Genomic DNA, 57,671 nt, shown 5'->3' on the forward strand with positions numbered 1-57,671 from the left:
CCCTCATCACGACCAATCATCAGGCGATCCCGGCAACGCTGCTCGCCATGACGGCGATTTTCGGCGCCGTGTCGACGCTGAGCACCGGCATGTTGTTCACCCAGCGCGCATACCGGCCGCTGGCGGCCGCGGCCATGCAGGATCATCTCGGCCGGACCGTCACGCCGGGTGTGCTGGCGCGCCTGGTGATCATGTGGGTGATGAACAGCGCGCTGCCGAGCCTGTTCATCGCCGTGCTGATCGTCTGCCGGCACATGGGCTGGTTCATGCCCAAGTCGGCGTCGGTGGACATCCCCGTCGTCGTGGTGGCGGTGGTATCGATGGCGCTCGGGCTCCGGGCGCTCATCGTGGTGTCGCTGTCGATCTCCGATCCGGTGCGCGACGTGGTCGAAGCCATGGCCGAGGTGGAACGCGGCGTTATCGGGCGGACGGTACCCGTCTACGAGCAGTCCGAAATCGGGCGGCTGCAGAGCGGATTCAACCGCATGGTCGCCGGGCTGCTGGAACGCGACCGGCTGCGCGACCTGTTCGGCCGTCACGTCGGCCCCGACGTGGCGCGGCTGGCCCTGTCGTCGGACGAACCGGGCGGCGAGGTCCGCGACGTCGCGGTGTTGTTCATCGACCTGACCAGTTCCACCCAGATGGCCGAAACCATGGCGCCCGCAGACATCGCCGCGGTGCTGAACGACTTCTTCCGGATCGTGGTGGCCGCCGTCGATCAGCACGGTGGGCTGATCAACAAATTCCAGGGTGACGCCGCACTGGCGATCTACGGCGCTCCCCTGCGTTCGGACTCCGCGGCCACCGACGCCCTGGCGACGGCCCGCACGCTCGGCGTCGCGCTGCAGCAGCTCCCGGTGGTCGATTTCGGCATCGGGGTCACCGCGGGCAGCGTGTTCGCCGGCAACATCGGCGCCGAGAACCGCTATGAGTACACCGTGATCGGTGACCCGGTGAACGAAGCCGCTCGGCTGGCCGATGTCGCCAAGAAGGAGCCCCACCGGACCCTCGCCTCCGACGCCGCAATCAGCCTGTGCGACAACGCAGAACGCGGGCACTGGCGAAGCAGCGGCAGCCGGATGCTGCGCGGACGGTCGAGCCTCACGCACACCTCGGTACCGGTCGGGTAAGAATGGACCATTGTGACTGACATCGTGCCGTTTCAGATCGCCGTGCCCGACGCCGTGCTGGACGATCTGCGCCACCGCCTGACCAACACCCGCTGGCCGGAAGCCGAATGCGTCGACGACTGGAGCCAGGGCATCCCGCTGGGCTACGCGCGCGACCTGGCCGCCTACTGGGCGGACGGCTACGACTGGCGGGCCCGCGAGGCCGCGCTGAACCGGTTCGACCAGTACGTCACCGAAATCGACGGCCTGGATATCCATTTCATCCATCAGCGGTCACCGCACCCCGAGGCGCTGCCGCTGATCATCACGCACGGGTGGCCCGGGTCGATCGCGGAGTTCCAGAAGGTCATCGGGCCGCTGACCGATCCGACCGCGCACGGCGGACGGGCCGAAGACGCGTTTCACGTGGTGTGTCCGTCCCTGCCGGGCTACGGATTCTCGGGTAAGCCCGCGGCCAGCGGCTGGGGCGTCGAGCGGATCGCGCAGGCATGGGACGACCTGATGGTGCGACTCGGCTACCCCCGCTACGGCGCGCAAGGCGGCGACTGGGGCGGCGCGGTGACCACCCAGATCGGGCGAAACGTGGGTCATTGCATCGCGATTCACACCAACATGCCCATGGGCCGGCCCGCAGCCGGTACCACGGAGTTCACCGCCGAGGAACAGCACGCGCTGGCGGCGCTGAAGCGCTACCAGGACGTCGACTCCGGCTACGCCAAGCAACAGTCCACCCGGCCGCAGACGATCGGCTACGGCCTGGTCGACTCACCGGTGGCGCAGCTGGCGTGGATCGTGGAGAAGTTCTGGTCGTGGACCGACCACGACGGTGACGTCGAGAGCGCACTGAGTCGCGACGAGATGCTCGACGACGTGATGATCTACTGGGCCACCGCCACCGGGGCATCGTCGGCACGGCTGTACTGGGAGAGCTTCCGGGTGTTCGGCGGCGCGCGGCAGAAGGTCGAGCTGCCCACCGGCGTCGCGTCGTTCCCGAAGGAGATTCTGCGGGCACCGCGGTCCTGGTGCGAGAGCGGCTACAACATCACCCACTGGACGACGATGCCGCGCGGTGGCCACTTCGCGGCGTTCGAGCAACCCGAGTTGTTCGTCGACGACGTGCGCACCTTCTTCGCGACGGTGCGCTGACTCACGAAGCCCGCAGCCGCCGGTAGCCGCCGTAGATCACCAGTGCGACAACGAAATTCACGAAGTACGCGATGTCGGCGCCATGCCAGGCGACGGCGACGGGTCCTTGCAGCAGCGTGGTGTTCATGAACGGGATCGCGGCGCCGTAGGCCACGGCGAAAGCGGCGAGCGCGGCGATCGCATCGGCGCGCGGCGTGGTCTCCGCGGCCGGGTCGACGGTCAGCCGGCCGCGGCTGCGACGGCGCCAGTCGACGATCACGATGGCCGCGAAGGCCGGAATCCAGTAGCTGATCAGGAGCAGCACATTGGTGAATCGCGTTGCGGTGTCGCCGGTGTGGAGCCAGAGAATCAGACCGAACGCCAGCGCCGTCACCACCAATGAGGACACCGGCCGCCGCACGCGCACGCCCAGCGTCTGCAGCGCAAGGGAACCGCTGTAGTCGTTCATCACGCCCGAGCCGACCGACGCCAGCGCGATGACGGCCAGCGCGATGGCACCCAGGGCTCCCCCGCCCATCACCGACCGCACGCCCTCGGCGGTCTGGTCGGTGATGAGACTCCCCGCAGCGATGCCGATGGTCTCGACGAACACGTAGGCGGTGGCCAGTCCGGCGAAACTGAACCCGAACACCTTGCGCGGCGCGGAATCCGCCGGGAGGTAGCGGCTGAAATCGGCGGCATAGCTGGCCCAGGACACGGCCAGGCTCAGCGCGATCGTGACCGCCAGCACGAAGGCACCGGCGAGGTCGGCACCATGCGCGGTGGCCGGCGTGACGACCTGGTGTCCGGCAACGAGTTTGACCGCGAACACGACGAACGTCGCGAACAGCACCACCGTGAGAACGGCCTGCAGTCGATGGATCAGCTCGTAGCCGATGAACCCGACCGCGCCCTGCACGCCCAGCACGATCAGCACGGCCGCCCAGAACGGGATACCGAGCAGCACCGCCAGCGCCTCGCCGCCGAACAGACCGACCAGCGCGTCCCACGCCACCGACGAGAGCCATTGCAGGACAGCGGGTACCGCGATCAAGCCACCGAAAGCCATCCGCGCACCGGGCAATTGCGCGGTGCCGGTGCGAGGACCCAGCGTGGAGAGGTAGCCGACCACCAGTGACCCGAGCACCGTGCCGACCAGCATCGCCAGCATCGCCAGCCAGAATCCCAGACCCAGCGCACCGATCATCGCGCCGGTGAAGACGCACGTCATGTTGATCTGCGGCGCGAACCACACCGTGAACAGCCGGCCCGGTGTGCCGTACCGGCGATCGGCCGGAACCGGGGCGATGCCATGGGTTTCCACCGACATGTCCCCGGCCCGGCTGGGGGTGCGGCCGGTGAACGACGAGGCGGTGAGCGCGGTGGCCGGTGGCGTCATGCCCCTATTCGACCATGAGGGCCGGTTCCCGGTGGCCTGCCCCGGCCACGGGTCGCGCACCGCGGCGGGCGGCACCGACACCGGCCAGCACGACAAGTGCGATACCGGCGATGGCAGGCAGGCCCGGCACCTGATGCAGGATGAGCAGCCCGAGCATCATGGCGAAAGCCGGCTCGAGGCTCATGAGCGTGCCGAACGCTGCCGCGGTGAGGCGCTGCAGCGCCAGCATCTCCAGAGTGAACGGGATGGCCGGCAACAGGATGGCCAGGCCCAGGCCGGCCAACAGCAGGTGCGGCGTCAGATGGCCGATGACCGACGGCCCGGCCACCATGGTGACGACCAGCCCGGCGACCGGCATGGACACCGCGAGCCCCGTGATGCCGGTGACCTCGTCGCCCACGCGCTGGGTCAGCAGGATGTAGGCACCGAGGCAGACCGCCGAAGCCAGCGCGGCCAGTACCCCGACGGGGTCGACGGCGGCCGCCCACGGTTGCGTGAGCAACACGACGCCGGTGCCGGCCATCGCCGGGAACAGCAGCCGCCCGCGGCCGCGCCCCTTGGCCACTGCGACGGCAAGCGGCCCAAGGCATTCCAGGGCGCTGGCGGTGCCGAGCGGGATGCGCGAGACCGCCACCATGAACAGCAGGGTGAACCCGGCGGTGGTGATGCCGAGCAGGACGCACGACACGAACGCTGACCGCGTGAAGGACGCCGGCCGCGGCCGGACGAACAGCAGCATCAGCACGCCCGCCCACGCGAGGCGGAGCCACGCCACACCGGCCGGCCCGACACCGTCCATCAGCTTCACCGCGAGCGCCGCGCCCAGCTGCACCGACATCATCGACGCGACGGTCATGAGTGCGCCGTTTCGCGCCGCTGCGGTGGTCATGCGTGTATTGAACGGGAACCAGAATGTTCATGTCCACGTGATAATCGTGGACATATCGTTCGCAATTCATGAATGAAGCCGTTGTTGCAGCGACTGCAGCAACGGCCCCTTCGCGATCCGGATCAGAACCGAATCGATCAGAACGTCGGAACGAACGTGCCGTTCACCCAGACGCCCCAGTGGTTCCATCCGGCATCCCAGACCTGGGGATTACCCATCGACCACGCCGGTTCAGCCGGTTTCGGGGGTGCCCATGCCGGCGGCGCCGTCACGGTGGGCCCGGGAGGCGGCGTCATGCCGGCCGTGGCCATGCCTGTGCCGACACCTGCGGCGCCGGCGAACAGTGCACCGGCAACAGCAGTGGTGACAGCTGTTTTCTTCATCCTCATCGCGATCCTCCAATCAGATGATTGTGGGGTGTCCACCCCACGGATTGCTCGGACAGTTCTTGGTTACCGCATGCATCCCATCGCTAAACCTTCTGCAGCGCTTCAGACCTCGCGCCTGATCCGCTCCGGGAACCGGCTGTGGCCGAAGTCGATCTGGGCGCCGGGATTGCTGACCGCGGTGGTCAGGCCGGTGCCGATCGGTCCAGCGCTGTCGTACAAGGTGGTGGCACCGACCGCGATGCCGTGGGCCGCCCAGTGCGTCTCGGCCTCGACGCCGACCCAGTCGTCCTGCGGCAGCCGCGTCAACGCCACAGTGAGGTCGCCGTTGATGTAGCCGATGCCCGCGGTGCCCAGATTCGTGACCATGCTGGTGCCCTCGGCCGTCACCGCAGCACGGACGAACGGGGTGTTGACCTGCCCCTCGATGACGTCGATGGACCGGTTGACGTAACGCTTGCGGCCGGTGTTCTGATGCTCGGCGATGGTTCGCGTCCAGCCGACACCGTCACTGCTGATGTACGGCGCCAGGCCGTCGTCGATCACTGCGGGCGGCTCGAAATCGGTTGTGCCAAACCACTCCTCACCAGCGGGCGCCTCCGCGAGCCGATACTGCACCAGCGTGGCCCTGGCGACAGTGACGCCGTCTTGCACCACGTCACACTCGGAATTGCGCACCCGTCGCCCGTCCCGCACCAACTTCACCGCGGTCGTCGTCGGCACGCCACGCGCGGCGCGGAACAGGTCGACGGTGAGCCGGGCCGGCAGAAAGTCGGGCAATCCGAACGCGGCCTCCAGCGCGTGCGCGGCCAGCCCCACCACCGCCGGGCCGTTGAGGTGGTCTTCACCCCACAAGCTCTGGGCGAATCGGGTCGGCTGAACCCGATCGGCGTCGAGCGGGACGAAGTGCGCGGGGCGTGCGGTCATTTTCGGATCGTCGCACATTGGCTAAATATTCATAACTTCGGGCCGGAACACGCAGAATCGTGCAGATTCCCTGGACAATGATGAGATGGACACCCGCCGGCTGCGCCTCCTGCTGGCGCTGTCGCGCCTGGGGTCGATGCGAGCCGTCGCCGAGAACCTCGATCTCACGACGTCGACGGTGTCGCAACAGATCGCGGCGCTCGCCAAGGAAACCGGCACCCAACTGATCGAACCGGAAGGGCGCCGGGTCAGGCTGACACCGGCCGGACAGCGCCTCGCCGACCATGCGGTGACCATCCTCGCCGCCGTCGACGCGGCGCGCCTCGACCTCGATTCCGGCGCCGAACCCGTCGGCACCCTGCGGATCGGCGGCTTCGCCACCGGCATCCGCGTCTCGCTGCTGCCGATCCTGGCGGAATTGACCCGGGAACACCCCGGAATCGATGTTGCGATAAGCGAATACGAGCCCATCGAGGCGTTCGCGTTGCTCACCGACGACGACCTGGACCTGGCCCTGACCTACGACTACAACCTGGCTCCGGCCTCCCCCAGCCCGCTCCTCGAAGGCTTTGCCCTGTGGTCGATTCCATGGGGGCTGGGCCTGCCGGCCGATGAGGCGAACGGACCCGCCGAACTGTCCGAGTACGCGGACCGAACCTGGATCGTCAACTCGCGCAACACCGCCGACGAGGATGCCGTCCGCACACTGGGTGCGCTCAGCGGATTCACCCCGCGCATCGCCCATCAGATCGACAGCCTGGAACTGGTCGAGGACCTGATCGTCGCCGGGTACGGCGTCGGGCTGCTGCCGCTGGAACGGCCCACCAGCGCGGGCATCAAGGTCGTCCCGCTGGCCGGGCCGACGGTGATCCACACCGCCTACGCCGTCACCCGCAAGGGCCGCACCAACTGGCCACCGCTGCGGGCGGTGCTCGACCGGCTGCGCCCGGGCGACGGGCCCGTGCCGCTGCCGACGTGGCCCCGGACAGAGGCCGTCGGCACCGGATGACACTGACCGAGATCTGGGAGGCTACCGGCGTGAAACTGCTCAGGGCGGCACTGGTCGCAACGCTCTTGACCGGGACCGCACTGCCCACCGCCCGTGCCGAATGCACCGGCGCCTGCGATGCGCAGCAACGCGTCGCGGCGGCGGACGCCTATCTGGCGACCCGGCCTGGCACCGTCGGATACGTGCTTCGCGACCGCAAAACCGGTGCGGTGTACCGCAATTCGCATGCCGGGGACATGGTCTGGACGGCCTCGACCATCAAGCTCGGCATGGTGGTGGACCTGTTCGCCCGGCAGAGCGCCGGGCTGCTGCGGCTCACCGACAACGACATCGCCCTGATGGGCAAGATGCTGCACACCTCGGACAACGACGCCGCCGACACCCTGTGGACCCGGTACGGCGGGCCCGACCACACCATCTTCAACAACGACTTCCCCCATTTCGGCATGACCCGGGTGCAACCACAGCGCGGATTCGGAGACATGTTCCCGTACTGGGGCTTTCAGAAGTCGACCACCGACGATCTGGACCAGATGGTCAACTACATGCTGACCAAGCTACGGCCCAACGAGACCGCCTGGATCGTGAACGCCATGCAGCACGTCGACCCCATTCAGCAGTGGGGTGTCTGGGGCGCCGGCCCGGGCATGGCGCCCGGCAACAAGGACGGCTGGTCCGACGAGCAGGGCGGCTGGGTGACCAACACCGTCGGATTCGCCGGGCCCGGACAACGTTTCACGCTCGCCGTCATGAACGCGTTGAACGGCGCCGGCGGCAATGCGGACGGCCAGGCCACCACTACGCGGCTAAGCCAGATATTGCTGGCCGATCGGCAGTAAATTGACGCCATGACCTACGGCGAGAACTACCCCACCCCAGGCGCTTACGGCGCACCCACGCCGGTGCATCCCGGTGACCTGCTGCCCCGATTCTTCGCGCGGTTCATCGACGGACTGATCGTCGGAGTCCTGGCCTTCTTCGGCGCCTTCTCCATCGGCTCGATGTCCGACGTCATGGTGACCGGCCTGTTCTCCGGACTGGGCACTTTCCTGTACTTCGTGCTGTTCGAGGTCCTGGCCGGGGCGACGCCCGGCAAGATGCTGCTGGGCCTCAGCGTCCGCGGACCCCACGGCGTGGCGAAGCCCGACTTCAAGCAGTCGGCCATCCGCAACTCGTTCACCCTGCTGCCCATCATCCCGTGGGTCGGCGGGCTGCTGGCGTTCATCGCATACATCTTCATCGCCGTCACGATCAACTCCAGCCCCTGCAAACAGGGCCGGCACGACGAACTCGCCGGCGGCACCCAGGTGGTCAAGAAGTAGGCCCTAGCCGTGGACCAGTGAAAAGCCTTCCCAGGCCTGACGCTGCTCGGCGCGCGGATCGAACTCGACGCGGGTCTTGCGGTCGAACACCAGCACGGCGCGGTCGGCTGCGTCGTACTGCGGCCAGCCCTCCCCGGGGACGCCCGTCCTCGCGAACGCCCGCCACCGGTTCTGGACGTCATTGCTGATCCGCAGCGCCGACTTGCGGTCCATGGCGGCGGTCAGCACCGAACCCAGCGGGGTCCGGTACACGTCGAACACCGCGAGCAGTTCGGTGGCGTGCGTGGCACCGAGGCCAGTCCAATGCAGCGCCGGCGGCGCGTAGTCGTACCGGTAGGCGTACGTGGGCGCGTGGCGCATGTGCGCCCCGGCGATCTCCCACGACGCGGTGCCGAAAGCGAAGTCGCCGCCGAGCTTGATACAGGCGTCGGCAGACCGCGGATAGCCCGGATACGCCCCGGTGATCCGGGCGCGCCGTTCCGCCGGGAGGTGAGCGAGGATGCGCTCGATCATGGCCTCATTGGTGGGCAGCAGCTGCATGAACTTGGTGAACAGCCGGCCCTCGTCGGCATTGCTACCAACGATCAGCGGCACGTGGTGGGCCCGCCCCTCGCGCATCGCGACCATCGGGTCTTCGGGCAGGAACTCGGTTCCGCAGGCCGGCCCCGCCGGGAAGGCACCCGGCATGTCGGTCACCGCACCGCGGATGACGCGGTCCAGCGCGGCCATCAGCTCAGCCGGTCGCGCCGACATCAGCGCGGCGGCACCGTCCCGCTCACCGGCTCCCAGCGCTTCGGCGAACTGCTTCGCGAACTGGGCGGCCGCGTCGGGTGAACGCACCATGCCGCTTGCGGGGCTCTCGGCAATGGCCTGGTGGAAAAGGCCTTTCGCCTGCGGCACGGCGAGCAGCGTCGCCACGGCGTGCGCGCCTGCACTCTCCCCGAAAATGGTCACGTTGTCCGGATCGCCGCCGAACACGGCGATGTTGGTCCGCACCCACTTCAGCGCCGCCACCAGGTCACGCAAGAACAGGTTGTCGTCCAGCCGGTGCTCCGCCGTGGCCAGGGTGGACACATCGAAGCAGCCGAGCGCGCCCAGCCGGTAGTTGGCCGACACGAAGATGCAGCCGCGCCGCGCCAGCGCGGCACCGTCGTAGATCGGGGTGGCGGAACTGCCGAGGATGTACCCGCCACCGTGGATGAAGAACATCACGGGCAGCGGCTCACCGGTGGGCTGTTCGGGCGTCACCACGTTCAGCGTCAGACAGTCCTCGCCCATCGGCTGGTACTTGCCCACGCTCAGCATCGTGTACTTGCGCTCCTGGGGCGCGCAGTAGGTGAAGCCATGGCAGTAGCGCACGCCGCGCCAGGGCTGCACGGGTTGCGGGGCCCGGTAGCGCCACGGGCCCACCGGGGGCCGCGCGTAGGGCACAGAACGCCAGCGGTGCACGCCGTCGCGGGTGAACCCCTCGATGGTTCCGCTGTCGATAGTCACGCGGACGGTACGTTCGTGCATAAATGGACACTATCGAAAATCTGTAATCCTCGGGGTGCCTGAACCGCGTGTTGGCGTGGTGCCGGTTACCCTGGCGGGCATGCGACTTCCGGTGGCCCTCGCGGCATGTGCCCTGGTTGCTGGTTGTGCCGCCAATTCGGACCAGCACGGACAGCCCGGCGTGGCGATCTCCGAGCCGTCTCTGTCGGCCACCGCACCGGCGAGTCGTCCCCCGGCCCCGGCGCCGAAGGCCGCGCCCACGACGCCGCCGCCCGCGGGCGCGCCGGTCGCCGACGTGATCGCCTGGGTCGAGGCCGGCACCCCGGCCGACCCGGCCGGCTTCCACACCGCGACACGCGACGGCACGCCGACCGATCTGGGCACCGACATCGCGTTCACCACGGCGTCGGGCGCCAACTGCATCACCGACAAGAGCTTCAACGGTGCACTGGCGTGCCTGATGCACCTGACGTCCCCACCGCCGCAACCGGCCGACACCTACGGCCACTGGGTCGGCGGCTGGGTCGATTTCGAAGGTCCCACCGCGGAAGTCGGTTCGGTACACGGGGATCCAGGGCGTTTCAACGCCGGCACCGGACCCAAACTGAAGGACGGACAGAGCCTGCGGTTCGGCGACTATCAATGCCGCGCCGACGCCACCGGGCCGGTCTGCGTGAATTACGCGCGCCGCACCGCGGTCCGGTTCAGCAACGCCGGCATCCAGACCTTCGGTTGCCTGACGCCGGTGCTGCCGGCGCCCGAAGGCGTCGGGCTGAAGTTCGCCTGCACGACAGCCTGAGCATCAATTCGCCGCCGCGACAGTCGCTTTCGGTTCGTGGACGGTCGGCCCCGGCGCGGCTTCGTAGAGCGCTTCGATCTCCGCGGCGTACTTCTCGACGATGGGGCGCCGTTTGAGCTTCATGGTCAGCGTGATCACGTCTCCGGCGGTGCGCAGTGCGACGGCGTCCGGATCGAGCGCCGCTGTCAGCTGGAACGCTTCACACAAAGTGGTCGGACGCTGCGCTTCAGACATTCCGGTGTCCCTCCTCGCTGGGCCTCATGATCGAAGCACATCGCCGGCGCTTCATGGCACCGAGGCGCGAAATCCACAGCGCGCTAAACATTTTGGGTAGAACGTTCAGCGCAACTGGAGGCGTATGGTCGGAACGATGGGAATAGCTGTCACGTCACTGACGCCCGTGGAACGGACCGCCCTGCTCACCGTGTACGCGCGGGCCCTGGACAGCCGCAAGCCCCGCTCGATTCTTCGCGATACCTGGGCGGACTCGGCGGTGCCGGCCATCGACTACGACTTTGCCGCGCTGGGAGTCCAGACCAGCGTGGTCTGCCAGACCGCGCTGCGCGCCAAGATGCTCGACGATCGCGTATCTGCATTCACCGCAGCACACACCGATGCGGTCGTCGTCGATCTGGGCGGAGGACTCGACAGCGGCTTCTATCGGGTGGCCCCGCCGCCGACGGTCGACTGGTACACCGTGGACCTCGCCGGCGTTTCGGCGCTGCGTGAGCAGCTGTTGCCGGCGAATCCGCAGTCGCACACAGTGGTGGCATCGGTGGCCGAAACAGACTGGGCCGCAGGCATTCCTGCGGATCGTCCCGCCATGCTCGTGGCTGACGGGTTGTTCGCATTCCTGACCGAGCCCGTCATCGCCGGCGTGTTCCGCAGCGTCACCGAACACTTCCGCCGCGGCGAGCTGGCGTTCAACGACTACGGACAGTTCGGACCGATCAGCCTGGCGGCCTTCAAGTACCTGCCGCAGCAGATGTTCAAAGACGTTGGCAGCCAACTGGGTTATGCGGGTTTCACAGATGCCCGGCACCCCTTGAGTTGGAATCCCCGCATGCAGCTCGTCGAAGAGACCAGCCTGGCCCATCAGCCCGAGGTCGACCTGTTTCCCTGGGCGCTGCGGGTCGCCACCCGGCTGACGGGGCGCACCCGCGCGGGCGCACGGAAAGCGCGGATCCTGCGCTACCGCTTCTGAACTGAGACCACCCGGACTACCCGCCGAGGCAGCCCGGGCCCAGCAGCGCCTTCAAGTCACCCATCAACGCCGACGACGGTGTCACCCGCAGTGTCTGGTCCAGTTCCAGGGTGGTGATGCGGTCTCCACTGATGAGCCGCAGATGCACCTGGGAGGTGCCCGGGTGGTGGGCCAGCACCTGCTTGAGCGCACTGACCTTCTCCGGGGTGCACTGCCGCGTCGGCAGGCTCACCGCGAGCGGACGGTCGGCCTGCGCATTCGAAAAGTCAGGCACCACAAGGTCACTGGCGAAGATCGAGACCCGCTCGTCCTCGACCCGGGCCTTGCCGCTCACCAGCACGATGGCGTCGTCCATGATGTCGGCACCGAACACGGCATAGGTCTTCGGGAAGAAGTTCACCGTCACCGAACCGTTGAGATCTTCCAATTGCGCTGACGCCCAGGGCAATCCCTGCTTGTTGACGCGCCGGACCACACCCGCCAGGATGCCGCCGATGCGGACCTGGCTGTCGTTGGCGACAGCGCCTTCGAGGATGGCCGGAATCTGGGTGTCCACCTGCGCGTTGAGCAGGTGCGCGACACCGTTGAGCGGATGGCCGGAAACGTACAGGCCCAGCATCTCTCGCTCCAGGGCGAGCTTGTGCTTGTCGTCCCACTCGTTGTCGGGCACCTTGATGGTGAAGGCCGCATCCCCGGCATCCCCGGCGTCACCGCCGCCGAACAGGTCGAACTGGCCCATGGCTTCGGCCTTCTTGGTGCCGAGCACCGAGTCGACCGCGTCGGCGTGTACCAGGAACAGACCCTTGCGGGCGTGGCCCAGCGAGTCGAAAGCGCCTGCCTTGACCAGGGATTCAGTGACCCGCTTGTTGCAGGCCGTGATGTCGATCTTGCTGAGGTAGTCGGAGAAATCGGTGTATTTCCCCTTGTCGGTGCGGGCCGCGATGATGGACTGCACCACGTTGGCGCCGACGTTGCGCACACCGCCCAGCCCGTAGCGGATGTCCTTGCCGACCGAGGCGAAGTTGTGCACCGATTCGTTGACATCCGGTGGCAGCACGGTGATGCCCAGGCGGCGGCAATCCGCCAGGTAAATCGCGGCCTTGTCCTTGTCGTCACCGACCGAGGTCAGCAGACCTGCCATGTACTCGGCCGGATAGTTGGCCTTGAGGTAGGCGGTCCAGAACGACACCAGACCGTATCCGGCGGCGTGCGACTTGTTGAACGCGTAGCCGGCGAACGGCAGCACCGTGTCCCACAGCGCAGTGATGGCCGCCTGCGAGAAGCCGTTCTGCTTCATGCCGTCGGCAAACCCGCCGTAGGCCTCGTCGAGGATTTCCTTCTTCTTCTTACCCATCGCGCGACGCAGCAGGTCTGCTTGGCCGAGCGAGTAGCCCGCGACCTTCTGTGCGATGTGCATGATCTGTTCTTGGTAAACGATCAGACCGTAAGTCTCGGAAAGGATGTCACGCAGCGGCTCTTCGAGCTCCGGGTGGATGGGCGTGATCTCCTGCAGCCCGTTCTTGCGCTTCGCGTAGTCGGTGTGCGCGTCCACACCCATCGGACCCGGCCGGTACAGCGCCAGGACGGCCACGATGTCCTCGAAGCCCGTCGGTCGCATCAGTTTCAGCAGATCGCGCATCGCGGATCCGTCGAGCTGGAACACGCCGAGCGTGTCGCCGCGCGCCAGCAGCTCGTAGGTTTTCGGGTCGTCCAGGCTCAGGTGGTCGAGGTCCAGATCGATGCCCCGGTTGGCCTTGATGTTCTCCAGCGCGTCACCGATGACGGTGAGGTTGCGCAGGCCCAGGAAGTCCATCTTCAGCAGGCCGATGGCCTCACACGACGGGTAGTCCCAGCCGGTGATGATGGCGCCGTCCTGGGCGCGCTTCCACATCGGGATGGCGTCGATGAGCGGTTCGGAGCTCATGATCACCGCGCAGGCGTGCACACCCGCGTTGCGGACCAGCCCCTCCAGCCCGCGGGCGGTCTCGTAGATGGTGCGCACGTCGGGGTCGGTGTCGATCAACGCGCGGACCTCGGCGGCTTCCTTGTACCGCTCGTGGTTGGGGTCGGTGATCCCCGCCACCGAGATGTCCTTGGCCATGATGGGCGGCGGCAGCGCCTTGGTGATGCGATCGGCGATGGCGAAGCCCGGCTGCCCGTAATGGACTCGAGCCGAATCCTTCAGTGCCGCTTTGGTTTTGATGGTACCGAAGGTGATGACCTGGGCGACGCGGTCACTGCCCCACTTCTCGCTCGCGTAGCGCACCATCTCGCCGCGCCGGCGGTCGTCGAAGTCGATGTCGATATCGGGCATCGACACGCGCTCGGGGTTGAGGAACCGCTCGAACAGCAGACCGTGCGGGATCGGGTCGATGTTGGTGATGCCCATCGCCCACGCCACCAGCGAACCTGCGGCCGAACCTCGGCCGGGGCCCACCCAGATTCCCACCTCGCGCGCGTGGCTGATGAGGTCACCGACGACGAGAAAGTATGCCGGGAAGCCCATCTGCACGATGACGCTGATCTCGTATTCGGCGCGGTCGAGATACTCCTGGGGCGGGCCGCCCGGGAAGCGCCGGTCCAGGCCACGCAGCACCTCTTTGCGCAGCCACGTGGCCTGCGTCTCGCCCTCGGGCACCGGGAAGATCGGCATCCGGTCGTGGAACTTCCAGACATCGGCGTAGGACTCGACGCGCTCGGCGATCAGCAAGGTCGAATCACAGGCACCGGGTACCTGGTGATCCCACATGGCCCGCATGTCCTCGGCCGACTTGAGGTAGTAGCCGTCACCGTCGAACTTGAACCGCGTCGGATCGGACAGCGTCTTGCCGGTCTGGATACACAGCAGCGCCTCGTGGTTGTGCGAGGCCTCGCGGGTGACGTAGTGGCAGTCGTTGGTGGCGAGCGGCGGGATGCCCAGCTTCTTGCCGATGTCCAGCAGGCCCTCGCGAACCCGGCGCTCGATCTCGATGCCGTGGTCCATCAGCTCGAGAAAGAAGTTCTCCTTGCCGAAGATCTCCTGCCACTTCGCGGCGGCCTCGACGGCCTCTTTCTCGTGACCGAGCCGGAGCCGGGTCTGCACCTCACCCGACGGGCAGCCGGTCGTGGCGATGATGCCCGCGGAATGCTCGGCGATGATCTCCGCGTCCATGCGGGACCACTTGCCGAGCTGCCCCTCGAACGACGCCAGCGACGACAGCTTGAACAGGTTGCGCAGCCCGGTCGCGTTCTCCGCGACCATCGTCATGTGGGTGTACGAGCCACTACCCGAGACGTCGTCGCTCTTCTGGCTCGGATCGCCCCAGGTGATGCGCTTGGTGTTGAAGCGCGACGCGGGCGCGATGTACGCCTCGATGCCGATGATCGGCTTGATGCCCTCTTTGGTGGCGGTGTTGTAGAACTCGCTGGCGCCGAACATGTTTCCGTGGTCGGTCATGCCGATTGCCGGCATACCCAACCGGATGGCTTCCTGCACCATCGGCTTGACCTTCGCGGCACCGTCCAGCATCGAGTACTCGGTGTGATTGTGGAGGTGCACGAACTGGCTCATAGGGCTGCCAGTCTAAAACGGGCCACCGACACCTCTCGGCGTGTCGGGCGCTGTGTCGTCGGCGGGACTACGACGAAGCCGCGACGGCTGTTGCCCCGGGACCCACCAGCAACCCCTTGTGCAACACCTGTTGCAGTTGCTTAGTTACCGCTTCGACGCGATCCCGGTCGGCCACGAGCCCGGCATAGAAGCCGAGCCCCCACACCATGGTGTAGAGCAGGTCCGCCACAGGGGCCACAGCCGTCTCGGCAGGCAACTCACCGCGCGCCACGGCGTCGCGCACGGCCTGGTCCATGAATTTGCGGACGGCCGCCTTGGCGTCCCTGCGCGGGGCCGGCAACCGGTCGGCCTCCAGATAGGAGCTGACCAGCAGCGCCACACTGCCCGGTTCATGGACACCAGCGTTGCGGAATTCGGTGACTAGTACCGAAATCTGTTCTGGCAGAGTGGATTCCGCTCCCGCTCGGGCGATGCAGAGGTCGATCGTCGTGGCGATCTCATTCAGCAGACAGTGGTAGATGTCCTCACGCGTCTGGAAGTGGTAATGCAGCGTGGGACGGCTCAACTCGGCGATCTCGGCGATGGCCTGGATGGTGGTGGCGTGGTAGCCACGGACTGCGATCACCTCGCGTGCGGCGTCCAGGATGCGCGCCCGCGTCTGCGCCGAATCGGTGCCGGCCGGGCGGCCCCGACGGCGTGTCGCCTTCACTGGGAGAACATCGAGATGCACCATGCCACGTCCTCGCACAGAAAGGGATATTTACGAATTCAGCAAACTCTAAGACATAGCTGATACGTGGTCAACCGCAACCTCGACAACGGCGGGTCGACTTGCCTCGCGACAACCCTGGGCAAGGTCCATTCAGTCCGGTGACCACCACAGACGGCGTCATGCCCGGCGGTCGATCGGCGGCGCGTTCCGCGGTGGCGACGAGCACCGCAATTCATTTGCCCGAAAATTTGTCGCCGACGTAGAGATCCGGCAACCGAATCGGGGTCTCGATGGGGCCCTCGCCGAGCGCCACATAGTGATGATGTCCACATCACGGCGTGCGCTGTGCGAATTGAATGCGCTGCGGCTCTCTGTATCGTATGACTCCGTGATCGAGCTCATCAACGTCGCCAAGACTTTTGGCGGGTCTGTTCCCGCACTCCGCGACGTGAGCTTTTCCGTCCCCACCGGCTCTGTGTGTGCGTTGCTGGGACACAACGGCGCCGGCAAGACGACGACCGTCAAGATCCTCTCCACCTTGCTCAAGCCGACCTCGGGCCAGGCGATCGTCGCCGGCTACGACGTGGCAAAGGAACCGGCGAAGGTGCGTCAGTCCATCGGCGTCACCGGACAGGATGCCGCCCTGGACCTCCGGCTGACCGGACGGGAGAACCTCGTCCTGTTCGGGCGCCTGCGGGGCCTGCGGCGCGGCGAGGCCCGCAGCCGGGCCGACGAACTGATCACCCAATTCGACATGGGGCACGCCGCGGACCGCCAGGTGAGCGGGTATTCCGGCGGCATGCGCCGCCGCATCGACATCGCGGTGTCCCTCGTGGTCCCACCGAAGGTGCTGTTCCTCGACGAGCCGACCACCGGGCTGGACCCGCGCAGCCGCCGCGACGTCTGGAATCTGGTGTCCTCGATGAAGTCCCAGGGCATCACCGTCCTGCTGACGACGCAGTACCTGGAAGAAGCCGACATCCTCAGCGATTCCATCGTCATCCTCAACGGCGGACAGATCGTCGCCCGCGGGACCGCCGACGAGCTCAAGCGCCAGACGGGCTCGAGCTACTGCGAGATGACCCCGCTCAACCCGGACGACCTGCCGCGCATCGCCACGGCCCTGGCCGACTTCGACGAGATCGAGGTCGACACCGACGCGACGACGGTGTCGGTACCGGCGCCGGGCGGCGTCGCGACCCTCACCGAGGTGTTCCGCCGCATGGACGAGATCGGCGTCGAGCTCATCGACATCTCGCTGCGCCGCCCCTCACTCGACGAGGTGTTCCTGCACCTCACCACCCCGGTCAAGTCGAAGTGACGGCATTCGGACTCCTGACGGCCCGCATCCTGCGCAAGGGCTGGCTGGACCTCGTCTTCGCCGTGCTCGTGCCGGTTTCCACGCTGATCGGCCTCACCTTCATGCTCGGTGACGTCATCGCCACCGGCGACATGAGCTACGTGCAGTACATCCTGCCGGCGGTCGTCGTGCAGGCGATGCTGTTCGGCGCGCTCACCACCACCGACCGGGCCGCCGGCGAGAAGGCCAGCGGACTCGGCGCCCGCATGCGCACGCTCCCCATCTCCCCCTATGCGCCATTCCTGGCCCGCATGGCCTACTGCCTGATCCGCGGACTACTGGCTTTGGTCGCGTCGGTGCTCGCCGCGTACCTGTTCGGGTTCCGGCTGACCACAGGTTTCGGCTACGCGGCCGCCTTCATCGTGCTGGCGCTGACCCTGACCCTGGCCGTGTCCTTCGGCGCCGACGCCACCGGCTCCAAGGCCGGACGTGCCGAGGTGGCCAGCCAGCTGCTGCTGATCCCCCAGCTCTTCCTGGTGATGCTGTCGACCGGGCTCGCGCCCGTCGAGGCGTTTCCCACATGGCTGCATTCTTTCGTGCGCTACCAACCGGTTTCGCTGATCACCGACGCGCTGCGCGGATTCACCAGCGGCCACATCGACACGGGCATCCTCGGCGCCAGCATCGCGTGGACCGTCGGGCTGCTGGTCGTCTTCGGCGCGGTTGCGGTTCGACTTCAGGAGCGCTCATCGTGAATCCGACCAAACAGCACCAACATTCGCGCCTCACCGAGAGCTGGATATTCGCGAGCCGGCTGTTCATCCAGTGGCGCCGGTACCCGATGGTGCCCGTGCAGGCCCTGGTGTTCCCGACCCTGCTGCTGCTCATCTACGGCATCCTGGTCGGCAAGTCGATGGTTCGCCTCACCGGCAACAGCGGACTGGACGTCCTGATCCCGGTGTGCACGCTGGCCGGTGCCATGTCGGGCGCCATCGGCGCCGGTCTGGCCGTCCCCCACGACCGCGACAGCGGTCTGCTGACCCGGCTGTGGATCATGCCGGTCCGGCGGACGTCGCCCCTGACGGGCGCGCTGCTGGCCGAGGCGCTGCGCACCTTCGCGGCGTCGGCGTTCGTGGTGGCGGCCGGTTACCTGATGGGCTTCCGGTTCTCGGGCAGCTGGATCGCGCTGCTGGTCTATCTGTTGATCCCCGTCGCCATCGTGGTGGTGTTCGCCACCATCGTGATCACGCTGGCCCTGCGACCCCAGGGCCGGATGATCCTCACGTGGACCAACACGGCGTGCATGGGCCTGGCATTCGCGACATTGATTCCGCCCGCGAAGATTCCGGCCGCGTTGCGCCCGATTGCCGACTACCAGCCGATCGCCCCCGCGGCGGCGGCCATGCGGGCGCTGTCCAACGGCGGCGCGTTCTGGCAGCCCCTCGCCGTGGCCGCGCTGTGGCTCGTGGTGCTCGCGGTCGTCGTCGTCCCGATGGCGGTGCGGTCGTACCGCGCGGCAGTCGAAGGCGGCAAGGTCGAGGGCTGAGCCCATCGAACTCGGCTCAGGCCGAGTCGGAGTCCCGGGACACGTCGAAGTGCACCGGCATCTCGAACTCCTTGCGCTTGAGCTGTGCGGCGAAATAGCCGTACTGGAAAGCGATTCCGAGGATCGCGGTGGCCGCCAGCTCCGACACCGGACGGCGCAGCTCGGCACGCATCGTCGTCCACGCCTCTGCCGGTGAGACCCGCGCCGGCGCATGCGTGCCCTTGCTGGCCGAATCATTGCGGTGCGCCCAGCGGATGTACGCGTTGCTGTTGCCGTAACGCTTCCACTGACTGGCCAGATCGCGGATCGCAGTCCGCGGCTCCCACTCCATCAGCACCCGGGTGTCGGTGGCGATGGTGCCGAGCGACTGGTCCTGGATCCGCCAGCAGATGTCGAGGTCGCCGCCGCCGCGCATCGCCCGGAACCCGTCCACCTTCTCGAAGGCGATGCGGTCGATACCGAGATTGCACGTCGGGTAGTAGTCGGGCCGCGGCGGCACCATCCCGACGACGGCTTTCATCGCCCCGCCGCCGCGCGGCAACATGAACGGCTGCATCTTGGCAGCCATCCGGGCGGCCACGGTCGGCCCCGACAGCGTGCGAACGTTGGTGCAGGACAACGCGACTCCCGGTCGCGCCTGCATGGCCCGGTGCGCGTCGAGCAGACCCGGCAGCGGGCGGCAGCGCCCGTCGATGAAGAGCAGGATGTCGGCGTCCGACCGGCTCGCGGCCACCTGCCGCGCGTAGTACGGGCCCCGGCTGTTCGTCAGCGTCACGACGCGCGCGCCCAGCGAACGCGCGACCGCCGCCGTGTCGTCGACCGACGCGTCGTCGACGACCGTGACCCGGTCACCGTCGGACAACTGGTCGAGCAACGGCCGCAGCAGGTTCGGAAGGTGATCGGCCATGTCGCGGACCGGAATGATCACGTCGATCGTCTGACCCGTCATGGATCAATCTCCTCTACTAGACGTGCAGTCCGCCACGACCGAGCGAGTACACCTGCCACCCCGCACGCGACCAGCTCTCGCGGTCGATGACGTTCCGGGTATCCAGCAGGCGTGGCTCCTTCACCACCGAGCGGAACGCCTCGGGATCGATGTTGGTGTACTCGTCCCACTCCGTCGCCAGCACGATCAGATCCGCGTTGCGGCAGGCATCCTCGGCACTGTCGAAGTAGCCCAGCGTCGGGAACCGGGCCTTGGCGTTTTCGATCGCCTTCGGATCGTGGACGCGGACGTCAGCGCCCTTCAGGTGCATCGCGGCCGCCACGTTCAGCGCCGGCGAGTCGCGCACGTCGTCGCTGTTGGGCTTGAACGCGGCGCCCAGGACGGCAATGCTCTGGCCGAGGAATTCCCCGCCGACGACCGCACGCGCGACCGACACGGCCTTCTCCCGGCGACGCAGGTTGATCTTGTCGACCTCGTGCAGGAACCGCAGCGCGTCCGAGGCGCCCAGCTCACCGGCCCTGGCGCTGAATGCCCGGATGTCCTTGGGCAGGCAGCCACCGCCGAAACCCAGGCCCGCGTTCAGGAAGCGCTTGCCGATGCGGTCGTCGTACCCGAGCGCGCGGCTGAGCACCGTCACGTCGGCGTCGACGATCTCGCAGACCTCGGCCATGGCGTTGATGAACGAAATCTTGGTCGCGAGAAAAGCATTGGCCGCGACCTTCACCAGTTCCGACGTCGGCAGGTCCGCCGTCAGATAAGGCGTGCCGCCGTCGAGCAGGGCGCCGTACACCTCTTGCAGCGTCTTCTCGGCGTACTCGGAGGTGACCCCGAACACCAGACGGTCCGGCTGCAACGTGTCCTCGATGGCCTTGCCCTCCCGGAGGAACTCCGGGTTCCACGCGACCTCGAGGCCCGACGACGTCTTGGCGACCTCCGCGGCCAGGCGCTGGGCCGTGCCGACCGGGACGGTGGACTTTCCGACGATCAGCCCGTCACAGTCCGCGTTGGCGACGACCGCGCGGAAGGCGCTGTCGACGTACGCGATGTTGGCGGCGTCCGAACCGGCCAGCTGCGGGGTGCCGACGCAGACGAAGTGCACTGCGGCGCCGGACACCGCTTCCTGTGCGGACTGGGTGAACCGCAGCCGTCCGGTGGCCAGCACCGCGGCGAGCAGCTCGTCGAACCCGGGCTCGTAGAACGGCGACGTCCCAGCCGACAAGGCGGCGATCTTCGACGCGTCGGTGTCGTACGCGACGACCTCGTGCCCGATATGCGCCATGCAAGCGGCGTGAACGGCACCCAGGTAGCCCGTTCCAATCACGCTCAATCTCATATAGCCGAACTCCACGTCGTCGCAGTTACTTTCCGGCCACCCGAGGGGTCGCCGGTCGATCATTTCAGCGCGCTCCACGCACGGTCGGGACGCACGGACCCGGGATTTATTCGAGAGCAGCAGCCGTCGCAGCTAAGTACACCACACTGCGCCGCCGGGGCTTCGGTGAGACGCCGCGAACTGAGGTTCGGCCAATCCCGATGGCGGCCCACGCGGCTGCCGGCGTTGCGGCCGGCGCCAGGGCCCGGAATCCGGGCATGCGACAGCACCGTTTGCTCGATCGGCGCCGAGGGGCGTGTATCCGGCCGCCCCGACGTTGCTGTGACAGTGCCGCGAATGCGATTGCGCCGATTGGCGTACCGAAATGCACGATATTCAGCGGTACTGGATTGCCGGCCGGCGACATATCTGTCAATTGACTGAACGTGACGTTATTTGCCAGAGATATGCGAGGCAACGCAATTGTTGCCCACGTCAGAATTGCGCGCAGAAAGGGCCGTTTGGTTTGTTAATCAAAGGAAATTGGCGCACATCCCGGTAATTCACAGATATGTGGCAGATTCGGGGCGGATAACTGTAGAGTCCGCCGCATGGCTCGTTCGCTCACCCGGCCTGCACAGCCAACTCTGGATGCACCAGCCGCCAAGGAAACAAAACCCATTCGGGTGGCGGTATGGCCACACTGGTTGGACAACCCCTATTTGCCCAACATGATCGAAGGGTTACGCGCCGAAGGCCTGGACGTTTCCGCGCCGCATATTCTGAGTATCGAATCGGCTCGGCTACATAGTGGCGATTGGCTGCATCTGCATTGGTCCACCGAAGCGCACACCAGCCACGTGCGGTGGATATACGAAGCCCGCGCCGCGGCATTCAACCGCCAATTGCAAGCACTGAAGCGGCGCGGCGTGCGCATCGCCTGGACGGCACACAATCTGGTGCCACACGATGATCCGCACCCGGACCTGGGTCGTAGCATCCGCAAGGAACTGCTCGCGCTCGTCGACCACGTCTTCATCCACTTCCCCAGCGCCCAGGAAACGCTCGCAGCGGAGTTCGGATACACAGGGCCGTGCACCGTGGTTCGGCACCCGCACTACATCGACTCCCATCCGGCGCCGCCGTCGCAGCTCGAAGCGCGCGCCAAACTCGGCCTGCCCGCCGACGGCTTCGTCGCGCTGTCCTTCGGATTGCTGCGCCCCTACAAGGGCATCAGCGACATCATCCACGCCTTCCAGAAGGTCGCCAGAGACCAGGATCGCCTCATCCTGGCCGGCCATCCCCAGGGCGACGTGTCGGCCGATCTCGCGCTGGCGCGGGAAGACCCGCGAATCCTCTTGTGCGCCAAACGCATTCCGAAGTCGGAGGTCCCGCTGTACTTCGCCGCGGCAGACGGCGCCGTCATCGCCCACCGCGGCTTCTTCACCTCGGGCAGTGCGCTGCTGGCACTGAGCATGGGCTGCCCCGTGATCGGGCCCGAGGTCAACCACCTCGTCGACCTGGCCGGCGGGCAGCGCCTGTATCCGGTGGAACTCGGCGTCGACGGACTGGCTGCGGGCCTCGCCGAAGCACGTGACAAGGCCCGCAGCGTCGACCGCGAGTCGATGCGCAACTGGGCCGGCAACTACAGCAACTGGCGCGAGGCCGCCGCTCGCACCGCGGCAGTCTTCCGCGACCGCACCGGCAGCCACTGAAACACGTTCCGAATCCCGTCAAGGAATGCACCGAATAGCAAATATGTTCTCCGCATCAGCACTCCGCGCCCGCCAACTCGTCAACTGGGAGTTGCGCAAAGGTGAGCCCGAGCTCAGACTCCTTGCGGTACTGAAGGATTCAAGCCAGGATTTTCTCGATGTCGGCGCGAATGCGGGCGTCTATTCGTACTACGCACTGAACCGTTTCCGCAAAGTAATTGCGGTCGAAGCACATCCGGTCATGGCGTCCAGCTTGCGCCGGATCATCAAGCCGGAGAATCGGGTTCTGCCCGTGGCATTGTCCGACCGAATCGGGGAGACCACATTTCATATCCCCACCCGCCGTGGTCGCGATGTGCTCACCAGAAGTTCACTACAACAAGACGCCAATCCGGGTTTCGAGCTGCGCACCATCACCGTGCCGACGACGACCATCGACGAACTCGATCTGAATCGACTCGGCGTGTTGAAGATCGATGTGGAAGGTCACGAGTCTGCCGTTCTCCGCGGTGGCGTACGAACTCTGGAAACCGCAAAACCGACGTGCATCGTCGAATGCGAGGAGCGGCATAACGCCGGGGGTGTCGCACAGACCTTCGCCTTTTTCGACACGATGGGATACCAGGGCTATTTCTTGCACCGGGGCGCGCTCCGGCACGTGGCCGAATTCGACACCGCAGCATTGCAGCGGCCCGAGGACGCGAAGTCGGTCGGCGGAAAGCGCTCGCCCGACTATGTGAACAATTTCATCTTCGTTCACCCGGACAACGCGGCGCAGCTGGCGAGCATCCGTCAGGTGTTCAGCGGCCGCTGACACCGCACTTCGGCATCACCCCCGCTCACGAGGTGAATCGACGGATTCGTCAATAGCACCGGTGCCGCCGCCGCGGATCCGCCTGCGGCCAGCTAACACCAAATAGGCATCCCGTCTGGCCTCCGAAGCTGTCAGCTACCTGTTAGTGTCCTGGGCATCCTCACAGGGACGAAAATTTCTGGCACCGGGGATGCCGAAGGGGGAAGTGGCTTGGCGCGCGTGTTTCTCTCCACCTGGGGACAGAGCGACAACATCGGCGACTCGATCCTCCGACGCGGCCTGCTCCGGACTTTCCACGGCATCGACGACGCTCGCGTGCACGTCCACGTCGGCCGGAAGTTGATGCCGGACGCGAACGACGAGCGGTATCTGACGGCCCTGAAGCTGCGCGGCGACGAAGTGGTGCACGACACGGCGATCGGCTGGATCAGCCGCTACGCCACGAGCGCCCTGACCGGCCGGACCCTCATGGTGATGCCGGCCGGTGAATTGGTCCTGCCCGAACGCGCCGGACGCTTCTGGGGCTGGTGGACGGCCATCTGTGCGCTGCTGTCGCGACCCCGCGGCGGCACCACCGTCCAGGTCGGCGCCGGCGTCCGGATGTCGCCGGACACCACCATCGCCGCGCCGCACATGGAGCGCTACGCGCGGCGCAAGATGTCGCTCGTCGCCTGGCGGGATCCTCGGACCGCCGCCGCGTTCGGAGTCGGCGACGTCGCACCCGACTGGGCGTTCGGCGAAGGCCCCGATCCCCTGGTCGACGGCCTGGGCACCCCGGCCGGCGAACGCAAGATTCTCGCCGTCACCACGCGCGGGAACCGGGATCTGCTCGACGAGAACAAGATTCGTCTCCTGCGGGACATCGCCAAGTCGCGGGGCCTGCGGATACAGGTGTACAGCCAGGTCCGCCGCGATCGCGAGGCCATGGAGAAACTCGCCTGGGTGCTGCATCCGGGCACCGAGCCACTGCTGTTCGGCGAAGAGTCACACGCCGAGTGGGAGCAGAAGGTGCGCGCGCTGCACCGGGAATCGGCGATCGTCGCCAGCGACCGGATTCATGCGTTGATCGTGGGCGCAACCGAAGGCGCCGTCCCGCTGGCGGTTTCGAGCGGGTCGACCGAGAAGGCGCTCCGCACCCTCAAGCCCGGAGGCTTCGACCTGCCGGCGGACCAGCCCGCCGCCATCAACGACTATCTCGACGCCATGCTCGGCGACTCGACGTCCGTCAGTCGCCGCATCGTCACGGCGCGCGCCCACCTGGACGGGCTCCGCAACACGCTGCGCAGTTTCGTCGACGGCGGCCCGGTCGGCGAGACCGGCACCGTCGAACCCCTGCCCTACGAATTCCGCCACGCAGCAGCGTCCTAGCGCCGCCTACGTCGCGACCGGATCCTTCTCCAGCGCGGCCGGCACCGCGGCACGACGGGCGCGCAACACCGCGTCACCGGTGAACACTGCCAGTGCCAGCCAGATCAGCACGAAGCCGGCCCACCGGCCCACCGGCATCGGCTCATGTCCGACGACGACGCCCCACGCCATCTGCAGCGCCGGCGTCAGGTACTGCAGCAGGCCCATGGTGACCAGCGGAAGCCGTTGCGCCGCACCGGCGAACATCAACAGCGGCAGCGCCGTCACCGGGCCGCACAACATCATCAGCAGTGTGTGGCCGGCGCCCAGTGCGGGAACCGTCGCCTGCCCGGCAACGGTGAGGACGACGAGATAGGCCACCGCGAACGGCGCGGCCACCCCGGCCTCCACGCCGACACTGACCCGCGGGTCGGCGCGCACCACCTTCTTGACCGCGCCGTACACACCGAACGACACCGCCACGCCGAGGCCGATCGCCGGGATTTCACCGGCCTGCACCGCCAGGACGACCACCGCGACCATGGCGATGGCCAGCGCCGCCGCCTGCGCGCGATTCAGCCGCTCACCGAAGAGCGCGACGCCCAGCGCCACACTCACCAGCGGATTGATGAAGTAACCCAGTGCCGCGTCGACCACATGGCCGTTGTTGACGGCATAGATGTAGATGCCCCAGTTCAGCGAGATCAGCGCCGATGCGCACACCAACAGGCCCCACGTGCGGCCCGACAGCCGGCGCAGGTCACCCAGGCGGCGGCCGACGGCCAGCACCACGAACATCAGCAGCACCGTCCACACGATGCGATGGGCCAGCACCTCGAAGGCACTCGCCGGCTTCAGCAGCGGGAAGAATGCGGGGAACAGACCCCACGACCCGTAGGCACCGAGTCCGAGCAGCAATCCCCGGTTCTGGTTCGTAGTGGCCGTCGCGGTAGTGGTCACTGCCGATGCAACACATCCAGAGCGTGCTGCAATTCCGGCGGGTACTCACTCGTGATCTCGATCCACCTGCCGTCGGCCGGATGGGCGAACCCGAGTGAGCGCGCGTGCAGCCACTGCCGCTCGAGTCCCAGCTTCTTCGCCAGCGTCGGATCGGCACCATAGGTCAGGTCACCGCAACACGGGTGATGCAGCGCGGAGAAGTGCACCCGGATCTGGTGGGTGCGGCCGGTCTCCAAGTGCACGTCCAGCAGGCTGGCTGCCACGAACGCCTCGATGGTGTCGTAGTGCGTGATGCTGTGCCGGCCGCCTTCGGTGACGGCGAATTTCCAGTCGTTGCCCCGGGCCCTGCCGATCGGCGCATCGATGGTGCCGCTCGACGGATCCGGGTGGCCCTGCACCAGCGCGTGGTAGCGCTTGTCGACGGTGCGGTGCTTGAACGCCCGCTTGAGCACGGTGTACGCCCGCTCTGACAACGCCACCACCATGACGCCGGACGTGCCGGCATCCAGCCGGTGCACGATGCCCTGTCGCTCGTGGATGCCCGACGTGCTGATCCGGAAGCCGGCCGCGGCCAGCCCGCCGAGGACCGTCGGGCCCGTCCAGCCCAACGACGCATGTGCCGCCACCCCGGCCGGCTTGTCGACGGCCACGATGTCATCGTCGGAGTAGAGGATCGCCATGCCCTCGATGTCCTGCGGCGTGTTCTCTAGCGGCGCCGGCGCCTCGGGCAGGCGGACCTCCAGCCAGGAGCCCGCCACCAGCTTGTCCGACTTCGCCGCCGGCGCGCCGTCGATATCGACGCCGCCGTCTTCGGCGATCGTGGCGACCGCGGTGCGCGACAACCCCAGCAGGCGTGCCAGACCCGCGTCCACCCGCATCCCGGCCAGTCCTTCGGGGACCGGCATCGAACGGCTGCTCATCGGTTGGTTTCAGCCTCGTCGGCGGCCGCAGCGGCCGGTTCCGGCTGTGCCGGCGAATCCTGTTGTGTATCAGTGGGTTCCGTGGAATCGGCGGCCGGCGCCTGCTTGCTCTCGGTATCGAAATCGATGCCGAACATCGACAGCCCGACCAGCAGCACCGCCCCGCACACCACCGCGGAGTCGGCGACGTTGAAGACCGGCCACCAGCCGACCGAGAGGAAGTCGACCACGTGCCCGCGCAGCGGCCCCGGCGACCGGAAGAACCGGTCCATCAGGTTGCCCACCGCACCGCCGAGGATCATCCCCAGGCCCAGCGCCCACCACAGCGAGACCAGCCGCCGGCCCATCCAGATGATGCCCAGGACCACGCCGGTGGCGATCAACGTCAGCACCCAGGTGTAACCGGTCGCCATCGAGAAGGCCGCCCCGGAATTGCGGACCAGCGTCCAGGTGATGGTGTCACCGATGATCTCGACCGGCTGACCGGGCACCAGCAGCTTCACCGCCAGCACCTTGGTCAGGACATCCAGCCCCAGCACCAGCGCCGCGACCATCAGCAACAGCCGCAACCGCCGCGCGACGGGCTGGGCCTGCGCCGGCTCGGTCACCGGCGATTCGGCGCTCTCACCCGTCTCCGGCCCGGCCTTCTCAGCCGTCTCCGGCCCGGCCTTCTCAGCCGTCTCCGGCCCGGCCTTCTCAGCCGTCTCCGGCCCGGTGCCCGAGGTCGCCTCCGGCTCCGTGGATTCATCAGTCACTCCCCCATCATCCCAAAGACCCCGTGAGGAACAATTTCGCCCATGACTCGCGTCGTCGTGATCGCCACCGGAGGCACCATCGCCACCAGCACCGACCAACACGGCATAGCCCGCCCGACACGTAGCGCCACCGACCTGGTCCACGATCTGGGCGCCGGAGTCCAGGTCGACACCGTCGACCTCATGTCGGTCGACAGCTCCGAACTGACCCCGGCCGACTGGGACCGCATCGGGGCGGCCGTGCGGGCCGCCGGTGACGCCGACGGGATCGTCATCACGCACGGCACCGACACCATGGAAGAAACCTCGTTGTGGCTCGACATGACGTACGACGGCGCCGCACCGGTGGTCCTGACCGGCGCCATGCGCAGCAGCGACGCACCCGATGCCGACGGCCCGGCCAACCTGCGGGACGCGATCACCGTCGCCACCAGTGGGTCGGCCCGCGACCTCGGCGTGCTGGTCAGCATGGCCGGGCAGGTGTGGCAGCCCCTCGGCCTGACCAAGACCGGGCACGGTTTGCTCGGTATGGCGGTCGGCTCGCTCGATGACGGCTCGTTCGTCGCCGGCGCGGTCAAAAAGCGGCCACGACTCGGCGCGTTGTCGGCGGCGTCCGCGCCGCGGGTGGACATCGTCGCCGCGTATGCCGGCAGTGACGCACTGGCGATGGACGCCTTTGCCGCGGCCGGCGCCGGCGGAATCGTCCTCGAATCGCTCGGCTCGGGCAACGCCGGGTCCAAGGTGCTCGCCGGGGTGCAGCGGTTGTGCGCCGCAGGCGTCGCGGTGGCGATTGCGACACGGGTGCCCGGTGCGCGCGTCACATCGGGCTACGGTCCCGGAAGGGCATTGCTGGACGCCGGGGCGGTGTCCGCGGGCGGGTTGCGCGCCGCTCAGGCCCGGGTGTTGCTGATGGCGGCACTCGCCGCCGAAATACCGGTCACAGACCTGTTCGCTGAGTGGGTTTAGCGAAACTGTCCCACTGGATGGACGACTTGTCCGTCAACGTGCAGTGAATTGACGACCCAATGATAATTTCCCCCACGCCCAACTCCCGGGGGGAAGACAAGTGGAATCGACGGCGCTCGGTAGCCGACACCAACAGCAGAAACGTCTCGACATTCAGGGCATGCGCGCGGTCGCGGTGGCACTCGTCGTGCTGTTCCACGCGGAGATCCCCGGATTCGGTGGCGGTTACGTCGGCGTCGACGTCTTCTTCGTGATCTCCGGATTCCTGATCAGCACACACCTGTTGAGCGAGCTGCACCAGCGCGGGCACATCCGGTACGGCGCGTTCTACGCCCGGCGGGTGCGCCGGCTGCTGCCGGCCGCCTTGACCGTCATCGTCGCCACGGTGGCCGCGGCGGCCTACTGGGTGTCTCCCCTGCAGTTCGGGTACGTCGTCAAGGACGCCATCGCCGCGACGTTCTACGTGCCGAACGTCCTGTTCGCCTACCGCGCGACCGACTACCTCGCCGACAAGACGCCGTCGCTGTTCATGCACTACTGGTCGCTCGGTGTGGAGGAACAGTTCTACCTGCTGTGGCCGGCGTTGCTCGTCGGGCTGTTCGGTCTGGTCAAGTTGCGCACCCGCCGGGTGGCGGCCATCGGCGCCGTCGTCGCGGCATCGTTCGCACTGTGCGTGTGGTTGACCGGTTTCTCACAGCCGAACGCCTTCTTCATCCTGTTCCCGCGGATCTGGGAGTTCGGCGTCGGCGGCCTCGTCGCGCTCGTCGTGCTGACCCGTGGCCGCGTCTTCGGCCCCCGGATCGGCGCCGTCGCCGGTTGGGCCGGGCTGGCCGCCATCGTGGGCAGCGGTGTCCTGTTCTCCACCGCCACCGAATACCCCGGCGACGCCGTGGCGGTGCCGGTGCTCGGCACCGCGCTGCTGATCGCCGCCGGCCCCGTGCGCTGGGGGCCCGCGGCGCTCCTGAGCCTGCGCCCGCTCACCTGGACCGGCGATATCTCGTACTCGCTGTACCTCGTGCACTGGCCCCTGCTCGTCTTGCCCGTCGCCGCCACCGGATACATGCACACCTTGCCCATGTGGCTGCGCGTCGCGATCGTCGCGGCCTGTGTCCCGCTGGCGTGGCTGCTCTACCGCTACGTCGAACAACCGGGCCAGCACATGACATGGCTGAACGCGGCCCGCCCCCGCCGCACACTGGCCGCGACGGCAGGCGTGATGGCCGCCGTCTGTGCCGTGGTTCTCACGGTCGCCGTCGTGCAGTCCCCCCGGCGCGACGCCGGCCGCCCCGCGGTGCACGCGGCGCTGAGCGTGAAACCCGCCGGGACCCCGTATGTGCCGAGCAACCTCACCCCGGAGCTCTCCGACGGTGCCGGCGGTGAGCCGGTCATCTACGCGAACGGCTGCCACCGCGGGCAGTGGGCCACCGACCCGGCCGGCTGCACCGTCGGGACCAACCCGCAGGCGCCGCTCGTCGTCCTGTTCGGCGATTCCCATGCGGCGCACTGGTATCCGGCACTATCCGCCCTCGCCGACCAGGGCCTGATCCGGCTCGACAACCGCACCAAGAGTCACTGCCCGTCGGCCCATATTCATATCGCCACCTACCCGCGGTGTGCCGAATGGCGCGAAAACGTGCTCGACAGCCTCGCCGCAGCCAAACCGGCACTGATCCTTCTCGGCGCCTGGGGATCCAGCTATGTGCTGAACGATGCCGACCCGGCGGCGCACTGGCGAAAGGCGCTGACAGACACCATCAGTGAGCTCCCCGCGCAGACACGCGTCGCGGTGCTCGCCGATACCCCGTCAATCGGGGTGGCGCCCACCTTCTGCCTGGGGCTCTACCCCGACGACGCCCAGCGCTGCGCACTGCCTCGGGACCGGGCGCTGAACCAGGCCGTCCGCCGGGCCGAGACGGAGCTGGCCGCCGGCAGCACATTCGACTACCTGGATTACAGCGACTACCTGTGCAACGACGCCGTCTGCCCCAGCATCATCGGGGACACGCTGGTCTATCGCGACGGCCACCACCTCACGGTGAACATGAGCACCGCGCTCGCCCCGATCATCGGCGCCGACGTGCTGTCCCTCCTCGCACCGGAAAGCCGACCCACCACTGCGGACACTCCACAGATCCGGGAAGCGTTGGTCGCCACAGGGAGCGGAACACCGAATCTCGCCCGCGGCCTTCATCCCCACCGGGACTAGGCGTCAGGCCCGCCGTCGTCGGTCGGCAGCTGCGCCAGGTAGTCCTGCCAGTCCAGGCTGTCGACGGGGTCGGCGCGGGTGATCTGCGGATCGTCGGCCGCGACGGTGCGGGCCACCCCGGGACCGCTGGCCCGGGTCTCGAACCGCACCGTCATGACACCGTGTCCGGCGCCCTGCACCCAGCCGTGGCCGTGGTCCGGATGCTGGACGTCGTCACCGACGCGCCACGGGGATTCGATCGGCGCGGCGCTCAGCGGGCCGCCCTGGTCTGCCGACGTCGCGACCTCGCCATCGTCCACCAGCTCCAGCTCCGGGAACAACGACTCCTGCCGGGCGTCAGTCAGGCCCGAAAACCCTACGCCCACAAGGCGAATCGGGCCGATCTCGACCGGGTCGAGCAGCAGCCGGCGGGCCGTCGCGGCCAGGGTCGACGGGTCGGTGGTCGCGTACGGCAACGTCGCCGAGCGCGTCAGCGTACTCATGTCGGACTTCTTCAGCTTCACCGTGACGGTGCGGGCGCCGCGACCGTCGCGCTGCAGCCGACGATGCGCATGCTCGGCGATGGGCCCGATCTTCTCGCGCAACTGCTCCAGCGTGGTGAGGTCGATCTGGAACGTGGATTCGGCGCTGATCTGTTTGGCCTCGGCCCGCTCGACCACCGGACGGTCATCGATGCCGCGGGCCAGCCGGTGCAACGCCGGGCCGACGGTGCCGCCGAGGACGTCGGCGGCTTCGGCATCGCTGAGCGCCGCCAGCGCGCCCACGGTCTCGATGCCCAGCCTGTGCAGCTTCTCCTCGGCGACCGGCCCGATCCCCCACAATTTCCGGACCGGCAACGCCGCCAAGAGCGAGCCCTGCTCGTCGCCGCTGATGATCCGGACCCCGTCGGGCTTGGCCAGGCCCGACGCGATCTTGGCGACCTGCTTGCCCGATCCGGCGCCGACCGAGGCCACCAACCCCGTCTCCGACCGCACGGCAGCCCGCAGGTCTTCGCAGAACTGGCGGACCTCGTCGGGCTCGGCGCCGACCAGTTCGGCCGGCTCACCGAACGCCTCGTCGAACGACAACTGCTCCAGCACCGGCACCACGGCACGCACCGCGTCGAGCGCGCGCCGGCTGGCCACCGAATACACCGCGCCCCGCGGCGGCAGCACGACCGCGGACGCGCCCACCAACCGCCGGGCCTGGTGCATGGGCATCGCCGAGCGGGCACCGAATCGGCGCGCCTGGTAGCTGGCCCCGGCCACCACGCCACGACCACCGAGCCCGCCGACCAGCACCGGGCGGTCCCGCAAGGTAGGCCGGGTCAACTGCTCGACGGACGCGAAGAAGGCATCCATGTCCAGATGCAGGACCCAGCGATCCACAGCAGCCAATCTAGAGGGGCGAGCGTAGCGACGGGAAATATGACAGTCGCTACGCTTCACCGAATGAACGACGTGCCGATCCGTGACGAATCGATCCGGCTGGGTCAGTTCCTCAAACTCGCCAATCTCATCGACAGCGGAGCCGACGCCAAGGCGGTCATCGGCGACGGGCTCGTGAGCGTCAACGGCGAGGTCGAGACGCGGCGCGGACGGCAGCTGCGCCCCGGCGACACCGTGACCTTCGAGGGTCAGTCGGCCCGGGTGAGCAGCTAGCGCCTGTTCGCGGGAAACCGGGTCAGGCCTTGGCGATCGCGGCCCGGACGCCGTCGCCGACGTCGGCACCGTCGGCCAGCTCGGCCGCATCCACCACGGTGAACCCGGTGGCCAGGATCTCGCCGGCGATCAGGTCGGCATGGGTGGTCGCCCACGCCCGCTTGTCGGCCGGCACCGCGAACGTCACGGTGATCCGGTCCGAAACCTCCAGCCCGGTGGACTTGCGCAGGTCCTGGAGTTCGCGGATGCGGTCCTTGGCCCAGCCCTCGGCCTCCAGCTCGGGCGTGACGGTGGCGTCGAGCACCACCAGGCCCGCGCCCTCCGGCAGCGCCGCGGTGAAGTCCGGTTCTGCGGCAACGAGTTTCGAGCTGTACTCCTCCGGCAACAGCACGGCGGGCCCGGCGGTCAGCGTGCCGTCGGGGTTGACGACACCCTCCCCGGCCTTGACCGCCTTGATCGCGGCCTGCACGTCCTTGCCGATGCGCGGGCCGGCGACGCGCGCGTTGACGGCCAGCTCGAACTTGCCGTAGGCGTCGATGTCGTCGGTCAGCTCGACGGCCTTGACGTTGAGCTCGTCGGCGATCAGGTCTTTGAACGGCGCGAGGGCCGACGGGTTGTCCACGGCCACCGTCAGTTTCGGCAACGGCAGCCGTACGCGCAGCTTCTTGGCCTTGCGCAGCGACGAACCTGCCGAGCACACCTCGCGCACGCGGTCCATCGCCGCGACCAGCTCCGGGTCGGCCGGGACCACGCCGGCCTCGGGCCAGTCGGTCAGGTGCACCGAACGCTCGTCGGTCAGCCCACGCCAGATCACCTCGGTGGCCAGCGGCAGCAGCGGCGCGGCCAGGCGGCACGTCACCTCCAGCACGGTGTGCAGCGTGTCGATGGCGTCGGTGTCCTCCTCCCAGAACCGCGAACGCGACCGTCGCACATACCAATTGGTGAGCGCTTCGGCGAACTGGCGCAGCTGCTCGCACGCGCCCGAGATGTCGCAGGCGTCGAGCGATTCGGTCAGGGCGTCCCGCAGGTCGGCGAGCTTGGCCAGGATGTAGCGGTCCAGGACATTCGTCGAATCGGTGCGCCAGGTGCCCTTCTTCGGCGCGTACAGCGCCAGGAAGGAGTACGCGTTCCAGACCGGGAGCAACACCTGGCGGACACCGTCGCGGATGCCCTGCTCGGTGACGATCAGGTTGCCGCCGCGCAGGATCGGCGAGGCCATCAGGAACCAGCGCATGGCATCGGAGCCGTCGCGGTCGAACACCTCGGACACGTCCGGGTAGTTGCGCAGCGACTTGCTCATCTTCTGGCCGTCGTTGCCCAGCACGATGCCGTGTGCCACACAGGTTTTGAAGGCCGGACGGTCGAACAGCGCCGTCGCCAGCACGTGCATGGTGTAGAACCAGCCGCGGGTCTGGCCGATGTACTCGACGATGAAGTCGCCCGGGAAATGGGCTTCTTCGCTCGCCGAACCGTCGAACCAGTCCTGATTCTCGAACGGGTAGTGCACCTGCGCATAAGGCATCGAGCCCGAGTCGAACCACACGTCGAAGACGTCCTCGATGCGGCGCATGGTCGACTTGCCGGTCGGGTCGTCGGGGTTGGGCCGCGTCAACTCGTCGATGTACGGGCGGTGCAGATTGTCCGGACGGACGCCGAAGTCACGCTCGAGCTCGTCGAGGCTGCCGTAGACATCGATGCGCGGATAGGCCGGATCGTCGGACTTCCACACCGGAATCGGGCTGCCCCAGTAGCGGTTTCGCGAGATCGACCAGTCGCGGGCATTGGACAGCCACTTGCCGAACTGGCCGTCTTTGACGTGCTCGGGGTACCAGGTGATCTGCTGGTTGAGCTCGACCATCCGGTCCCGGAACTCGGTGACCTTGACGAACCACGACGACACCGCGCGGTAGATCAGCGGGTTGCGGCACCGCCAGCAGTGCGGGTACGAGTGCTCGTAGGTCTCGTGGCGCAGCAGCACCGGGGCGTTCACCGCCGCCGGGCCGGTGCCGTTCTTCAGATCCTTGATGATCTGCGGGTTGGCCTCGAAGACCTGCTGCCCCTGGTAGTCCGGCACCGTCGAGTCGAACCGGCCGGTCGAATCCACCGGCGTGACCGCCACGATCCCGGCGGCGTCACACGTGGCCTTGTCGTCCTCGCCGTAGGCCGGCGCCATGTGCACGATGCCGGTGCCGTCCTCGGTGGTGACGAAATCGCCCTGCAGCACCTGAAATGCGTTGTGCGCCTTGTCGCTGTCGACGAAGAACGCGAACGGCGGCAGGTAGTGCGTACCCAGCAGTTCGGCGCCGAGGTAGCTGCCGACGATCACCGGCTCCTCGCCGAACTCACGGGCGTAGGCGGCCAGCCGCGGCTCGGCCAAAACGTAGTTCTGCTCGTCGGGACCCACCACCTGTACGTAGGTCACGTCGGGGTTGACGGCGACCGCCTGGTTGGACGGCAGCGTCCAAGGCGTCGTCGTCCAGACCAGCAGGCGGGCGCCGGCGACCGGGCCGTCGGTCGCGACAAAGCCGACGGTCAGCGCCGGGTCCTGCCGGCTCTGGTAGACGTCGTCGTCCATGCGCAGCTCATGGTTGGACAGCGGCGTCTCGTCGTTCCAGCAGTACGGCAGCACCCGGTTGCCCTCATAGGCCAGGCCCTTGTCCCACAACTGCTTGAACGCCCAGATCACCGACTCCATGAAGGTCAGGTCCAGGGTCTTGTAGTCGTTCTCGAAGTCGACCCAGCGGGCCTGGCGGGTGACGTACGACTGCCACTCGTCCGCGTACTTCATGACCGAGGCGCGGCAGGCGTCGTTGAACGCGCCGATGCCCATGGCCTCGATCTGGGCCTTGTCGGAGATGCCGAGCTGGCGCTGCACCTCGAGCTCGGCGGGCAGGCCGTGGGTGTCCCAGCCGAACCGGCGCTCCACCTTGTAGCCGCGCATGGTGCGGTAGCGGGGAACGATGTCCTTGACGTAGCCGGTCAGCAGGTGGCCGTAGTGCGGCAGGCCGTTGGCGAACGGCGGTCCGTCATAGAAGACGTACTCGGGGGCGCCGTCGCGACGCGCGATGCTGGCGCGGAAGGTGTCGTCGCGGGCCCAGAACTCCAGGACCTCGGTTTCGAGGTCGGGAAAATTCGGTGTGCCGCTTGCGGTCTTGGGGTACGCGCTCACGTCGGGTCTCCAGTGCCGTCAGCACCGATCAGGTGCTCAGTCCAGGCACGGGGACGACGATCTCGCGTCTGGACGCGAGTGCCGCGGTACCACCCCGCTTGCGCACAGCCGACCCCGGAAGGTCGCGCGCGTGCGCCGCTCAACTACAGGCGATGACGGGCCCACCCGTTCGGTTCTACTGAGCCGCAGCCGTTCTTCCGAATGCTCCCCGGTGATGGCCGGATCGATGCGATGCAGCGATTCTAACGGGCGCCGGCCGCTCCGGATGACGCCGGACTACTCGGCGACCGGCATTGCCTCCGACGCGAGCTCGATGACGGCGTAGGAGAACTGCTCGGCGAGTTCTTCCACGGTGTAGGGCTCGAACTGATGCCGGGCATACCACCAGTCGACGTGCAGCGCGTCGTCGGCGTGGAAGGCGCGGACCTCGAGCGTGTGCGCGGGGCCCGGGTGCTCGCCGTCGATCGCGGCCATGCCGTAACTGAACAACACGTCGGCAACGTCCTTCGGGTCGGCGGTGGCGGCCGCCAGCGCGCCGCGCACCGTCTGCACCATCGCGGTGGCGTCCACGTCGGATGCCGAGACGGCGTCGACCTCGAGCCGGCGGATGACGGCCAGTCCGCCGCCGGCGCGTTCTTTTGCTGCGGCCACGTCGACCGCGGCCCGGCCGGGCCCGATCACCCGCTCGATCGCGCGGCCGAGTGCCGCGATCAGCAGCACCTCGGCATCGACACCCAGGTATTCGACCGCACCCTCGAGCTCGGCCGTGATCACCGGCGACAGCGGAGCCTGGAGGCGCCGCATGTCGACCGCAGTACCGGCGGTGTCATAACCGCCGAACTCGTAGTCGGCGACGTGCATCGTCGCCGCAGCAGCAGAAGGGAGAACGGCACCGATCTCACCGGCGTACGCAACAGTCATGTGATGCACACTACAACACGATTCCCAAATTTGGGACATAGCTCCCGAAACTGTGACGCCCATGTCAATTACGGCTTAGGTGTCGCAAAAACAGTTGCTAGCAACCAACGAGGGGAAGGGTCTATCGTGGCAGAGTGCCCCGAACAGACCAGAACGGCAGACAGCTCAAGGCGCTGCTCGACTACATCTTCGACGGCGACGTCGAAGCGAGGGAGATCTACGGTGCGCTCGGAACGTCGAGCAGTACGTACTACCGGCGGATCAAAGAGGCCGACTATCCCAATGCGGAAGAGCTCCGCCTGGTGGCCGATCACTTCCGGCTGAGCTATCCCGACCTGCAAGTTCGGTTCGGCCTGATGAGCCACGACGAGGTCATCAACTACATCCAGTCGGCACCCCTCGCGGTTGCCACGGCGGCGCCGGCGGTCCCCAAACGCGCCACGAAATTGTCGGAAATGACGCGACGTGCTGATGCACCGCCGCTCTGACAAGTAAAATCTGAGCAGTCACAAAGCGCTGACACGGGCTTCTAAAAGGCTTCCACCATGGCTCTCACATTTCTCATTACGATCACTCTCGCCTGCATGGCGTGGAGTCTCTGGATCCGTCGCGTCACCTGGTCCTGCCGCTGGGAAGTCGCGGCGACCCTCAACATCGCGCTGCAGGCCGCGGCCGTCGTCCTGATGTCCCCGATGGCCGCCGACACGCTCGGCCGCGCCATCCACTCGATGACCGGCGTCTGGAACCTGCCCGCCTACCTCGGCCACGACTGCTACATCGTGGCCGCTTCGGCCATCGTCTACAACGCCATCGGCCGCCTCGCCGACGACTCGGCCATGCAGAAGATGTTCACGCAGTACATCGAGCGGCCCGCCACCCTGTGCATCCCGATCCTGCTGGCCCTGTTCTCGATGAGCGTGGCCGGACGCGAGTACTCCCCCGACCTGTTCACCATGCCCACCGACGGCTGGCTGGCCGCCTACTGGCTCGTGCTGTGCGGGACGCTGACCTACCTGCTGGTCTTCGGTGCGCGCGCCCTGCTGGTGTTGCGCAAGAACGAGGACTCTCGGCGCATCGCCAACATCTACCTGTTCGCCACCGGCAGCGGCATCCTGGCGTGCGCCACCCGCATCCTGACATCGCTCGTACCGGAGCTGCAGCCGCTCGAAGACGGCAAGTTCGTGTGGGTCTTCGCCTGCATGTGCGGCGGCGTCTTCGCACTGGCGTCCGCGCACTCGTGGCTGATCAAGACCAAGTGGTTCTCGAAGGCCGCCCGCTGAGCCTCCGCCACCGACCGCCGGAGACTCGTCAGCAAAAAGCCTGATACGTCAAAATCTGCGCGTATGCCTTACTCTGCTATCCGGCACCCGGTGTCAGTTTGACTGTGTTTCACCGCCTTCGACGGCACCCGGCCCTCACCCCTGCCCGTATACCCCCGAGGAGGAAGTGTCCGTGATCGAGTCGTCTCTGCCGGCCGTCCTGCGCGAGCGCGCCAGCCTGCAACCCAACGACCTGGCTTTCACGTTCATGGACTACGACACCGACCCCGACGGTGTGGCGAAGACGCTCACCTGGGCTCAGCTGTACCAGCAGAGCGTCGCGGTGGCCCACGAACTGCGCCAGCACGGTGAGATCGGCGACCGTGTGGTCATCGTCGCCCCCCAGTGCCTCGAATACGTCGTCGGATTCCTCGGCGCCCTCGAGGCCGGCATGATCGCCGTACCGCTGACCCAGCCGATCATGGGTCACCACGACGAGCGCGTCATCTCGGTCATGAAGGACGCACAGCCGGTCGTCGCCCTGACCACCGCGGCCAGCAAGGACGCCGTCGCGCAGTACGCGACGCCGAACGACGACGGCCGCAGCCCCGTCGTCCTGGCCGTCGACGAACTGGACCTGGAGACCCGTCGTAAGCCGTTCTCCCGCCGCGAAGTTCGGCCCGAGACCGCGTACCTGCAGTACACCTCCGGCTCGACCCGCACGGCCGCCGGCGTGATGGTGTCGCACCGCAACGTCTCGGCCAACTACGAACAGATGATCGCGGTCTTCTTCTCCGAGTGGGGCAAGGTCGCTCCTCCGGGAAGCACCGTCGTGACGTGGCTGCCGCTGTACCACGACATGGGCCTGCTGCTCGGCGTGTGCACGCCGATCCTCGGCGGCTGGCACACCGTGATGACCAGCCCCATCTCGTTCCTGGTCAAGCCCGCCCGCTGGATGCAGCTGATGGGCAGCCACAAGAACGTCATCACCGCCGCGCCGAACTTCGCCTTCGACCTGGCCGCCGCGCGGACCACCGACGAGGACATGGCCGGCAAGGACCTGAGCACCGTGCTGACGGTCTTCAGCGGCGCCGAGCGCGTGCAGCCGACCACCGTCAAGCGCTACATCCAGCGCTTCGCCAAGTTCGGCCTCCCGGGCAAGGCCGTCCGGCCGAGCTACGGCCTGGCCGAGGCCACCCTCTACGTGGCATCGCGGGAATCGGGCGAGCCGCCGACCGTCGTGGAATTCGATACCGAGAAGCTGGCCGACGGCATCGTCGAGCGCGTCGAGTCGGGCAGCCCGCTGGTGAGCTACGGCTTCTCGCCGTCGCCCCTGGTTCGCATCGTCGACCCGGAGACCCGCCGCGAAGCCCCCGAGGGCACCGTCGGCGAAATCTGGACGCACGGCGAGAACGTGTGTGCCGGGTACTGGAACAAGCCCGAAGAGACCGAGAAGACCTTCCGCGGCGTGCTCGAGGACGCCCCCGAGGGCACCCCGTCGGAGTACTGGCTGCGCACCGGCGACCTCGGCTTCATCTCCGAAGGCTCGCTGTTCATCATCGGCCGGATCAAGGACCTGCTGATCATCCGTGGCCGCAACCTGTACCCCGACGACATCGAGGCCACCGTCAGCGCCGTCTCGGGCGGCCGCACCGCCGCCGTCGGCTTCGAGGAGGACGGTGTCGAGCAGTTCGCCGTCGTCATCGAGATGAAGAAGCGCGGCGAGACCGAGGACGAGGTCCGCGAGAACCTGGCTCAGGTCAAGCACGACATCACCTCTGCCATCTCGCAGGTGCACGGCGTGAACGCCGCCGACCTCGTGCTCGTGGGCCGGGGTTCGATCCCGATCACAACGAGCGGCAAGATCCGCCGCCAGGCCTGCACCGAGCTGTACCGCAAGGGTGCCCTGGCGCGCCTGGACGCCTGATTCCCCGCCGGGACCAGGCCGCGCACCGTGCGGCCTGGTCCGCGCTGGCGGCCGCCGGCGCTATGCGCGGGTCAGGAGAATATCGGTGCGCCGCGTCGGTGCGGCGTGCAATTCATTGAGTGGACCGGCTTTCCATTTGAGATACCAGGCATTGCTGTAGCCGTTCTCCACTTCGTAGGCGGCGAAGTTTTGCTGAATGCGTTTGAACAGCACATCGAAAGCGGCCCGGTCGTCTTCGGGATTGGCTTCGAAGATGATGCTCATATTCTCGGGAAACGCGTCGATGTGATCGAAAATATCGCTGAGTATTGTTGTTTCAGCACCTTCGACATCCATCTTGATCAGGCGCACACGTGCCAATTCCTCCGGCGCGAGAATATCCAGCAACGGCGCCGCGGCGACCGTCGCGCATTTCTTTCCCTTCCGGGACGGCAACGTCGTGGTGGCCCCGATGTTGCAGGGTCCGAAGTCGTACAGGTCCAGTTCGCCCACATGGTCGGAAACCGCAACATTCACGGGCCGGACGTGGTCGGCGAGATCGGGGTTACTTTCCAGATTGCGCAACATCTTTCGGTAGATGTGGGGTGCCGCCTCGATGGCGACGACGTCGGCCCGCGTCGCCGCGAGCAGGGAGTCGTAGCCGATGTTCGCGCCGATGTCGACGAACAGATCTCCCGGCGTTAGGCTGCTTTCGATGATGCGCGAAATGGCGGGTTCCCACACGCCGTAGTAGATGATGCTCCGCTGAATTGAATCGACGGGGTCGCAATGAATGGTCGCCCCGTAATAGGTGGTCGCGTCGCGTGGTTTTCTGAGCCCGAGCTGGTACCAGTCGAGAATGCCACCCCCGATCCATCCCGGGAGTGGCCGCAATGCGTCAACGAATTTCCGGAGCTCCATGGCGATCGAATGTCCTGTTCTTCAGAGTCGCGGTGCGGGCGAATCTGGTCGCCGCACAGAACATCGACCCCGAACTCCCCCGCCGGACGTCAGGAATTCAATCAGGTTTATTGACGAGAAAGTTCAATTTCTCGGAAATTCGACAGCGGCTCAGCCGAAGAAGCCGCGGTGCTGTACCGCTCCGGCGGCCTCGAAGGCCGTCGTCATCTGGCAGGCGTCACAGGTGGCCGCGTAACCGCACTCCGGGCACGGTTCGACCTCGTCGGACTCCCGGCGGGCCTTGCGCTCGGCCAGCAGCCGTTCGGTGGCAGCCGCGGCCTCTGCTTCCTCGGCCTCTTCCCGCTTGCGCCGCGGCGACTTGGACGGCCACCAGTTGGCGTCACCGAGCAGCGCCGCGGTCGCCGGCACGGTCACCGTACGGACGATGAACGTGTCCAGCAGCAGGCCGACACCGATGATGAAGCCGAGCTGTACGGCGCCCAGGATGCTACTGACGGTCATCGCGAGCATCGACGCCGCGAAGATCAGGCCGGCAGAGGTGATGACGCCGCCGGTCGCGGCGACCGTTTTCACGATCGCCGAGCGCACGCCCCATTTCGCTTCGTCACGTATTCGGGATATCAGCAGCAGGTTGTAGTCGGCGCCGACCGCCACCAGCACCAGGAAGGCGATACCCGGCACACTCCACGAGATGTCGTAGCCCAATATGAACTGGAAGAACACCACGCCGATGCCCAGCGCCGAACCGTACGACAGCACCACCGACAGCACCAGGTAGAGCGGTGCCACGACGGACCGCAGCAGCTGCACCAGGATCAGGAACACCACGATCAGCGTCACGATGACGATGTACTGGATGTCGCTGTTGTAGTAGTCGCGGATGTCGCGGTTCACCGCGGACAGACCGACCATCGACACCTTGGCGTCGGACAGCGTCGTGTTGGGCAGTGCTGTCTGTGCCGCCTTCACGATCGCGTTGGTCTGGTCCATGGCTTCCGTGCCGAACGGGTTCAGCGCCGTCTGCACCAGGTAGCGCACCGTGTGGCCGTCCGGGGACACGAACAGCGTCGCCTTCTCGAACTCGTTGCGGCTCAGGATCTCGGGTGGCACGTAGAAACCGGCCATCTGCGGGGTGTTGGCGTCGCGGCGCATACCGAGCAGGAACGACGAGGCCTGGTTCAGGCCACCGCCCATGCCGCGGACCTGGTCGACCAGCAGCTTCACACCGTCGGCGAGCTGCTTGCTCGAGTCGGCCAGCAGGTTGACGCCGTCGACCGCCTGCTGCAGCCGCCGCTCCAGGTCCGCGGTGTCGTACAGGCGCAGCTGCTTGAGCAGGCTGGTGATGCTCTCGATGTTGGTGCCCATCCCGCGGACCTTGTCGTCCATCCCGGGGTCGCTCTTGTACTGCTGCAGCATGTGGCCGAGGTTGATGACCTTCTGCACGGTCTCGGGGTCGTTGCCCTCGTTGACGTTCTGCAGACCGATCTTCAGGTCGTTGCACGCCGGGTAGTAGTTGCAGAACGGCGTCGCGTTCAGTGTCTCGAGCGCTTTCCCGGACCACTTGTAGACATCGCCGACGCGGACCAGCTGCCCACCGACAGCGTCGCCCAGCGACGTCATCTGGGACACCATCTTGGCCGACTTGTCGAGATCGTCCAGCGTCTTCGAGCCGCCGTACTGCTTCTGCAGCGCCGACATCTGGGTCAGCATCTGCCGCACCGGGCCGATGCCGCCGAGCACCTGCGTACGGATCTGGTTGAGCGCATCGGCGAGCTGGTACTCGCCGTCGACCAGCTTCTGCAGCAGCGCGTCATTGCCGTTGATGAGGTTCGAGGCGTCCTTGAGCTTGCTGCCGACCTCACCGGCCTGGTAGGTCGCCTTGGCCTGCTCCAGGACGTCACCGGTGGGACGCGTGATACCGCGGACGGCGTCGATGTGCGGCAGCTGCGCGACGCGCTGCGCCATCTGCTCCATGTCGGCGAGCGACTTCGGGGCACGAAGGTCACGCGGCGACTGGATCAGGATGAACTGCTGCATCGTCGTACTGATCGGGAAGTGCTTGTTCAGCGCCGTGTAGGCGACGTTGCTCGCCGCGTCCGGGTCGAGGTCTTTGCGGTTGTCGTAGTTGTAGCGGACCATCGTCGCGCAGCCGGCGAGCGCCAGCAGCACCGCGAGGCTGCCGGCCAGGTGGGTCACCGGGCGGCGCACGATGTTGACGCCGGACCGACGCCAGAACTTGCCCGTCATGTCCTTGCGCGGCTTGATCCAGCCACGGCGGCCGACCAGGACGATCAGCGCCGGCAGCATCGTCACGGACGCGAGGAAGCCGACCAGCACGGTCACGGCCAGCGCCGGGCCGATGGTGGCGAACACCCCGAGCGTGGCGAACGAGAGCGCCAGGAACGTGATCGCGACGGTGCCGGCCGAGCCGGCGATGACTTCACCGATCGACGTGAGCGCCGATACCAGCGCCTGATCGGTGGCGACGCCTTGTCTGATGAACTCCTGATATCGACTGAACAGGAATATGGCGTAGTCGGTCCCGGCACCCATCATCATGCCGGTCATCAGCACCAGGGTCTGCGGTCCCACCGCGAGACCCAATAGTCCCAGTCCCGCCACCAATTGTTGCGCCACGATGAGCGAGACACCGATGGTGACGAGCGGCAGCAACATCGCGACCACGCTGCGGTACACGATGATCAGGATCGAGAAGACGAGGATGCCGGTGGCCGTCTCGATCATGTGCTGATCGCGGGCACCGATGTCGTTGATGTCCTGGAAGGTGGCCGACGCACCCACGATGTTCAGCGTCAGGTCGCTGCCCTTGACCACCTCTTCGATGGTCTTCTTGGCATTGCGGTACGCCAGCTGGCCGGGACCGGTGCCCATGCTGCCGACGAGGCTGACGGGCAGCTGCACCGCTTTGCCGTCCTTGCTGGCCATCACCTGGCGCAGCTCGGGGATGTGGATGAAGTCCTGCGTGGACCGGACGTTGGTCTTGTCGGCGTTCAGCTTGTCGACCAGGCGCCGGTAGACCTCTTCGTCTTCCTTGCTGAAGCCCTTGTCGTTGGTCAGCAGGACCACCGCGATGTTGCCGGCGTCCGCCTCGCGGAACGCGTTCTTCATCGCGTTGCTGGCGATCAGCGTCGACGAATCGGGCGGCAGGAACGGCGGCGGGCGGCGGCTGGCCACGTCGACCAACGTCGGAAGAGCGAGGAAAAGAACGATCGCGATGCCGACCCAGGACGCCAAAACCACGACGGGACGCCGCACCACGAACTTGCCGAGTGCGGCGAAACCCGCATGTGCCAAAGCACCGCTTGGCCTGGCACGTTTCAGCATCCCCGACAGGCTACACGCCGCAAACGGATCTGATGCACCGACCGGCACCCCAATATCGACGCCGCCAAAGAGCCGCATTGCTGTCGCCATGCTGTAATCGGGTGTGCCACTGATGAAGTCACCTACCCCCCGCCGTGCCTACGGGCATCCGGCGCCCTCGTTGCCATTCATGCCCCAGCAATGCGGAGATCAGCGGCAGACCGATATGTGTGGCATTCTGTGAAGTTTGCTATCGCCATTCATGGCACGCGTGGAGACATCGAGCCCAGCGGCGCCGTGGCCAGAGAATTGCTGCGCCGCGGCCACGAAGTTCGCATGGCGGTGCCGCCGAATCTGGTTTCCTTCGTCGCCTCGGCGGGCCTTCCCGAGCCTGCCAGCTACGGCGTGGATTCTCAGCAGCAACTGGATGCCGACATCTTTCGTGACCACTTGAGCATCAAGAACCCCGTGAGTGTCGTCCGCGAACTCCGGGACTACATGACGCAGGGCTGGCAGGACATGAGTGCCACTCTCACGGAGGTCGCCGCGGACGCGGATCTGCTGCTCGCGGGGACCACCTATCAGGAGGTGGCCGCCAACGTCGCCGAGCATTTCGACATCCCGCTGGCCGCGCTGCACTACTTCCCGTTCCGCCCCAACAGCCAGGTGCTGCCGGTACCGCTGCCGCTGCCGCTGATCCGCCGCGGCTTCGCCGTCGGCGAGTGGTTCCACTGGCGCATGCTCAAGGAGGCCGAGGACATCCAGCGGCGCACCCTGGGCCTGCCGCCGGCCACCGTGCGGGCGGTCCGGCGCATCGAGGACCGTGGGGCCCTGGAAATCCAGGCCTACGACGAGGTGCTGTTCCCCGGCCTGGCGGCCGAATACGGCGACGCCAAGCCCCTCGTCGGGTCCATGTCGATGGAGCTGCAGACCGACACCGACGCCGACGTGATGGCGTGGATCGCAAATGGCAAGCCGCCCATCTATTTCGGCTTCGGCAGTATGCCGGTGGAATCCCCCGCCGAGGCCATCGCGATGATCGACGCGGTGTGTGCCGAGCTCGGCGAGCGGGCGCTGATCAGCTCGGGCGTCTGGGATCTGCCGGACACCACCACACTGGGCGACCACGTGAAGCTGGTCGGTGCCGTCAACCACGCCGCGGTGTTCCCGCTGTGCCGGGCCCTGGTCCACCACGGCGGCGCCGGTACCACCGCGGCCGGGCTGCGTGCCGGCGTGCCGACGGTGGTGCTGTGGGTCAGTGCCGACCAGCCGGTGTGGGCCGGGCAGGTCAAGAAGCTGCGGCTGGGCGCATCACGCCGGTTCTCGAAGACCACGCCGGCGTCGCTGAAGTCCGCGCTGCGCACCGCGCTGCAGCCGGAGTGCGCCGAGCGGGTGCGGGCCGCTGCCGCGCGCATGACGAAGCCCGCGGACAGCGTCGCACGCACCGCGGATCTGCTGGAAAAGGCCGCCCAGGCCCGTTAGGGGCCTGGGCGGGACCGCCCGTCAGTAGATGGTCAGCGGCGTGAGGTCGAATTCCTCGAGCGTCTCGCGGACGAGTTCACGCAGCATGGCCCGGCTGTTCTCGGCCCCCACCTGGTAGCCGACGATGCCGAGGTTCACCCGGCCGTTGTAGCGGCCGGACGCGACCACCAGCAGGCCACCGGGCCGCTCGATGTCGGCCCGCTTGACCTTCTGCTCGACGCCCCAGCAGTTCAGGAACGTCGCCTGGTTGACGCCGTCCGGGCGGCACATCAGGTCCGGCAGCTCGGCGAAGTTGGAGCACGTCACCGGCATGTCGCCGAGCACCAGGTCGGCCGTCTTGTTCACCGCGCGCAGCGGGATGAACGGCGTCAGCGGCAGCAGGATGAACGACTCGTCCGGCTGCTCCTTGGCCGTCGACAGGGACGTACGCAGCGCGCCCCGCAGATCCGTCAGGTCCTTGGCGACGTGCGTCGGATCGACGGTGAGATTGGCGAACGCCATGGCGTTGGCCCGGGTGTCCTCCATCGAGGTCCGGTCGTTGACGGCCACCATGAGCGCAATGTTGTTGTCGTGCTTGCGATGCCGTTCCATCCGCACACCGAGCCGGGCGGCGAATGCCGCCGCCAGGGAGTAGGTGTTGCCGCCGAGCGTGGCGCACTTGGCGTCCCACTGCTCGACGTCGATGTGGGTGCCGGCGAACGGCAGCAGCACGTACTCGTCGGGGTTGCCTGCCGTCACCGCGGGCCGGGTGTCACCGGACTTGGAGATTTCGTGACGCCGGCGGTGCAACATCTTGGCGGCGGCCACCACCGTGCGCCGGACCTCGGGCCAGTCCCGCCGCGCCTGACGCAGGTCGGCGCGCAGACCCTGCCAGCGGGTGCGGGAGCCCGGCTGGGCGTAACCCAGATCGCGGCCCTGCCCGAGCACAGACTCCATGATCGCGGCCACCGCACCGGTGCCGTCGATCAGGCAGTGCGACAGCGCCAGCGCGACACCCGTCGAACCGTCGCTGAACTTCTGGACGCCCAGGTGCCAGCCGGGACCGTGCTCCGGGTCGATCGGGATCTGCGACCGCTCCTCCAGCCAGTCGGTCAGTTCCGAACGCGGGCGGGCGGTTTCGACGATGTCCAGCGGGCGCTCGACGGCCGGCGCGGCCACCCAGCGGGCCCGGCCGAACGGCAGCGGCGAGCGCTCGATGCGCCGGGCCGCCAGGCTCCGGCCGAAGTTATCGTGGAAGCGGCGCAGGCCGTCGAGGTCGACGGGTCCTTCGTAGAACCACAGCGCCAGCATGACCTGGACCCGACCGCTGGCCCGGTACGACAGGAAGGTCGCCTCGTCCATGTAGTCCAGCCGGTCCTGCGGACGGTCCAGTTCCGGGGGCAGCTTGGCGAACCGGCCGCGGCCGGTTTCGTTCAACCGGGTATCAGTGGACAAAATAGACCTGGCCCTTCACTTCGGTTATTCGGTTGTCGAACTTGGGATTACGCGGATTATTCGTAGACCGCGGTGAGGCCGAACTCGGCCAGCGTCGCTTCCACGTGCGCACGCAACGTCGCCTTGGTGTTCTCGGCGCCCGGCTGGTAGCCGATGACCGCCATCGACACCCGGCCGATCAGCTGCATCGAGATGACGGTGAGGATGCCCTTGCGGTGCTCCATGACCGCACGCGGCACCTGACCGTCGACCCCGCGGGCCATGACGTATTCGGCGGGTGTCCCGTCGACACGCGCCAGATCGTCCGGCAGCACACCGAGGTTCGAGCAGAACACCGGGAGCTCACCGAACCCGACCGCGATGTCCGCGGCCTGGATGACGGCCCGCTTCGGGATGAACGGCGTCAGCGGCAGCAGCTCCAACTTCTCGTCGGGCTCCTCGCGCATCTTGCGCAGGGCTTCCTTGATGACCGCCCGCGTCTCCGTCAGATCCTCGGCGACGCCCTTCGGGTTGACGCGGGCATCACCGATCAGCACCGCGTTGGCACGGGTGTCCTCGAGCGTGCGGTCGTTGATGGGCACCACCAGCGGCACCACGCCCTCGGCCTCGCTGAACCGGCCCATCCGCTCGGACAACCGCGCCGCGAACCCGGCGATCAGCGCGTAGCTGTTGCCGCCGAGCGCCTTGGCGCGCGCGTCGAACTCCGCGGCGTCGATGAACGCCCAGATCGCCGGCACCAACAGGTTTTCCTTGGCGCTGGCCTCATCCAGGTGGGCTGCCGCCGACTTTCCGGAACGCCGCAGCTCGCTGCGCTTCTGGTACGCCTGCTTGGCCGCCGATTTGATCGAGCGCCCGAGTTCGGGCAGGTCGCGGAAGGTCTGGCGGAAGTCGGCACGCAACGCCTGCCATGACGACCTGGTCCGCGGCTGCGGCAGACCGAGGTCGCGCAGCTGGCCCGTCACCGACTCGAACACCGTCAGCATGGCACCGCCGCCGTCGCCGATGCAGTGTGAACCGACGAGGCTGACGACCGTGGCGCCGTCGTCGAGCGGCTGCACACCCATGTGCCAGGCCGGGCCGAACTCCGGGTCGACGGGGATCTGCGCATGCTCGTCGAGGAAGTCGCCGAGCTCGGCCCGCGGACGCACGGTCTCGTACACCCGCAGCGGCGCCGGCGGCCCCAGCGATGACACCCACCGGTGCCGGCCGAACGGCAGGATCGACGGCTCGATGCGCCGACCGGCCAGGCCGTGACCGAAGTTGTAGTGGAACCGGCGCAGGCCCTCCATGTCGACGGGATGCTCGTACACCCAGACGCACTGCATGACAGCGGCCTGGCCGGTGGCCCGCAGGCCGAGGAACATCGCCTGGTCGACGTAGTCGAGCACGCGGCTCTCATCACCGTCGTTGTTGTCTGCCAACCAGCGGCGCAACAAAGGCACGCGCGGCGGGCGCGTGGAGGTCGTCACAACTCAGCCCTTCACAGCTCGAATCAGTTCGCTGCGGCAACCGTTGTGGCGCAAGGCTTCCGAACGTCCCGCACCAGAACCGCCGTCGGCGACCCGCAGGTACACCGCGCGCATCGCGTGCAGGTACTTGTCCACCGATTCACGGGCGATGGGGTTGTCCGGGTAGGCGATGGTGACCGAGGTTTCCTTCTCGGAACGGTTCACCCAGATGCCGATCTGGTACGCCGAGCGCGCGTCGCTGTAGACGCGGCCGTTGAGCCGTTCCCACTCGTTCATGATCGCCGGCGACAGCGGCGGCAGGTTGGTGTCGAGGTACGACACCATCGGCACGCCCGGGTCGGCCTTGCGAATGCCCGGCACCTTGCCCTCGGCCAGTTCGAGTACGCGCTCGAACGGGACGTGTGCCAGGTCCATGCCTGCGTCGAACGCCTTCTGCATGGCGCGGGCGGTGTCGCCGAACGACTCCGGCACCACCGGGACGCTGATCGGCACGACGCCGGTGAACCAGCCCGTCGTCATGAACTCGGCCGGGGTGCGGCGCGTCGTGGTCGGGGTGATGACGTTGTAGATCGGCCGGCCGGTCAGTTCGTGCTCGGCGAGCGCCGCGCACGCGATGACGCCACCGATGACGCGGGCACCCGCGGACAGGCAGGCCGACTCGAACCGCTCCGACTGGTGCTTGTCCATCAGCCGAACCGTCAGCATCTCACCGCCGCAGGGCACCGACGGGTCGCCGAGCGGCAGCGGGAAGCACGGCAGGGTGCCGTCGTTGGCCTCGGCGAACTTGATCCAGTCCTTGACCTCCGGCGACTCGAGCGTCAGCGCCGACGTGAACTCCGCCTGCTTGATGCAGTAGTCGTCGTAGCTGCCGGCGTCGGCCAGCGGGATCGGCGGGGCGCCACTGACGAGAGCCGCATACATCAGGTGGATTTCGACGAGCACCAGTCCCATCAGCAGTGCATCGGTGTGCACGTGGTCGATGCTGAAGTAGAAGGTGAAGTGGTCGTCGCGCTGGATGATGCCGAAGTGGAAGCAGTCCCACTGCAGCGGATCGGGCGTCGCGAGGACGTGGTCGCGCCACTGCTGCGCGTTCATCTCGCCGTGCTCGGTGGCCACCAGCTTGATGTCGCGCGGGCTCTTCGCCGTCCGGCGGACGACGACGTCGTCTTCCGTCAGCTCGAACCAGCTGTGGAACGTGTCATGCCGCCGCACGTAGGCGTTGATGACGTGCGTCATGGCCCGGACGTCGCACTTGCCCGGCATGTCCCATGCGGCGATGTTCAGCCGTGCCATGTCCGTGCCGTTGCGCTCGTGCGAACGGAACGCGCGGATGTGCTGGCTCTGCTGATAGCTGACCGGTACCGAGCTGACCGGTGCGTTGCGCAGCTTGGCAAGCGATGCAGACGAAGGGTTCCAGGAAGTCAGAACACCCGAGGAACCCATCCAGTCATGGATGGTCCTAATCGCAACCATGTTCACTCTCCTGTGCTTCGGTGAATTCAGCGCGCGGCTTCTGTGACGCCCTACTCTGACCCGTCATGTCGAAATCGCCGTCGAAATCGCCTCCCCCAGGCGTTCTGCCAGTGCTCGGACATTCGTGATGTCCGACGAACCGATCCGGACTCCCGTCTCAGCTTCGATACGGGTCCGCAGTTCCAGCGCCCCGAGCGAATCGAGGCCGTACTCGGCCAACGGACGGTCGGGATCGACAGATCGCCTAAGTATCATAGACATAGCGTCGGTGATCAGGCGCCTCAGACGAGCCGGCCGCTCCTCCTCCGACAGGGCGTGGAACTCCGCGAGGAATTCGCTGGTGCCCGCACCACCCCGCCCGATGTTGGCGAACGACTCCGCAAACTTGCTGGCCTGAGCGAAAGCCACCAGCCAGTCGGCCCCGGCCACCGGCGCGTAGCCGGCGTAGGCGCGGTCGTGACGGATGATCGCGTCGAACGCGTAGGCGCCGTCCTCCGGATCGATCGCCATGGCCTCGTCGGCCGCCATGCCCTGCCCGGCGCCGATCTTGGCCCAGGCACCCCACGCGATGACCGTCGCCGCCAGCCCCTGCGCGCGGCGCCACTGGGTGAACGCGTCCAGCCAGCTGTTCGCCGCCGCATACGCACCCTGTCCGGGCGAGCCCACCATGGCGGCAGCCGACGAGAACGAGCAGAACCAGTCCAGCTCGGACCCGGCCGTCGCCTCGTGCAGGTGCCACGCGCCGTACACCTTCGGCGCCCAGTCGCGTTCGATCAGCTCGTCGGTGATGTTCGGCAACGTCGCGTCCTCGACCACCGCGGCGCCGTGCAGCACGCCGCGCAGCGGCTTGCCGGTCGACTCGGCCGCGGCGACCAGACGCGCGGCGGTGTCGGCGGCTGCGATGTCACCCAGCACCACCTCGACCTCGGCGCCCTTGCTCCGGACGGCCTCGATGGCCTTCGCGGTCGCCGCACTCGGCTCCGAACGCGCGTTCAGCACGATGCGTCCGCAACCACCCGCGGCCAGCTTGTCGGCCAGGAACAGGCCCAGGCCACTCAGACCGCCGGTGACGATGTAGGAGCCGTCGGCCCGGTACACGGGAGCGTGCTCGGGCGACAGCACGGCCTCGAACTCCCCGGTGTGCGGGATGTCGAGCACGAGCTTGCCGGTGTGGCCCGCCGCGCCCATCACGCGGATGGCGGTGGCGGCCTCGGCCAGCGGGTAGTGCGTGGTGTCCGGCACCGGCAGCACACCGTCGGCGATCTGCCCGAAGATCGTCTCGAGCATGCCGCGCGTGATGTCGGGGTTGGTCAGCGTCAGCAGCGCCAGGTCGAGCGCGTAGAACGACAGGTTCCGGCGGAACGGGAACAGGCCCATCCGGGTGTCGCCGTAGATGTCGCGCTTACCGATCTCGACGAACCGGCCACCGAAGGTCAGCAGCTCGACACCGGCCTTCTGCGCCGCACCGGGCAGCGAGTTCAGCACGACGTCGACGCCGTAGCCGTCGGTGTCGCGACGAATCTCCTCGGCGAAGGCGGTGCTGCGCGAGTCGTAGACATGCTGGATTCCCCAGCTGCGCAACAGGTTTCGACGATCTTCGCTACCGGCGGTGGCGTAGATGTCGGCGCCCGCGGCCCGCGCGATGGCGATGGCGGCCTGGCCCACACCACCGGTGGCGGAGTGGATCAGCACCTTGTCGCCGGCCTGGATACGGGCCAGGTTGTGCAGGCCGTACCACGCGGTGGCGTGCGCACTGGGCACCGCCGCCGCGCTGCCCTCGGGCAGGTCGTCCGGAATCTTCACGGCCAGGTTGGCGTCGCAGGTCACGAACGTCTTCCAGGCACCGGTCAGCGAGATGCCCGCGACCCGGTCGCCGATCTGATGATCGGTGACACCCGGGCCGACCGCGGTGACCACACCGGCGAAGTCCGCGCCCGGCTGCGGCAGCCGGCCCTCGAAGCTCGGGTACCGGCCGTAGGCGACCAGCACGTCGGCGAAGTTGAGGTTGGACGCCGCGACCGACACCTCGATCTGGCCCGGTCCCGGAGCGACGCGCTCGTACGCCGCCAGCTCCGCCGACGACAGGTCACCGGGGGTCCGGATCTGCAGCTGCACACCGTCGGTCTCGGGCCGCACGACGGTGGTGCGACGTTCCTCGGGCTGCAGCTGGCTCAGGTTCAGGCGCGCGGTGTACCACTCGCCCGACCGCCAGGCCGTCTCGTCCTCTTCGGAGCCGGACAGCAGTTCGGCGGCGACGTGCGCCACGTCGGCCTGCACGTCGAGATCGATCTGCGTCGGCCGCATCGCCGGGTACTCCATGCCGATCGCCCGGATGAAGCCGCGGATGCCGCCCTGCTCCAGGTTGGCCACGTCGCCCGGCGCCACGGTGCGGGCACCGCGGGTGAGCACGTACAGCCGCGCCGGCTGGCCCGGCACGTCCGGCAGACCCCGCACGATGTGCACGAGCTGCTCGACCTGCGCCACGCCACGCTGTGCGGTGGACAGCGACGCCGAGGCCGCCGGGCCGTCCGGGGCACCGGTGACGACGACGACGCCCTTGAACGGCTTGGCCGTCAGCGTCTCCTGCAGCGACTCCAGGTTGGACGCGTGGTCGGCGTCGGCCGGCCACGCCATGGTGGAGACGTCGGCCTCGTCGGACTGCAGCACCTCGGAGAGCTTCTCGGTCAGGCTGTCCGCGTCGGCGGCGGCCGAGATCAGCAGCCAGCGACCCGGATCGACCACGTTGGCGACCGGCGCGTCCTGGCTGCGCCACTCGATGTTCAGCAGGCGCTCGTTGAGCAGCCGCTCGCGCTGGCCCTCCTCGGACACGCCGGTGCCGAGCCGCAGGCCGCTCACGGCCAGCAGCACCGCGCCGTTCTCGTCGAGCACGTCGATGTCGGCTTCGACCGCGGTCGGCGAGAGGCTGACGAGCTTGACGTAGCAGTAGTGCGCGTTGCGGGTCGACTCGTAGGCCCGCAGCTTGCCGACGCCCAGCGGCAGCATCAGCGCGCCGGTGGTGTCGCCGTGCAGATCGGGATGCGCGGCCACCGCCTGGAAGCAGGCGTCGAGCAGTGCGGGGTGCACGGTGTAGGCGCTCTGCTGCGACCGGATGGCACCGGGCAGCGCGACCGCGGCGAGCACCGTGGTGCCCGCGGTCGTGTGCGCCGCGGTCAGACCGGAGAACGCCGGGCCGTACTGGATGCCCCGCTCGGCGAACCAGGCACGCAGGTCACCACCGTCGACGTCTTCGGTGTGGGCGGCGACCAGCTTGGCCAGGTTGTAGCTCGGCCGGGAGGCGTCGTCTTCGATGGCGTGCAGCGTCGCGGCCGCACGGCGCACCTGCTCGCCGTCCTGGTAGGTCTCGACCAGGAAGTCGATGTCGCCCGACGGGACGGCGGTGGCGACCGCCGACACGGCGGTCTCCTCCTCGAGCAGCAGCATGGCCTCGAACGACACGTTGCGGACCTCGGAGGCCTCGCCCAGCACCTCGCGGGCCGCGCCGAGCGCCATCTCGCAGTACGCCGCACCCGGGAGCGCCGCGACGTTGTGCACCTGGTGGTCACCCAGCCAGGGCTGCACGCCGGTACCCACGTCGGACTGCCAGACGTGCCGCTCGGGCTCCTCCGGCAGCCGCACGTGTGCGCCGAGCAGCGGGTGCACCGCCAGTGACGCACCGCCGGGGGCCTGCTCGTGCGGATCACGCGTGAGGATCAGGTGGTTGCGGGTCCAGGTCGGCAGCGGTACGTCGACCAGCACGCCGTCCGGGTAGATCACCGAGAAGTCGATGGCGGCACCGGCGGTGTGCAGATCGGCGACGACATCGCGCAGACCGTTCGGCACGTCCTGTTCGCGACGCATCGCGGCCAGGGCGGCGATGCCGATGTCCTGGTGCGCGGCGTTCTGGTTGACCGCGTGCACCAGCAGCGGGTGCGGGGCCAGCTCGATGAACACCCGGAAGCCGTCGTCGAGCGCGGCCTGCACGGCCGCACCGAAGCGCACGGTGTGGCGCAGGTTGTCGACCCAGTAGTCCGCGTCGTAGTCCGCGGGGTCGCGCGGGTCGTACTGCGTGGCCGAGTAGTACGGCACCGCCGGCTCGTCGGGCTCGAGGTCCTCGAGGGCGTCGGCGAGCTCGTCCAGGATCGGGTCGACCTGCGGGGTGTGCGACGCGACGTCGACGGCGACCTCGCGGGCCATCACGCCACGCTCGTCCCATTCCTTGACCAGGGCGCGGATGGCGTCCTTGTCACCACCGACGACGGTCGACTGCGGCGAGGCGACGACGGCGAGCACGACGTCGCTCACGCCGCGGGCGCCCAGCTCGGAGAGCACCTGCTGGGCCGGCAGCTCCACCGAGGCCATGGCGCCGGAGCCCGACACCTTGAGCATCAGGTTCGACCGGCGACAGATCACCTTCACGCCGTCTTCGAGCGACAGCGCGCCGGAGACGACGGCGGCGGCGGACTCACCCATCGAGTGGCCGATGACCGCGCCGGGCTGCACACCGTAGGACCGCAGCGTGGCGGCCAGCGCCACCTGGATCGCGAACACGGCGGGCTGGATGCGGTCGATGCCGGTCACCGTCTCACCGGCGGTGATGGCTTCGGTGATCGAGAAGCCCGACTCCGCCTCGATGAGCGGCTCGATCTCGGCGATGGCGGCCGCGAATGCGGGCTCGGCCGCCAGCAGGCCGGCGCCCATGGCCGCCCACTGCGAACCCTGACCCGAGAACACCCACACCGGGCCGCGGTCACCCTTACCGGCCGCGGCCTGGTACGGGGTCTCGCTGTCGGCGACGTCACGGAGCGCCTGGATCAGGCCGGCGGCGTCCTCGGCGAGGACGGCAGCGCGCACCGGCCGGTGGGCGCGGCGACGCGCGAGCGTGTAGGCGGTGTCGGCCAGGTCGAGGGCCTCGCCCTGGGCGGCGGCCCAGTCGGCCAGTTTGCCGGCGGTGCGGCGCAGCTCCTCGGCCGAGGTGGACGACACGGGGAACAGCAGTTTGCCGCCGAGCCCCTGTCCTTCGGACCCGACGACGCGCGGCGACGACTCGGCCGGCGCCTGCTCGACGACGGCGTGCACGTTGGTGCCGGACAGGCCGTAGGCGGACACGGCGGCGCGGCGCGGGTGGTCGGCGGTCGCCGGCCACGGCACGAGGTCCGTCGGCACGAACAGCCCGGTGTCGATGGCCGCCATCTCGGCGGGCATCTCGTTGAAGTAGAGGTTCTTCGGCACCACGCCGTGCTGCAGGGCCAGGACGGTCTTCAACAGGCCGACCGCACCCGACGCCGACTGCGCATGCCCGACGTTGGTCTTGACCGAGCCCAGCACGACGGGCCCCTGCTTGCCGTAAACCGTTGCCAGACTTGAGTATTCGATCGGATCGCCGACGGGAGTTCCGGTGCCGTGCGCCTCGATGTACCCGACGGTGGCGGGATCGATGGCGGCGAGGTCCAGCGCCCGCCGGTAGACGGCGACCTGGGCGTCCGCGCCCGGGGTCGCGATGTTGACCGTGTGGCCGTCCTGGTTGCTCGCCGTGCCGCGGATGACCGCGAGGACGCGGTCGCCGTCGCGCTGCGCGTCGTCCAGGCGCTTCAGCATGAACATGACCGACGCCTCGGCGGAGACGAAGCCGTCGGCGGCGACGTCGAAGGCGTGGCAGTGGCCGGTCGGCGACAGCATGCCCTGGGCCGAACCCGAGGACATCTTGCGCGGCTCCAGCATGATCGACACACCACCGGCGAGGGCGGCGTCGCTCTCGCCGTCGTGCAGGCTGCGGCACGCGTTGTGGATCGCGAGGAGACTGGACGAACAGGCCGAGTCGACCGTGTACGACGGGCCGTGCGCGCCGAGGTGGTACGAGACGCGCCCCGAGGCCAGGCTGAAGTTGTTGCCGGTGAAGCCGTACGGGCCCTCGATGGCGTGGGCGTCGGCGGCCAGCAGCTGGTAGTCGCCGTGGGTCATGCCCACGAAGACGCCGGTGAGCGAGCCGGCCAGGGTGGCCGGATCGATGCCCGCGTGTTCCACGGCCTCCCAGGAGGTTTCGAGGATCAGGCGGTGCTGCGGGTCGATCGCGGTGGCTTCGCGGTCGCTGATGTTGAAGAAGTCGGCGTCGAAGCCGGCAACGTCGTCGAGGAAACCGCCCCACTTGGAGACCGACCGGCCGGGCACGCCGGGCTCCGGGTCGTAGTACTCCTCGGCGTCCCACCGTTCCAGCGGAACTTTGGTAACCAGGTCGTCACCGCGCAGCAGGGCTTCCCACAGCTCGTCCGGCGAGCTGATGCCGCCGGGAAGCCGGCATGCCATGCCGATGATCGCGACGGGTGTCGTCGGTGACCCACCCACTTAGCTACCGCCTCTCCGTGCAGTCCGGCCGGACTCCGACACACCGTGCCGGGTGGCTTTGCAGACCGCGCTCAAAATCTCTGCGAAATCGTCTTTGCCGCGTTAAACAAACTGGCTCGAAATCCTACCGGGTCAAATTAACTGATCCGCCGATTCGGGGCTACCCGTTTCGGTCGAATCGCTACCAGGCGACCGTCAGCAGCGGATATCCGCAGCACACTCGCTGCGGAAGGCCCAACCCGCCCGGCGCGCCGTTGCGCAGGGGTTTGGTTCGGAGCCATTTCGAACCAGCCACGGGGCGGAAGCATAGCGGTCCGTAGCGAACATCGTTCACCCCAGCACCGCGCCCGCACAGGACCTGCGGCAGCACAAATGTTTGCGCGGATATGGTTATTGAAATTCGAGCAACGCAGCGAAAATCGTAGAACTACAGGCTGCGGCCATAAAATCGTATTGTCGGCAATGGTCGATACGCATGGTACGAAATATCTACTGTGACGAACTCCGCTCGATACGGGCAAAAAATCAACATGCCGGACATCTGCGCGTATTCGAAAGTCCGGTGCACAGGGCGGTCCGCATCGCTTCCGATGCGGACGCATATCTCGCGCGCGCAAACTCCGTCAGCCCGCAACCGGAGCTGGATCGGCGTATGGCGCACCGAACTCCGTGACCCGGCAGAAGCCGTTGCTGCGCGCCTGCGCCGCGCCGTACCGCACCATTGCCGCGAGCGCCACGAAACCCGCCTGATCGGCCAGCATCAGCGGCGTCAGCAGGCGGTTGTGCACGAAGCCGAAAGCCAGACCGCGGTCCGGATCCGCCCATCCGAGCGACCCGCCGAGGCCGACGTGCCCGAACCCCGGCATGACACCCGGGAACGGCACGCCGTGATACCCGAGGTTGAAATCCATGGGCAGGCCGAGGCCCAGGTCGGGGAAAACGCTGCCGGTCCCCTGCAGCTGCGCCACCGTGCCCGCGGACAGGAACCGCAGCCCGTCGATCTGGCCGCCGTTGGCCATCGCGCCGTACACGCGTCCCAGTGATCGAGCCGTGGCCACGCCGTTGGCGCCCGGCATCTCGGCATCCAGCAAGGGTGTGTCGCCCTGCGCCATGGACCGCATGCCGGTGAAGTACATCGAGCCGAAGCCGCCCGAGAACGGCAACCTCGCCACGTGCGGCGCCACCGCGTCGAACAGCGGATTGCGGATGCGGAACTGCGGGCCGATGATCTGCGCGGGCTGCGTGGGCGCATCCGCGGCCGGGCGGCCGAGATGCAGACCGTCGGTGCCGAGCGGCTCCGCGAGCTCGGTGCGGAACAGCTCCCGCATGCTCTGACCGGTGACCGCGCGGGCCAGGCCGGACAACAGCCAGCCGTAGGTGATGGCGTGGTACGCCGGACGCCCCTTCATCCAGCTCATGGGAGCCGCGGCCAGCCGCCGCTCCATGAGGCGGTGGTCCATCAGCTCGTCGCGCGTCGCGCCGTTCAGCTGCGACAGCCCGGCGCGGTGCCGCATCAGCTCCCGCACCGTCACGCCGGCCTTGCCGTTGGCCCCGAAGGCCGGCCAGTACTCGGCGACGGGCGCGTCGTATTCGATCAG

At 67.7% G+C, this 57,671-nt stretch carries 43 protein-coding genes (2 of these 43 cut by a window edge); 20 read left to right on the forward strand and 23 right to left on the reverse strand.

Annotated features, from left to right (window positions below):
* Positions 1-1,130: the 3' portion of an adenylate/guanylate cyclase domain-containing protein gene (locus ACJH7A_RS11710; protein WP_406801994.1), read on the forward strand. The gene continues 361 nt to the left of window position 1, outside the view; the window shows 1,130 of its 1,491 coding nt (coding positions 362-1,491); the start codon falls outside the window, past its left edge; it ends in the stop codon at positions 1,128-1,130.
* A gap of 21 nt (positions 1,131-1,151) precedes the next feature.
* Positions 1,152-2,276 carry an epoxide hydrolase family protein gene (locus ACJH7A_RS11715; RefSeq protein ID WP_346414768.1) on the forward strand — a complete coding sequence of 375 codons (1,125 nt, stop codon included), beginning with the start codon at positions 1,152-1,154 and terminating at the stop codon, positions 2,274-2,276.
* 1 nt (position 2,277) lies between these two features.
* Here ACJH7A_RS11715 and ACJH7A_RS11720 read toward each other — a convergent pair whose 3' ends face one another.
* From ACJH7A_RS11720 to ACJH7A_RS11735, 4 genes are all read right to left on the reverse strand, one after another.
* The gene (locus ACJH7A_RS11720; protein ID WP_064858141.1) at positions 2,278-3,654 is read right to left on the reverse strand and encodes a cytosine permease; all 1,377 of its coding nucleotides are present in this window, start codon (positions 3,652-3,654) and stop codon (positions 2,278-2,280) included.
* 4 nt (positions 3,655-3,658) lie between these two features.
* Positions 3,659-4,543, reverse strand: coding sequence for a DMT family transporter (locus tag ACJH7A_RS11725; protein WP_064858142.1), 885 nt, complete (start codon positions 4,541-4,543; stop codon positions 3,659-3,661).
* A gap of 137 nt (positions 4,544-4,680) precedes the next feature.
* Positions 4,681-4,926 (reverse strand): hypothetical protein, encoded by a 246-nt coding sequence (locus tag ACJH7A_RS11730; protein ID WP_406801995.1) that lies wholly within the window; start codon positions 4,924-4,926, stop codon positions 4,681-4,683.
* Positions 4,927-5,034: 108 nt separating this feature from the next.
* A complete protein-coding gene (locus tag ACJH7A_RS11735) occupies positions 5,035-5,856 on the reverse strand; it encodes an acyl-CoA thioesterase domain-containing protein (RefSeq protein ID WP_406801996.1) in 822 nt (273 codons plus the stop codon).
* 85 nt (positions 5,857-5,941) lie between these two features.
* Here ACJH7A_RS11735 and ACJH7A_RS11740 point away from each other — a divergent pair, with 85 nt between their 5' ends.
* The 3 genes from ACJH7A_RS11740 to ACJH7A_RS11750 are packed head-to-tail and all read left to right on the forward strand — an operon-like array spanning position 5,942 to position 8,187.
* Positions 5,942-6,865 (forward strand): LysR family transcriptional regulator, encoded by a 924-nt coding sequence (locus ACJH7A_RS11740; RefSeq protein WP_406801997.1) that lies wholly within the window; start codon positions 5,942-5,944, stop codon positions 6,863-6,865.
* A 29-nt stretch (positions 6,866-6,894) separates the two neighbouring features.
* Positions 6,895-7,704 (forward strand): tat pathway signal sequence, encoded by an 810-nt coding sequence (locus tag ACJH7A_RS11745; protein WP_318985093.1) that lies wholly within the window; start codon positions 6,895-6,897, stop codon positions 7,702-7,704.
* Between the two features lie 9 nt (positions 7,705-7,713).
* Positions 7,714-8,187 (forward strand): RDD family protein, encoded by a 474-nt coding sequence (locus ACJH7A_RS11750; RefSeq protein WP_135355261.1) that lies wholly within the window; start codon positions 7,714-7,716, stop codon positions 8,185-8,187.
* Between the two features lie 3 nt (positions 8,188-8,190).
* Here the strand turns inward: ACJH7A_RS11750 and ACJH7A_RS11755 are convergent, their stop codons facing one another.
* A complete protein-coding gene (locus ACJH7A_RS11755) occupies positions 8,191-9,702 on the reverse strand; it encodes a carboxylesterase/lipase family protein (RefSeq protein WP_406801998.1) in 1,512 nt (503 codons plus the stop codon).
* Between the two features lie 79 nt (positions 9,703-9,781).
* On the opposite strand from ACJH7A_RS11755, the gene ACJH7A_RS11760 reads away from it, so the two are divergent.
* Positions 9,782-10,480, forward strand: a complete 699-nt coding sequence (locus tag ACJH7A_RS11760) for a hypothetical protein (protein WP_064858167.1) — start codon at positions 9,782-9,784, stop codon at positions 10,478-10,480.
* A gap of 3 nt (positions 10,481-10,483) precedes the next feature.
* Here the strand turns inward: ACJH7A_RS11760 and ACJH7A_RS11765 are convergent, their stop codons facing one another.
* Positions 10,484-10,714 carry a hypothetical protein gene (locus tag ACJH7A_RS11765; RefSeq protein ID WP_406801999.1) on the reverse strand — a complete coding sequence of 77 codons (231 nt, stop codon included), beginning with the start codon at positions 10,712-10,714 and terminating at the stop codon, positions 10,484-10,486.
* 136 nt (positions 10,715-10,850) lie between these two features.
* Between ACJH7A_RS11765 and ACJH7A_RS11770 the strand changes: the two genes are divergently transcribed.
* On the forward strand, positions 10,851-11,684 hold the full coding sequence (locus ACJH7A_RS11770; protein ID WP_406802000.1) for a class I SAM-dependent methyltransferase: 834 nt from the start codon (positions 10,851-10,853) through the stop codon (positions 11,682-11,684).
* Between the two features lie 16 nt (positions 11,685-11,700).
* On the opposite strand, the gene dnaE is transcribed toward ACJH7A_RS11770, so the two are convergent.
* Together dnaE and ACJH7A_RS11780 are read right to left on the reverse strand one after the other, a co-directional pair.
* Positions 11,701-15,234, reverse strand: coding sequence for a DNA polymerase III subunit alpha (gene dnaE, locus ACJH7A_RS11775; protein ID WP_406802001.1), 3,534 nt, complete (start codon positions 15,232-15,234; stop codon positions 11,701-11,703).
* A 67-nt stretch (positions 15,235-15,301) separates the two neighbouring features.
* The gene (locus ACJH7A_RS11780; RefSeq protein WP_318985097.1) at positions 15,302-15,967 is read right to left on the reverse strand and encodes a TetR/AcrR family transcriptional regulator; all 666 of its coding nucleotides are present in this window, start codon (positions 15,965-15,967) and stop codon (positions 15,302-15,304) included.
* A 367-nt stretch (positions 15,968-16,334) separates the two neighbouring features.
* Between ACJH7A_RS11780 and ACJH7A_RS11785 the strand changes: the two genes are divergently transcribed.
* The 3 genes from ACJH7A_RS11785 to ACJH7A_RS11795 are packed head-to-tail and all read left to right on the forward strand — an operon-like array spanning position 16,335 to position 18,792.
* Positions 16,335-17,267, forward strand: coding sequence for a daunorubicin/doxorubicin resistance ABC transporter ATP-binding protein DrrA (locus ACJH7A_RS11785; protein ID WP_061006097.1), 933 nt, complete (start codon positions 16,335-16,337; stop codon positions 17,265-17,267).
* Positions 17,264-18,001, forward strand: a complete 738-nt coding sequence (locus tag ACJH7A_RS11790; RefSeq protein WP_029105006.1) for an ABC transporter permease — start codon at positions 17,264-17,266, stop codon at positions 17,999-18,001. Before ACJH7A_RS11785 ends, ACJH7A_RS11790 begins: the two co-directional genes overlap by 4 nt.
* Complete coding sequence (locus ACJH7A_RS11795; RefSeq protein ID WP_406802002.1) at positions 17,998-18,792, forward strand: ABC transporter permease; 795 nt, start codon at positions 17,998-18,000, stop codon at positions 18,790-18,792. The genes ACJH7A_RS11790 and ACJH7A_RS11795 overlap by 4 nt, the downstream gene beginning before the upstream one ends.
* A gap of 16 nt (positions 18,793-18,808) precedes the next feature.
* On the opposite strand, the gene ACJH7A_RS11800 is transcribed toward ACJH7A_RS11795, so the two are convergent.
* Positions 18,809-19,741: a glycosyltransferase family 2 protein gene (locus tag ACJH7A_RS11800; RefSeq protein WP_133427361.1), complete on the reverse strand. Its 933-nt coding sequence runs from the start codon at positions 19,739-19,741 to the stop codon at positions 18,809-18,811.
* A 16-nt stretch (positions 19,742-19,757) separates the two neighbouring features.
* Positions 19,758-21,074, reverse strand: coding sequence for a UDP-glucose/GDP-mannose dehydrogenase family protein (locus ACJH7A_RS11805; RefSeq protein ID WP_133427360.1), 1,317 nt, complete (start codon positions 21,072-21,074; stop codon positions 19,758-19,760).
* A gap of 590 nt (positions 21,075-21,664) precedes the next feature.
* Here ACJH7A_RS11805 and ACJH7A_RS11810 point away from each other — a divergent pair.
* The 3 genes from ACJH7A_RS11810 to ACJH7A_RS11820 all read left to right on the forward strand — a co-directional run bounded on the left by ACJH7A_RS11810 (position 21,665) and on the right by ACJH7A_RS11820 (position 24,950).
* A complete protein-coding gene (locus ACJH7A_RS11810; RefSeq protein ID WP_406802003.1) occupies positions 21,665-22,768 on the forward strand; it encodes a glycosyltransferase in 1,104 nt (367 codons plus the stop codon).
* Positions 22,769-22,811: 43 nt separating this feature from the next.
* Positions 22,812-23,582, forward strand: coding sequence for an FkbM family methyltransferase (locus ACJH7A_RS11815; RefSeq protein WP_406802004.1), 771 nt, complete (start codon positions 22,812-22,814; stop codon positions 23,580-23,582).
* A 219-nt stretch (positions 23,583-23,801) separates the two neighbouring features.
* Positions 23,802-24,950, forward strand: coding sequence for a polysaccharide pyruvyl transferase family protein (locus ACJH7A_RS11820; RefSeq protein ID WP_212811485.1), 1,149 nt, complete (start codon positions 23,802-23,804; stop codon positions 24,948-24,950).
* A gap of 6 nt (positions 24,951-24,956) precedes the next feature.
* On the opposite strand, the gene rarD is transcribed toward ACJH7A_RS11820, so the two are convergent.
* From rarD to lspA, 3 genes are read right to left on the reverse strand one after another with little or no spacing between them, the layout of a single operon-like run.
* Positions 24,957-25,889, reverse strand: coding sequence for an EamA family transporter RarD (gene rarD, locus ACJH7A_RS11825; protein ID WP_212811486.1), 933 nt, complete (start codon positions 25,887-25,889; stop codon positions 24,957-24,959).
* On the reverse strand, positions 25,886-26,809 hold the full coding sequence (locus ACJH7A_RS11830) for an RluA family pseudouridine synthase (protein WP_212811487.1): 924 nt from the start codon (positions 26,807-26,809) through the stop codon (positions 25,886-25,888). The genes rarD and ACJH7A_RS11830 overlap by 4 nt, the downstream gene beginning before the upstream one ends.
* Complete coding sequence (gene lspA / locus ACJH7A_RS11835) at positions 26,806-27,417, reverse strand: signal peptidase II (RefSeq protein ID WP_244872941.1); 612 nt, start codon at positions 27,415-27,417, stop codon at positions 26,806-26,808. Before lspA ends, ACJH7A_RS11830 begins: the two co-directional genes overlap by 4 nt.
* Positions 27,418-27,606: 189 nt before the next feature.
* Here lspA and ACJH7A_RS11840 point away from each other — a divergent pair, with 189 nt between their 5' ends.
* Entirely contained in the window at positions 27,607-28,530 is a 924-nt protein-coding gene (locus ACJH7A_RS11840) for an asparaginase (RefSeq protein WP_212811489.1), read from the forward strand.
* Positions 28,531-28,630: 100 nt separating this feature from the next.
* Positions 28,631-30,736 carry an acyltransferase family protein gene (locus ACJH7A_RS11845; protein ID WP_212811490.1) on the forward strand — a complete coding sequence of 702 codons (2,106 nt, stop codon included), beginning with the start codon at positions 28,631-28,633 and terminating at the stop codon, positions 30,734-30,736.
* Here ACJH7A_RS11845 and ACJH7A_RS11850 read toward each other — a convergent pair.
* The gene (locus tag ACJH7A_RS11850) at positions 30,733-32,076 is read right to left on the reverse strand and encodes a DNA polymerase IV (protein WP_244872942.1); all 1,344 of its coding nucleotides are present in this window, start codon (positions 32,074-32,076) and stop codon (positions 30,733-30,735) included. The genes ACJH7A_RS11845 and ACJH7A_RS11850 overlap by 4 nt on opposite strands.
* A gap of 90 nt (positions 32,077-32,166) precedes the next feature.
* Here ACJH7A_RS11850 and ACJH7A_RS11855 point away from each other — a divergent pair, with 90 nt between their 5' ends.
* Positions 32,167-32,376 (forward strand): RNA-binding S4 domain-containing protein, encoded by a 210-nt coding sequence (locus tag ACJH7A_RS11855; protein WP_212811492.1) that lies wholly within the window; start codon positions 32,167-32,169, stop codon positions 32,374-32,376.
* Between the two features lie 22 nt (positions 32,377-32,398).
* Here the strand turns inward: ACJH7A_RS11855 and ileS are convergent, their stop codons facing one another.
* Together ileS and ACJH7A_RS11865 are read right to left on the reverse strand one after the other, a co-directional pair.
* Positions 32,399-35,545 carry an isoleucine--tRNA ligase gene (gene ileS / locus ACJH7A_RS11860; RefSeq protein WP_406802005.1) on the reverse strand — a complete coding sequence of 1,049 codons (3,147 nt, stop codon included), beginning with the start codon at positions 35,543-35,545 and terminating at the stop codon, positions 32,399-32,401.
* Between the two features lie 276 nt (positions 35,546-35,821).
* Positions 35,822-36,466 (reverse strand): hypothetical protein, encoded by a 645-nt coding sequence (locus tag ACJH7A_RS11865; RefSeq protein ID WP_406802006.1) that lies wholly within the window; start codon positions 36,464-36,466, stop codon positions 35,822-35,824.
* A gap of 134 nt (positions 36,467-36,600) precedes the next feature.
* On the opposite strand from ACJH7A_RS11865, the gene ACJH7A_RS11870 reads away from it, so the two are divergent.
* From ACJH7A_RS11870 to ACJH7A_RS11880, 3 genes are all read left to right on the forward strand, one after another.
* On the forward strand, positions 36,601-36,954 hold the full coding sequence (locus ACJH7A_RS11870; RefSeq protein WP_020100525.1) for a hypothetical protein: 354 nt from the start codon (positions 36,601-36,603) through the stop codon (positions 36,952-36,954).
* A gap of 57 nt (positions 36,955-37,011) precedes the next feature.
* Positions 37,012-37,746, forward strand: a complete 735-nt coding sequence (locus ACJH7A_RS11875; RefSeq protein WP_212811495.1) for a hypothetical protein — start codon at positions 37,012-37,014, stop codon at positions 37,744-37,746.
* A gap of 166 nt (positions 37,747-37,912) precedes the next feature.
* Positions 37,913-39,652: an AMP-binding protein gene (locus ACJH7A_RS11880; RefSeq protein ID WP_305798685.1), complete on the forward strand. Its 1,740-nt coding sequence runs from the start codon at positions 37,913-37,915 to the stop codon at positions 39,650-39,652.
* A 60-nt stretch (positions 39,653-39,712) separates the two neighbouring features.
* Here ACJH7A_RS11880 and ACJH7A_RS11885 read toward each other — a convergent pair whose 3' ends face one another.
* A complete protein-coding gene (locus tag ACJH7A_RS11885) occupies positions 39,713-40,552 on the reverse strand; it encodes an FkbM family methyltransferase (RefSeq protein WP_406802007.1) in 840 nt (279 codons plus the stop codon).
* A gap of 150 nt (positions 40,553-40,702) precedes the next feature.
* Positions 40,703-43,897, reverse strand: coding sequence for an RND family transporter (locus ACJH7A_RS11890; protein WP_406802008.1), 3,195 nt, complete (start codon positions 43,895-43,897; stop codon positions 40,703-40,705).
* A 219-nt stretch (positions 43,898-44,116) separates the two neighbouring features.
* Here ACJH7A_RS11890 and ACJH7A_RS11895 point away from each other — a divergent pair, with 219 nt between their 5' ends.
* A complete protein-coding gene (locus ACJH7A_RS11895) occupies positions 44,117-45,358 on the forward strand; it encodes a glycosyltransferase (RefSeq protein WP_406774651.1) in 1,242 nt (413 codons plus the stop codon).
* A gap of 21 nt (positions 45,359-45,379) precedes the next feature.
* Here the strand turns inward: ACJH7A_RS11895 and ACJH7A_RS11900 are convergent, their stop codons facing one another.
* The 5 genes from ACJH7A_RS11900 to ACJH7A_RS11920 form a co-directional block, all read right to left on the reverse strand.
* Positions 45,380-46,774: a hypothetical protein gene (locus tag ACJH7A_RS11900; RefSeq protein ID WP_406802009.1), complete on the reverse strand. Its 1,395-nt coding sequence runs from the start codon at positions 46,772-46,774 to the stop codon at positions 45,380-45,382.
* A 74-nt stretch (positions 46,775-46,848) separates the two neighbouring features.
* Positions 46,849-48,261 (reverse strand): hypothetical protein, encoded by a 1,413-nt coding sequence (locus ACJH7A_RS11905; protein ID WP_406802010.1) that lies wholly within the window; start codon positions 48,259-48,261, stop codon positions 46,849-46,851.
* Between the two features lie 3 nt (positions 48,262-48,264).
* A complete protein-coding gene (locus tag ACJH7A_RS11910) occupies positions 48,265-49,734 on the reverse strand; it encodes a condensation domain-containing protein (RefSeq protein ID WP_346414893.1) in 1,470 nt (489 codons plus the stop codon).
* Between the two features lie 63 nt (positions 49,735-49,797).
* Positions 49,798-56,073 (reverse strand): sulfolipid-1 biosynthesis phthioceranic/hydroxyphthioceranic acid synthase, encoded by a 6,276-nt coding sequence (gene pks2 / locus ACJH7A_RS11915; protein WP_135355966.1) that lies wholly within the window; start codon positions 56,071-56,073, stop codon positions 49,798-49,800.
* Positions 56,074-56,696: 623 nt separating this feature from the next.
* A protein-coding gene (locus ACJH7A_RS11920; protein ID WP_212811501.1) for a serine hydrolase domain-containing protein crosses the window boundary here: on the reverse strand, positions 56,697-57,671 show its 3' portion. It continues 318 nt past the right edge of the window; the window shows 975 of its 1,293 coding nt (coding positions 319-1,293); its start codon lies off the right edge, out of view — the gene reads right to left on this strand; its stop codon occupies positions 56,697-56,699.

The organism is Mycobacterium sp. SMC-17 (assembly GCF_045310915.1).
In the GTDB taxonomy this organism is placed as follows: domain Bacteria; phylum Actinomycetota; class Actinomycetes; order Mycobacteriales; family Mycobacteriaceae; genus Mycobacterium.

Excerpts from the sequence above, each read along its gene's own strand:
- ACJH7A_RS11850 (WP_244872942.1), bottom strand. The coding sequence starts at position 32,076 with ATGGATGCCTTCTTCGCGTCCGTCGAGCAGTTGACCCGGCCTACCTTG.
- ACJH7A_RS11780 (WP_318985097.1), bottom strand. The coding sequence starts at position 15,967 with ATGGTGCATCTCGATGTTCTCCCAGTGAAGGCGACACGCCGTCGGGGC.
- ACJH7A_RS11890 (WP_406802008.1), bottom strand. The coding sequence starts at position 43,897 with ATGCTGAAACGTGCCAGGCCAAGCGGTGCTTTGGCACATGCGGGTTTC.
- ACJH7A_RS11815 (WP_406802004.1), top strand. The coding sequence starts at position 22,812 with ATGTTCTCCGCATCAGCACTCCGCGCCCGCCAACTCGTCAACTGGGAG.
- ACJH7A_RS11855 (WP_212811492.1), top strand. The coding sequence starts at position 32,167 with ATGAACGACGTGCCGATCCGTGACGAATCGATCCGGCTGGGTCAGTTC.
- ACJH7A_RS11735 (WP_406801996.1), bottom strand. The coding sequence starts at position 5,856 with ATGACCGCACGCCCCGCGCACTTCGTCCCGCTCGACGCCGATCGGGTT.
- ACJH7A_RS11765 (WP_406801999.1), bottom strand. The coding sequence starts at position 10,714 with ATGTCTGAAGCGCAGCGTCCGACCACTTTGTGTGAAGCGTTCCAGCTG.
- ACJH7A_RS11805 (WP_133427360.1), bottom strand. The coding sequence starts at position 21,074 with ATGAGATTGAGCGTGATTGGAACGGGCTACCTGGGTGCCGTTCACGCC.
- ACJH7A_RS11910 (WP_346414893.1), bottom strand. The coding sequence starts at position 49,734 with ATGGTTGCGATTAGGACCATCCATGACTGGATGGGTTCCTCGGGTGTT.
- ACJH7A_RS11840 (WP_212811489.1), top strand. The coding sequence starts at position 27,607 with ATGACTCGCGTCGTCGTGATCGCCACCGGAGGCACCATCGCCACCAGC.
- ACJH7A_RS11720 (WP_064858141.1), bottom strand. The coding sequence starts at position 3,654 with ATGACGCCACCGGCCACCGCGCTCACCGCCTCGTCGTTCACCGGCCGC.
- ACJH7A_RS11750 (WP_135355261.1), top strand. The coding sequence starts at position 7,714 with ATGACCTACGGCGAGAACTACCCCACCCCAGGCGCTTACGGCGCACCC.
- ACJH7A_RS11800 (WP_133427361.1), bottom strand. The coding sequence starts at position 19,741 with ATGACGGGTCAGACGATCGACGTGATCATTCCGGTCCGCGACATGGCC.
- ACJH7A_RS11725 (WP_064858142.1), bottom strand. The coding sequence starts at position 4,543 with ATGACCACCGCAGCGGCGCGAAACGGCGCACTCATGACCGTCGCGTCG.
- ACJH7A_RS11740 (WP_406801997.1), top strand. The coding sequence starts at position 5,942 with ATGGACACCCGCCGGCTGCGCCTCCTGCTGGCGCTGTCGCGCCTGGGG.
- ACJH7A_RS11730 (WP_406801995.1), bottom strand. The coding sequence starts at position 4,926 with ATGAAGAAAACAGCTGTCACCACTGCTGTTGCCGGTGCACTGTTCGCC.
- ACJH7A_RS11770 (WP_406802000.1), top strand. The coding sequence starts at position 10,851 with ATGGGAATAGCTGTCACGTCACTGACGCCCGTGGAACGGACCGCCCTG.
- ACJH7A_RS11760 (WP_064858167.1), top strand. The coding sequence starts at position 9,782 with ATGCGACTTCCGGTGGCCCTCGCGGCATGTGCCCTGGTTGCTGGTTGT.
- ACJH7A_RS11875 (WP_212811495.1), top strand. The coding sequence starts at position 37,012 with ATGGCTCTCACATTTCTCATTACGATCACTCTCGCCTGCATGGCGTGG.
- ACJH7A_RS11830 (WP_212811487.1), bottom strand. The coding sequence starts at position 26,809 with ATGAGCAGCCGTTCGATGCCGGTCCCCGAAGGACTGGCCGGGATGCGG.
- ACJH7A_RS11810 (WP_406802003.1), top strand. The coding sequence starts at position 21,665 with ATGGCTCGTTCGCTCACCCGGCCTGCACAGCCAACTCTGGATGCACCA.
- dnaE (WP_406802001.1), bottom strand. The coding sequence starts at position 15,234 with ATGAGCCAGTTCGTGCACCTCCACAATCACACCGAGTACTCGATGCTG.
- ACJH7A_RS11755 (WP_406801998.1), bottom strand. The coding sequence starts at position 9,702 with ATGCACGAACGTACCGTCCGCGTGACTATCGACAGCGGAACCATCGAG.
- ACJH7A_RS11865 (WP_406802006.1), bottom strand. The coding sequence starts at position 36,466 with ATGACTGTTGCGTACGCCGGTGAGATCGGTGCCGTTCTCCCTTCTGCT.
- ACJH7A_RS11885 (WP_406802007.1), bottom strand. The coding sequence starts at position 40,552 with ATGGAGCTCCGGAAATTCGTTGACGCATTGCGGCCACTCCCGGGATGG.